General features: G+C 43.7%; 56 protein-coding genes (2 of these 56 running past the window's edge). 37 read left to right on the forward strand and 19 right to left on the reverse strand.

What is annotated here, in order from left to right:
- The 10 genes from arfB to CCS02_RS00840 form a co-directional block, all read left to right on the forward strand.
- On the forward strand, nt 1-371 hold the 3' portion of the coding sequence (gene arfB / locus CCS02_RS00795) for an alternative ribosome rescue aminoacyl-tRNA hydrolase ArfB (protein WP_100187483.1). 43 nt of this gene lie to the left of the window's left edge; the window shows 371 of its 414 coding nt (coding positions 44-414); its start codon lies off the left edge, out of view; it ends in the stop codon at nt 369-371.
- A 104-nt stretch (nt 372-475) separates the two neighbouring features.
- The gene (locus CCS02_RS00800) at nt 476-1,753 is read left to right on the forward strand and encodes an O-acetylhomoserine aminocarboxypropyltransferase/cysteine synthase family protein (RefSeq protein WP_072837825.1); all 1,278 of its coding nucleotides are present in this window, start codon (nt 476-478) and stop codon (nt 1,751-1,753) included.
- 78 nt (nt 1,754-1,831) lie between these two features.
- Nucleotides 1,832-2,035 carry a DUF1289 domain-containing protein gene (locus tag CCS02_RS00805; RefSeq protein ID WP_100187453.1) on the forward strand — a complete coding sequence of 68 codons (204 nt, stop codon included), beginning with the start codon at nt 1,832-1,834 and terminating at the stop codon, nt 2,033-2,035.
- Between the two features lie 207 nt (nt 2,036-2,242).
- Entirely contained in the window at nt 2,243-2,824 is a 582-nt protein-coding gene (locus tag CCS02_RS00810; protein ID WP_198432094.1) for a DedA family protein, read from the forward strand.
- Nucleotides 2,821-3,954, forward strand: a complete 1,134-nt coding sequence (locus CCS02_RS00815) for a D-alanine--D-alanine ligase (protein ID WP_100635299.1) — start codon at nt 2,821-2,823, stop codon at nt 3,952-3,954. The genes CCS02_RS00810 and CCS02_RS00815 overlap by 4 nt, the downstream gene beginning before the upstream one ends.
- Before the next feature lie 61 nt (nt 3,955-4,015).
- Nucleotides 4,016-4,570, forward strand: coding sequence for a hypothetical protein (locus tag CCS02_RS00820; RefSeq protein ID WP_100635300.1), 555 nt, complete (start codon nt 4,016-4,018; stop codon nt 4,568-4,570).
- A 2-nt stretch (nt 4,571-4,572) separates the two neighbouring features.
- On the forward strand, nt 4,573-5,343 hold the full coding sequence (locus CCS02_RS00825) for an NRDE family protein (RefSeq protein ID WP_100635301.1): 771 nt from the start codon (nt 4,573-4,575) through the stop codon (nt 5,341-5,343).
- 19 nt (nt 5,344-5,362) lie between these two features.
- Complete coding sequence (locus CCS02_RS00830) at nt 5,363-5,806, forward strand: YHS domain-containing (seleno)protein (RefSeq protein ID WP_072837831.1); 444 nt, start codon at nt 5,363-5,365, stop codon at nt 5,804-5,806.
- A 48-nt stretch (nt 5,807-5,854) separates the two neighbouring features.
- Nucleotides 5,855-6,307: a hypothetical protein gene (locus CCS02_RS00835; protein WP_100635302.1), complete on the forward strand. Its 453-nt coding sequence runs from the start codon at nt 5,855-5,857 to the stop codon at nt 6,305-6,307.
- A 2-nt stretch (nt 6,308-6,309) separates the two neighbouring features.
- Nucleotides 6,310-8,133 (forward strand): lysophospholipid acyltransferase family protein, encoded by a 1,824-nt coding sequence (locus tag CCS02_RS00840; protein WP_100635303.1) that lies wholly within the window; start codon nt 6,310-6,312, stop codon nt 8,131-8,133.
- Between the two features lie 62 nt (nt 8,134-8,195).
- Here the strand turns inward: CCS02_RS00840 and CCS02_RS00845 are convergent, their stop codons facing one another.
- On the reverse strand, nt 8,196-9,014 hold the full coding sequence (locus CCS02_RS00845) for an alpha/beta fold hydrolase (protein WP_157807958.1): 819 nt from the start codon (nt 9,012-9,014) through the stop codon (nt 8,196-8,198).
- A gap of 426 nt (nt 9,015-9,440) precedes the next feature.
- Here CCS02_RS00845 and CCS02_RS00850 point away from each other — a divergent pair, with 426 nt between their 5' ends.
- The 5 genes from CCS02_RS00850 to CCS02_RS00870 all read left to right on the forward strand — a co-directional run bounded on the left by CCS02_RS00850 (nt 9,441) and on the right by CCS02_RS00870 (nt 15,753).
- A complete protein-coding gene (locus CCS02_RS00850; RefSeq protein ID WP_100635305.1) occupies nt 9,441-11,015 on the forward strand; it encodes a cytochrome ubiquinol oxidase subunit I in 1,575 nt (524 codons plus the stop codon).
- A 1-nt stretch (nt 11,016) separates the two neighbouring features.
- Nucleotides 11,017-12,153, forward strand: coding sequence for a cytochrome d ubiquinol oxidase subunit II (cydB, locus tag CCS02_RS00855; RefSeq protein WP_100635306.1), 1,137 nt, complete (start codon nt 11,017-11,019; stop codon nt 12,151-12,153).
- Nucleotides 12,154-12,216: 63 nt separating this feature from the next.
- Complete coding sequence (gene cydX / locus CCS02_RS00860) at nt 12,217-12,327, forward strand: cytochrome bd-I oxidase subunit CydX (protein ID WP_072837837.1); 111 nt, start codon at nt 12,217-12,219, stop codon at nt 12,325-12,327.
- 5 nt (nt 12,328-12,332) lie between these two features.
- Nucleotides 12,333-14,126, forward strand: a complete 1,794-nt coding sequence (gene cydD, locus CCS02_RS00865; protein WP_100635307.1) for a thiol reductant ABC exporter subunit CydD — start codon at nt 12,333-12,335, stop codon at nt 14,124-14,126.
- Entirely contained in the window at nt 14,086-15,753 is a 1,668-nt protein-coding gene (locus tag CCS02_RS00870) for an amino acid ABC transporter ATP-binding/permease protein (protein WP_100635308.1), read from the forward strand. The genes cydD and CCS02_RS00870 overlap by 41 nt, the downstream gene beginning before the upstream one ends.
- A 2-nt stretch (nt 15,754-15,755) precedes the next feature.
- Here the strand turns inward: CCS02_RS00870 and CCS02_RS00875 are convergent, their stop codons facing one another.
- On the reverse strand, nt 15,756-16,118 hold the full coding sequence (locus CCS02_RS00875) for a hypothetical protein (protein ID WP_100635309.1): 363 nt from the start codon (nt 16,116-16,118) through the stop codon (nt 15,756-15,758).
- Nucleotides 16,119-17,356: 1,238 nt separating this feature from the next.
- Here CCS02_RS00875 and CCS02_RS00880 point away from each other — a divergent pair.
- From CCS02_RS00880 to trxC, 12 genes are all read left to right on the forward strand, one after another.
- Nucleotides 17,357-18,217: a hypothetical protein gene (locus CCS02_RS00880; RefSeq protein WP_100635310.1), complete on the forward strand. Its 861-nt coding sequence runs from the start codon at nt 17,357-17,359 to the stop codon at nt 18,215-18,217.
- Complete coding sequence (locus CCS02_RS00885; protein ID WP_100635311.1) at nt 18,214-18,525, forward strand: hypothetical protein; 312 nt, start codon at nt 18,214-18,216, stop codon at nt 18,523-18,525. Before CCS02_RS00880 ends, CCS02_RS00885 begins: the two co-directional genes overlap by 4 nt.
- Nucleotides 18,526-18,629: 104 nt before the next feature.
- Nucleotides 18,630-19,346, forward strand: a complete 717-nt coding sequence (locus CCS02_RS22215) for an ATP-binding protein (protein WP_198515308.1) — start codon at nt 18,630-18,632, stop codon at nt 19,344-19,346.
- On the forward strand, nt 19,340-21,226 hold the full coding sequence (locus CCS02_RS00890; RefSeq protein WP_198515309.1) for an AAA family ATPase: 1,887 nt from the start codon (nt 19,340-19,342) through the stop codon (nt 21,224-21,226). Before CCS02_RS22215 ends, CCS02_RS00890 begins: the two co-directional genes overlap by 7 nt.
- A 229-nt stretch (nt 21,227-21,455) precedes the next feature.
- Entirely contained in the window at nt 21,456-21,623 is a 168-nt protein-coding gene (locus CCS02_RS22105; protein WP_157807959.1) for a hypothetical protein, read from the forward strand.
- A gap of 59 nt (nt 21,624-21,682) precedes the next feature.
- Nucleotides 21,683-22,447 carry an SDR family oxidoreductase gene (locus tag CCS02_RS00895; RefSeq protein WP_100635312.1) on the forward strand — a complete coding sequence of 255 codons (765 nt, stop codon included), beginning with the start codon at nt 21,683-21,685 and terminating at the stop codon, nt 22,445-22,447.
- A 13-nt stretch (nt 22,448-22,460) separates the two neighbouring features.
- Complete coding sequence (locus CCS02_RS00900) at nt 22,461-23,303, forward strand: methylated-DNA--[protein]-cysteine S-methyltransferase (protein WP_100635313.1); 843 nt, start codon at nt 22,461-22,463, stop codon at nt 23,301-23,303.
- Nucleotides 23,304-23,619: 316 nt separating this feature from the next.
- The gene (locus CCS02_RS00905; RefSeq protein WP_100635314.1) at nt 23,620-24,150 is read left to right on the forward strand and encodes a helix-turn-helix domain-containing protein; all 531 of its coding nucleotides are present in this window, start codon (nt 23,620-23,622) and stop codon (nt 24,148-24,150) included.
- Nucleotides 24,147-24,869, forward strand: a complete 723-nt coding sequence (locus CCS02_RS00910; protein WP_100635315.1) for an AzlC family ABC transporter permease — start codon at nt 24,147-24,149, stop codon at nt 24,867-24,869. The genes CCS02_RS00905 and CCS02_RS00910 overlap by 4 nt, the downstream gene beginning before the upstream one ends.
- 2 nt (nt 24,870-24,871) lie before the next feature.
- Entirely contained in the window at nt 24,872-25,213 is a 342-nt protein-coding gene (locus tag CCS02_RS00915; RefSeq protein ID WP_100635316.1) for an AzlD domain-containing protein, read from the forward strand.
- 232 nt (nt 25,214-25,445) lie between these two features.
- Nucleotides 25,446-26,135 carry a hypothetical protein gene (locus tag CCS02_RS00920; RefSeq protein ID WP_100635317.1) on the forward strand — a complete coding sequence of 230 codons (690 nt, stop codon included), beginning with the start codon at nt 25,446-25,448 and terminating at the stop codon, nt 26,133-26,135.
- A gap of 150 nt (nt 26,136-26,285) precedes the next feature.
- Complete coding sequence (gene trxC / locus CCS02_RS00925; protein WP_100635318.1) at nt 26,286-26,732, forward strand: thioredoxin TrxC; 447 nt, start codon at nt 26,286-26,288, stop codon at nt 26,730-26,732.
- Nucleotides 26,733-26,756: 24 nt separating this feature from the next.
- Here the strand turns inward: trxC and CCS02_RS00930 are convergent, their stop codons facing one another.
- The 7 genes from CCS02_RS00930 to rnt all read right to left on the reverse strand — a co-directional run bounded on the left by CCS02_RS00930 (nt 26,757) and on the right by rnt (nt 36,084).
- Nucleotides 26,757-27,014 (reverse strand): YfhL family 4Fe-4S dicluster ferredoxin, encoded by a 258-nt coding sequence (locus CCS02_RS00930; protein WP_100635319.1) that lies wholly within the window; start codon nt 27,012-27,014, stop codon nt 26,757-26,759.
- A gap of 10 nt (nt 27,015-27,024) precedes the next feature.
- A complete protein-coding gene (gene trhP / locus CCS02_RS00935; protein WP_100635320.1) occupies nt 27,025-28,437 on the reverse strand; it encodes a prephenate-dependent tRNA uridine(34) hydroxylase TrhP in 1,413 nt (470 codons plus the stop codon).
- A 197-nt stretch (nt 28,438-28,634) separates the two neighbouring features.
- Entirely contained in the window at nt 28,635-30,767 is a 2,133-nt protein-coding gene (locus CCS02_RS00940) for a TonB-dependent siderophore receptor (protein WP_100635321.1), read from the reverse strand.
- 214 nt (nt 30,768-30,981) lie between these two features.
- Nucleotides 30,982-31,242, reverse strand: a complete 261-nt coding sequence (locus CCS02_RS00945; RefSeq protein ID WP_072837849.1) for a YdcH family protein — start codon at nt 31,240-31,242, stop codon at nt 30,982-30,984.
- 332 nt (nt 31,243-31,574) lie between these two features.
- Nucleotides 31,575-34,826, reverse strand: a complete 3,252-nt coding sequence (locus CCS02_RS00950) for a DUF748 domain-containing protein (protein ID WP_100635322.1) — start codon at nt 34,824-34,826, stop codon at nt 31,575-31,577.
- A 44-nt stretch (nt 34,827-34,870) separates the two neighbouring features.
- Nucleotides 34,871-35,344: a YbaN family protein gene (locus CCS02_RS00955; RefSeq protein WP_100635323.1), complete on the reverse strand. Its 474-nt coding sequence runs from the start codon at nt 35,342-35,344 to the stop codon at nt 34,871-34,873.
- Nucleotides 35,345-35,415: 71 nt separating this feature from the next.
- Nucleotides 35,416-36,084 carry a ribonuclease T gene (gene rnt / locus CCS02_RS00960; RefSeq protein ID WP_072837852.1) on the reverse strand — a complete coding sequence of 223 codons (669 nt, stop codon included), beginning with the start codon at nt 36,082-36,084 and terminating at the stop codon, nt 35,416-35,418.
- 95 nt (nt 36,085-36,179) lie between these two features.
- On the opposite strand from rnt, the gene CCS02_RS00965 reads away from it, so the two are divergent.
- The 5 genes from CCS02_RS00965 (at nt 36,180) to CCS02_RS00985 (ending at nt 40,947) form a co-directional block, all read left to right on the forward strand.
- The gene (locus tag CCS02_RS00965; RefSeq protein WP_100187473.1) at nt 36,180-37,070 is read left to right on the forward strand and encodes a flagellar protein MotY; all 891 of its coding nucleotides are present in this window, start codon (nt 36,180-36,182) and stop codon (nt 37,068-37,070) included.
- 202 nt (nt 37,071-37,272) lie between these two features.
- Nucleotides 37,273-38,505 (forward strand): argininosuccinate synthase, encoded by a 1,233-nt coding sequence (locus tag CCS02_RS00970; RefSeq protein ID WP_072837854.1) that lies wholly within the window; start codon nt 37,273-37,275, stop codon nt 38,503-38,505.
- A 185-nt stretch (nt 38,506-38,690) separates the two neighbouring features.
- Entirely contained in the window at nt 38,691-39,611 is a 921-nt protein-coding gene (locus CCS02_RS00975) for a ribokinase (RefSeq protein ID WP_100635324.1), read from the forward strand.
- A 47-nt stretch (nt 39,612-39,658) separates the two neighbouring features.
- Nucleotides 39,659-40,600, forward strand: coding sequence for a nucleoside hydrolase (locus CCS02_RS00980; RefSeq protein ID WP_072837856.1), 942 nt, complete (start codon nt 39,659-39,661; stop codon nt 40,598-40,600).
- 77 nt (nt 40,601-40,677) lie between these two features.
- A complete protein-coding gene (locus CCS02_RS00985; protein ID WP_072837857.1) occupies nt 40,678-40,947 on the forward strand; it encodes an RNA recognition motif domain-containing protein in 270 nt (89 codons plus the stop codon).
- A gap of 76 nt (nt 40,948-41,023) precedes the next feature.
- Here the strand turns inward: CCS02_RS00985 and CCS02_RS00990 are convergent, their stop codons facing one another.
- The 10 genes from CCS02_RS00990 to metG form a co-directional block, all read right to left on the reverse strand.
- Complete coding sequence (locus CCS02_RS00990) at nt 41,024-41,350, reverse strand: hypothetical protein (protein WP_072838066.1); 327 nt, start codon at nt 41,348-41,350, stop codon at nt 41,024-41,026.
- Between the two features lie 181 nt (nt 41,351-41,531).
- Nucleotides 41,532-42,857: an aspartate aminotransferase family protein gene (locus CCS02_RS00995; protein ID WP_100635325.1), complete on the reverse strand. Its 1,326-nt coding sequence runs from the start codon at nt 42,855-42,857 to the stop codon at nt 41,532-41,534.
- Nucleotides 42,858-42,979: 122 nt separating this feature from the next.
- Entirely contained in the window at nt 42,980-43,615 is a 636-nt protein-coding gene (gene nth / locus CCS02_RS01000) for an endonuclease III (protein WP_100635326.1), read from the reverse strand.
- 43 nt (nt 43,616-43,658) lie between these two features.
- Nucleotides 43,659-44,420 carry an electron transport complex subunit E gene (locus CCS02_RS01005; RefSeq protein ID WP_232728799.1) on the reverse strand — a complete coding sequence of 254 codons (762 nt, stop codon included), beginning with the start codon at nt 44,418-44,420 and terminating at the stop codon, nt 43,659-43,661.
- Between the two features lie 15 nt (nt 44,421-44,435).
- Entirely contained in the window at nt 44,436-45,053 is a 618-nt protein-coding gene (rsxG, locus tag CCS02_RS01010; protein ID WP_100188684.1) for an electron transport complex subunit RsxG, read from the reverse strand.
- Nucleotides 45,053-46,111, reverse strand: coding sequence for an electron transport complex subunit RsxD (rsxD, locus tag CCS02_RS01015; RefSeq protein ID WP_100635327.1), 1,059 nt, complete (start codon nt 46,109-46,111; stop codon nt 45,053-45,055). Before rsxD ends, rsxG begins: the two co-directional genes overlap by 1 nt.
- Complete coding sequence (rsxC, locus tag CCS02_RS01020) at nt 46,112-49,042, reverse strand: electron transport complex subunit RsxC (protein WP_232728790.1); 2,931 nt, start codon at nt 49,040-49,042, stop codon at nt 46,112-46,114.
- Nucleotides 49,042-49,638, reverse strand: coding sequence for an electron transport complex subunit RsxB (rsxB, locus tag CCS02_RS01025; protein ID WP_100187299.1), 597 nt, complete (start codon nt 49,636-49,638; stop codon nt 49,042-49,044). The genes rsxC and rsxB overlap by 1 nt, the downstream gene beginning before the upstream one ends.
- A gap of 10 nt (nt 49,639-49,648) precedes the next feature.
- Nucleotides 49,649-50,230, reverse strand: coding sequence for an electron transport complex subunit RsxA (gene rsxA, locus CCS02_RS01030; protein ID WP_012069258.1), 582 nt, complete (start codon nt 50,228-50,230; stop codon nt 49,649-49,651).
- 296 nt (nt 50,231-50,526) lie between these two features.
- Nucleotides 50,527-52,578 (reverse strand): methionine--tRNA ligase, encoded by a 2,052-nt coding sequence (gene metG / locus CCS02_RS01035; protein ID WP_100635328.1) that lies wholly within the window; start codon nt 52,576-52,578, stop codon nt 50,527-50,529.
- 319 nt (nt 52,579-52,897) lie between these two features.
- Here metG and apbC point away from each other — a divergent pair, with 319 nt between their 5' ends.
- From apbC to CCS02_RS01065, 5 genes are all read left to right on the forward strand, one after another.
- Nucleotides 52,898-53,980, forward strand: a complete 1,083-nt coding sequence (gene apbC, locus CCS02_RS01040) for an iron-sulfur cluster carrier protein ApbC (protein WP_100635329.1) — start codon at nt 52,898-52,900, stop codon at nt 53,978-53,980.
- A gap of 46 nt (nt 53,981-54,026) precedes the next feature.
- Entirely contained in the window at nt 54,027-54,611 is a 585-nt protein-coding gene (gene dcd / locus CCS02_RS01045) for a dCTP deaminase (RefSeq protein ID WP_100635330.1), read from the forward strand.
- A gap of 1,387 nt (nt 54,612-55,998) precedes the next feature.
- Nucleotides 55,999-56,478 (forward strand): hypothetical protein, encoded by a 480-nt coding sequence (locus tag CCS02_RS01055; protein WP_198515311.1) that lies wholly within the window; start codon nt 55,999-56,001, stop codon nt 56,476-56,478.
- A complete protein-coding gene (locus CCS02_RS01060; protein ID WP_157807960.1) occupies nt 56,457-56,864 on the forward strand; it encodes a hypothetical protein in 408 nt (135 codons plus the stop codon). Before CCS02_RS01055 ends, CCS02_RS01060 begins: the two co-directional genes overlap by 22 nt.
- A 364-nt stretch (nt 56,865-57,228) precedes the next feature.
- A protein-coding gene (locus tag CCS02_RS01065; protein WP_100635592.1) for an NUDIX hydrolase crosses the window boundary here: on the forward strand, nt 57,229-57,671 show its 5' portion. Its footprint extends 85 nt past the window's final position; 443 of the gene's 528 nt are visible here — the first part of the coding sequence; it begins with the start codon at nt 57,229-57,231; its stop codon lies off the right edge, out of view.

The following is a 57,671-nucleotide window of genomic DNA, read 5'->3' on the forward strand; positions in this document are numbered from 1 at the left end:
TTGAATTGACCGCTATACGAGCGCAAGGCGCAGGCGGCCAGAACGTGAATAAAGTCTCTTCCGCTATTCACCTTAGGTTTAATGTCGCTAGTTCTTCTTTGCCGGAATTCTATAAAGAGCGTTTGTTGGCGTTAAGTGATTCTCGTCTTACTAAAGATGGTGATATTGTGCTTAAAGCCCAGCAACATCGCACCCAAGAATTGAATCGAGAAGACGCATTGGCAAGACTTAAAGAGCTGATTCTTGAAGCTGTTCGTGTGCAAAAAGCGCGTAGACCGACCAAACCATCGCGCTCTTCGCAGAAGAAACGCGTTGATCAGAAAAAACAAAAAGGCCAAATCAAAAGTATGCGCCGTAGCAATTGGGATTAGAATTTTACCTAACGTTATGAGTAATACTTGTTTTTCCAAAGCATAATAACTTTGTAGTATTATGTCGTTACTTTTTGGGAATAATAAAAATAGGTTTGCTTACCATGAAATTAGAATCTCTTGCACTGCATCACGGTTACACATCTGAAGCTACAACTAAAGCAGCAGCCGTTCCGATTTATCAAACGACATCTTATACCTTTGACGACACCCAACACGGTGCGGATTTATTTGACCTGAAAGTCCAGGGCAACATTTATACCCGTATCATGAACCCAACCACTGACGTTTTAGAGCAGCGTGTTGCAGCAATGGAGGGCGGTATCGCAGCTCTGGCCGTAGCATCAGGTATGGCGGCGATTACTTATGCACTACAGTGTATTTGTGATGTTGGCTCAAATATTGTCAGCACCAGTCAACTTTATGGCGGTACTTACAATTTATTTGCCCATAGTTTCCCAAGACAAGGCATTGAAACCCGCATGGTATCTGCGGACGATCTAGCTGGGTTTGAAGCAGCGATTGATGATAATACTCGCGCTATTTTTTGTGAATCTATCGGTAATCCAGCCGGTAATATAGTTGATATAGAAGCGCTTGCTGCCATTGCTAATAAGCATGGTATCCCACTTATTGTTGATAATACTGTGGCAACACCATTCTTATGTCGTCCTTTTGAATTGGGTGCGCACATCGTGGTGCATTCATTAACAAAATACATTGGCGGTCATGGCACGACAGTAGGCGGTATTATTGTTGACTCAGGTAAGTTTGATTGGGTGGCGAATAAAAAGCGTTTCCCCATGTTGAATGAACCAGATCCCTCCTACCATGACGTTGTTTATACGGAAGCCTTGGGCGCCGCTGCTTATATAGGTCGTTGTCGAGTAGTGCCTTTACGTAATACTGGCGCAGCGTTGTCTCCACACAGTTCATTTTTAATCATGCAAGGTTTGGAAACGCTAGGACTAAGAATGGAGCGCCATTGCTCTAATGCTGAAAAACTAGCGGCATTTTTGCAGAATCACGATAAAGTGAATTGGGTGAATTACGCAGCGTTACCAGATAATAAATACAATGAAATGAGCCAACGAATTACCAGTGGTAAAGCGTCTGGTGTACTAAGTTTTGGTATTAACGGTGGTATCGAAGCTGGAACACAGTTTATTGATGCACTACAAATGGTACTACGCCTCGTCAATATTGGTGATGCTAAATCTCTAGCTTGTCATCCAGCATCAACGACTCACCGTCAGTTGAATGACGAAGAATTAGCAAAAGCTGGCGTTAGCCGCGATCTAGTTCGTATATCTGTCGGTATTGAAAACATCGAAGATATTATTGCGGATATTAGTCAGGCGTTGGACAAGGTAACAGTTTAAAATCCAAACTTAGTTCTACTAAGAGGCTGCGTATTAACGTGGCCTCTTTTGGATTGCGAAAGCAAGAGGTGTAAAGCTATGTCAGCCAATCATGAAACTGATAAAACCATAAAAAGTCCTTGTATTCGACATTGCTGCCTAGATGGCGATGATGTTTGTGTGGGTTGCTATCGAACCATAACTGAAATCATGGATTGGCAAAAATCTACGCAGAGTGAAAAACTGGATATTTTGGCTAACTGCTCAATTCGCAAACAGAAACACGACACTCTTTATCTTTAACTTCCTCCGATCATTTACTGTATTTTTCTCTCCTTCTAATTCCTTCTAGCTAGTTAAATTTCATTATTTTTAATATTTTTTACTTTTTATAAGTTTTTTAAATAGCGCTGTAAGAAAGTGATTTCTATCTACGTCTAACCCTCAGAAACAAAATAAGGGTGCTTGGATCTTTCCAAGTTTTTAGATGATATGGGTAGGTGGCTTACCTTGATTGCAGAATTACAAGCATGGCTAACATCGGGAACAACATCGCTGACTTTGTTGTGTGTTGGTATTGTGTTCTTGTCTTATTTACTCGAAGACCTTGCTATTGCAACGGCAGCGACTTTATCTGCTCTCGGTGACATGCCTTCATCACTTGCTCTAATGGCGATTTTTATCGGCATTGCGACAGGGGATTTGGGGTTGTATGTTTTGGGACATTATGCCCGAAAAGTTAGATGGCTGCGTTACCGAGCTTTAAGCAATTCTTCGTTTAAAGTCGTAAGAAAAAAGCTGACCCAGCGTGCTTTTTTGAACCTCTTCTTGATTCGTTTTATTCCCGGTTTAAGGACCATTGGTTTTACCTTGAGTGGTTTTCTCCTCATCCCGTTACCTGTCTTTTTTAGCGCCGTTTTGCTTGCCACGTCTATTTGGACGCTGGTGGTATTCACGCTGATTTACCAAATAGGCAGTAGTGTCTTTATGCAAGTCTCAGAGCTGAAGTGGGTACTTATTCCTTTGGTATTTGGCCTGTTGTTTTTAATAAATCGTTTTCTTAATAAATCGTTTACGCGAGGTATGTCATGAGTGCCATGGTAGAGGGGCAGTTCATTGCGCCGAATAAAATTAATGCTGGAATGCCGCTGCTCCACGTAGAAAAAGAGGCGAGCATTTCGCCTTATGAATTCATGCCGAGCTGGTTTTTTTATGTGCCTGTTGTGGCGCAAAGTCTGTTACTTGGTTTGCGTCACGGGGATGTCTGTTTACCATTAATCGCCAATCCGAGCATAAAGCTCAGTGGCATGGTGGGCGAATCTAAAACTGATATTTTGAACTTAGCGGGCCTAGTAGCCAAAAAGTGGATTGAACCTTTTATCACTCTGACAAAAAACCAAGAGAATACAGATACTCAGTTAGAAAGCGCCTTGCAAGCAATGGACGCCGTTCATTTGTCATTCCCGATTGTAGCTAAGCCAGACTTAGGTTGTCGCGGAGTTGGAGTGAAACTGCTGCAATCCAAAGCGCAACTTTATGATTACATCCATGGCTTCCCTCTATCTGCGAGATTTCTTCTTCAGCGTAAAGCGCCATACCAAGCGGAAGCAGGTGTGTTTTACGTGCGTTATCCGGGGCAGGAACAGGGCCAAGTTATCTCCATTACCTTGAAATACACACCAAGTGTGGTTGGTGATGGAGCGCACAGCTTGAGACAGCTTATTGAGCGTTGTCCGCGTGCGGGTCAGTTAACCCATTTGTACTTCCCGCGTCATACACAAAAGCTGGATTGGGTTCCCGCAGACGGTGAGGAATATCCCCTTGCGTTTGCAGGCAGTCACAGTCGTGGTTCGATTTTTCGCAATGGCAATCAATACATTACTCAAGCGCTAACACGTAAATTGGATGAGATCTTAAAGGACGTCGATGGTTACTACTATGGTCGTTTAGACATCAAGTTTGCCGACATTGAATCCTTTATGACCGGTGAGAATTTTTCCATTTTAGAAATGAATGGCGCGAGCAGTGAGGCAACGCATATTTGGGATCGCAATACCAAGTTATCAGAAATTTTTGGCACCCTGCTCAAACAGTATCGAATCTTGTTTGAGATAGGTGCTTTGCAAAAAAATCGCGGTTTTAAATCACCGACCCTTCGAGCTTTATTGAAAGCATGGCGAGAAGAAAAAGCCCTGACTCAGCATTATCCCAGCACTGACTGAATGAAATAAAAAAGTGAGTTTGAGGTGTTAGCTAAGGGCAATTTTTGGAAGGAAAGAATTTATGCAATCGGTATTAAAGAATAGAGAAGTAAACGCGTTGCTACCAGCGGATTATTCGCCAACCGTAAAAGGTTGTTTAGAGGTTTTCTCTCAGGCTTCTCGCTGCTTACAGATACTGGATGATGAGGCTTATCAAGCGTCGATAAAGCCTTTCGTTAGCAGCTCTATCGGTGAGCATTTTCGCCATTGGTTGGATGTTTTTAATGCCATATCTCGAGCGGGCATAGTGATTGATTACAACCATCGTCGTCGCGGTCATGCGGTAGAAACATCACGTTCTATTGCATTGACTGAAATCGACGAGCTGACAAATTGGCTTACTTCCTTGTCCGTAAAAGAGCTCAAGAAAAACGTGAATGTTTTGACGGAAGTCTCAGTGTCTCATACGCAAGCGTGTCTTATGTCATCGACTTTAGAGCGGGAAATTATTTTCGCTGCGCTACATGCGAATCATCATTTTGCCATGGTGAAAGTCGCCGCAAATTTGATGAATAAGCCAATCGATGACGATTTTGGTATTGCGCCAGCCACAGCAACTTTTTTGCGAGGTCAATAAGTATGTGTTCAGTTTCTTGGTTGGTAGAAGAGTCAGGCTATCAATTATTTTTCAATCGTGATGAGCAAAAAACGCGCGTCGCTGCATTGCCGCCACAGTCTTTTATTCAGCAGGGAACTCAGATTTTGATGCCAGTTGATCCTATCGGCAAAGGTAGCTGGATCAGTTTGAATGAGCAGGGGGTGTCGTTGTGTTTGCTGAATAACTATCAAGGCAAGAAGCCAGCAGGCGAGCTGATTAGCCGCGGACAACTGTTAAAGCGCTTATCCAGTGCGACAACAGTCGCCCAAGTCGAACAGCAATTTGCTAAGCAGGTTCTTGAGTTGTTTGCGCCTTTTACCTTGCTAGCTTTTGAACTGGGTAATAACAAGGTTAGAGAATTCCAATGGGATGGTGAAAGGGTCTCTATTGCTTATGCCACATCACCGCATTTTTCTTCTGCAGTGGCGTTAGAAAGCGCTGTTGCTTATCGACAATCTATCTATGGCGAACTCGCCGCCAAAACGCCTGTCGATTTGTTGTCCTTTCATTCTCAGCATCATCCAGAACATTCTCACTTATCGGTTTGCATGCATAGAGAAGACGCTGAAACCGTTAGTTTTACACGTATTCAAGTTTCAAAAGACAATCTAAAAATGGCTTATGTAGCTGGGGCGCCTTGCTTGCATTTAACACCAGAAGCGCTGGCGGAACAGACTTATCGTTTTCAAGGCAATCGATTTCGAGACAATCGTTTTCAAGAAAAGGTTCCCCTTGTTGGTATTCCCCTTTAATCAAAGTTTAGGAGTTGTTATGACGCGTTTAGTGATGTTTTTAGCCTTGTTTATAAGCAGCCTGGCATTTGCGCAAGATGAAATTTACACAGGTTATTTTAGTAATAAAGCCCTTAGTGGTTATGACACGGTTGCTTATTTTACTGACCAAAAACCGGTCGAAGGTAGCGCTAAGTACGTGACCGAATATAAAGGCGCAGATTGGTATTTTGCCTCGCAACAGCATCTCGATATGTTCAAAGCAGAGCCCGAAAAATACGCTCCTCAATATGGTGGATATTGCGCGTGGGCGGTGTCTGCCAAAAACGATTTTGCCTCTGCTGATCCAAAAGATTGGGCGGTGGTCGACGGCAAGCTTTACTTGAATTATGACGACGATATTAAACGCAAGTGGGATCAAGATCCGGCTTTGCACATCAAGCAAGCGGATGCCAATTGGCCGACTCTTATTGGTAAACCCTGATTCGTAAAAACGGATCAAAAATAATATTAAAAAATAAGGTTAATAAAGATGAATAAGCAATTCGTGAAATATGTGCCAACGGTGTTTATCGCCTTTGTGTTTGTGCAGTCACTGTTTTTTAAATTCACTGGTTCCTACGAAACTGATTATATCTTCGGCGTGTTGGGCGCTTGGTCTGGTTTGGAATTCTTCGGGAATTATGGTGGTTATATTATTGGTGTGGCCGAACTGATTGCCTCCATTTTGCTCTTTACCCGTTGGCATGGCTTGGGGTCTTTGATGGCGATGGGCATTATGAGTGGTGCGATTATTTTTCACCTGTTTACACCACTGGGTGTGGTGATGCCTGAGTTTAACGAAGTTGGTGAAGTCGTCGGTAGCGACGGTGGTTTACTGTTTATCATGGCGTGTTTGGTTTGGTTAAGTGCGGTGTTTTTATCGCTTCGGGATTTGAAAGATCCGCAAGGCATCCTAAATAAAATTGTGAATAGCGGAGTCTAATTATGTTAGCCAGTCCTGTTCGTTCGCCTAGTTCTTTTCGTTTACCAAGTCCTTTTCGTTTAAAAAGAGTCACGCCATTTGGTGTTGGGGAATCCGTTATTGAATGGGCAACAGGACTCGCTAAATTAGATCGCTTGTATCAACAAAGACCAAGCAGCCAGACCAGTTTTGAATTTATGCGTTATACCCTTGAGGCGTTGGATATTGATTATTCGATTGCAAAAGGCAGCGTAGAAAATATTCCTCAAAAAGGCCCTGTGGTGATAGTAGCTAACCATCCACTTGGAGCGATTGAAGGTGTGGTCTTGGCCGATTTGGTTGGACGAGTTCGAAGTGATGTAAAAGTGCTGGCTAATGAATTGCTTAAGCGTTTGCCGGAAATAAGTGACTTATTTATTGGCGTCGATGTTTTTGGTGGCAAATCGGCACAACGCACCAATGGCAAAGCGATTCGTGATGCTCACCGACATTTGGCTGATGGCGGCGTGCTGATTGTGTTTCCTGCTGGGGAAGTATCGACTTATCCGAAAAAATCTAAGGATCAGTCTGCAGAAAAGTCGAGAGAAAAGCAGACATTGGCAGACATTGAATGGAGCCAATCCGTTGCTAATTTCTTAAAACGCAGCGAAGCGACCACGGTGCCGATTTTTATTAATGGCCAAAACAGCGCGCTCTTTTATCAAGTAGGTCGTATTCATCCTTTGTTGCGAACCGCTATGTTGGGAAGGGAGCTACTTAATAAGAAATCCTCGGTGATTGAGATTTCCATTGGCAGTGCCATGCCGTTTTCGGAGGTGAGTCAGTTTGAGAGCAACCAAGATCTTGTTAGTTACTTGCGCTTAAACACCTACTTAATGAGTCCTCAACATGCTCAGGAACGTGTGTTCCAGCATGGCAGCACAGATTTGCCAATCATTGCGCCAGTTGATCAAGATTTATTAGAAGAAGAAATTGTCAGTCTGCCAGGCGAGGTGCTGTTGCTGAAACAAGGTGATTTCAGTGTTTACTGTGCGCCGACAGAATCTATTCCTCAGTTAATCCAAGAAATCGGTCGTATTCGTGAAGAAAACTTCCGTGCCGTGGGGGAAGGAAGTGGTTTAGCCTGCGACATTGATGAATACGATGGTTATTACCATCAATTGTTCGTTTGGCATCATGGTAATAAAGAAGTCGTCGGTGCCTATCGAATGGGAATGGTGGACAAGCTCATCGAAGCGCATGGTTTAGAAGGCTTGTACTCACGCAGCTTGTTTAACTATGACCAAGCTTTTATCGACAGCCTAGATCACAGCATTGAAATGGGGCGATCTGTTGTCGCGGCTAAGTATCAAAAGAACTTAAATTCATTGCTTTTACTTTGGAAAGGCATTGCGACCTTTGCTTATCGGAACCCTAAATATACGCATTTATTTGGCCCTGTGAGCATTAGTAATGATTATAGTCACACAGCTCGCCAGTTAATCGCCGCGACTTTGTCGATCCATTATTACGATAAAGCGAAAGCCAGTTTAGTGATGCCATCGACGCCACTACGAAACAGTGGCTCGGTATTTTGGCAACCTAATTTATTATCATCTTTGGCGAGTGTTACGCTGCTTTCTAAAGTTTTATCGAGAATGGAGCAGGGCAAAGGCTTGCCTGTATTGATTCGTCAGTACTTAAAAATGAACGGCAAGTTAGTGTGTTTTAACATCGATCCAGCGTTTCATTATTCATTGGATGGATTGATTGTGGTGAATTTAAAAGATGTGCCTTTATCGATTCTGGCTAAATACATGGGACAGGATGAAGCTAAAATTTATTTAAGCGATACGCCTAAAGTGTGAACGCCAAATTAAAATAAGACCACTTAGCAGTAGTAAGTAATAACGATGTAAGATCATCGCTGTTACTTACTACGAGTGTTCATTTCGCGAATGATTTCAATGACCTTATCTGGATACTGCAGATTTATGATGTGTCCCGCACCTTCAATCCACTCTACTTTTAGCTCACTATTTTTAAATAAGCTTGTGGCGTAAGTCGCACTTGCTGGATCGACCAAGGTATCGTCTGTACCTTGCAGAATAGTAATGGGTGTCGTTAATTCACTCAAATTGTTTTGGGCTGCTTCTAAGCTGCTAGTTAGATCTAATACTTCCATATTTGAGTGGTTCCACATATCTGGAACCAGCAAATTTGGTGTCCAATCGAGTAGCGTATTATACCAACGAGCCTCTGCTAGTTCTGGTTTTAGGTCACCAGCTAAAATCACCACACCACGAACAAAGTCAGGGTGATCTGCTGCTAAAATAGGCACCAAAGAGGCTCCTAGAGAATGACCAACCAAGATGATTTTTTGTTTTCCATTACGCTCCCAAATATTTTCTAGCATCGGGCCGATCATAGCTGATTGAGTTTGTAACTTAGTTGGAAAGTCCCCAGCATAAGTCGATTTACCCCAGCCCGGTCTATCTATAGAGATAAGACGAAAGCTTTGTTTGAGTTTAGCGTCTTGAAAATAGCGGGCAAAAGAAGTCCAATCTCCCGGTGTGCCATGAACAAACACTATGGTATCGCGCGGTTTTTCACTTGGGTCACTGCTGGCGTAGTGAAGCTTAAAATCGCCATCAGGGCCTTCCATATACAAAACATGATCTTGAATAAGCCCCGGCGTATTTATAACCTGTTGAGCGATACCTTCATTTTCTTTTATTTCTTTAGGCATGCTACAAGCAACTAAAAAAATAGTCGACAGACAGATAAAACAGAGCTTTAAGTAAGAATGTATAGTGTTCAAAATTAATCTCATTGATGAGGTTCCAAAATAAGAAAAATGGCTCTGTGTGGAAATAATTCGTTTGTGCTAATGATTATACATTTTATACGTTAATATTTGCCTATCATTTTTGTGTCGGCCTCTCGAACTAATTAATTTCTCGATTAATCACGTCTTTTTTACTACTTATTTCTTTCACTCTCTTTATCTTGATCTAACGCAATGTTTTGAATTGCAACTACACTCATAATCCAGCCTTATAGTAAGCCTTATAACTTTTTGAGGCTTCGGTGGGCGTTGGATAACAAGAACACTCAATGAAGTAAGTGTCTACGATCGTCTTTTTTCTCAATCAAATGAATGGGTTGAAGTTATATGATTAACGAAGCTGTAGTGGAATTATCGCGATTTCAGTTTGCTTTCACTGCTCTGTACCACTATTTGTTTGTCCCGTTAACACTAGGGATGTCTTTCTTACTTGCGATCATGGAGTCCGTCTATGTCATAACAGGTAAGCAAGTCTACAAAGACATGGTTAAGTTCTGGGGTAAATTGTTTGGTATTAACTTTGCGCTAGGCGTAACAACAGGTTTGACGATGGAGTTCCAGTTCGGGACTAACTGGTCTTACTACTCGCATTACGTTGGCGATATTTTTGGTGCACCTTTGGCCATCGAAGGCTTGATGGCTTTCTTCCTTGAATCAACCTTGGTTGGTTTGTTCTTCTTTGGTTGGGATCGCCTAAGCAAAGTGAAGCACTTGGTAGTAACTTGGGGCGTGGCGCTAGGTTCTAACTTGTCGGCTTTGTGGATCTTAATTGCCAACGGTTGGATGCAGAACCCAGTAGGTTCAGAGTTCAACTACGAAACAATGAGAATGGAATTGGTTGATTTCGGTGCTTTATTGTTTAACCCAGTTGCGCAGGTGAAATTTGTTCACACTGTATCAGCAGGCTACACAACGGGGGCGATATTCGTTCTTGTTATTTCAAGCTACTACTTATTAAAAGGCCGTGACCTTGCTTTTGCTCGTCGCTCATTTGCGATTGCTTCTGCGTTTGGTTTGGCGTCTATCTTGAGCGTTATCCTTCTAGGTGACGAATCAGGTTACGAGCTAGGCGAAGTGCAAAAAGTGAAATTAGCTGCGGTTGAGGCTGAGTGGGAAACACAGCCTGCGCCTGCGGACTTCACGCTAATCGGCTTCCCGAACCAAGAGCTTCAAGAAACCGAGTACGCGATAAAAATCCCAGGCTTAATGGGCTTGATCGCGACGCGCTCCCTCGACAAAGAAGTAGAGGGCATCAAAGAGCTGAAAGAGCATAACCGCCAACGTATTATCAATGGTATTTATGCCAACCAGTTGCTTGAAAAATTGCGTAGCGGTTCAACGGATCCGCTGGTAAAAGAAAACTTCGAGAAAGTGAAAGACGATCTTGGTTACGGTTTGCTAGTAACCGCATTTAACGAAGACATTAACAAGGTGACCTCTGAAGAGATCGATCAGGCGGTAGAGTATTCAATTCCTCAAGTTGCGCCGTTGTTCTTTGCCTTCCGTATCATGGTTGGTTGTGGCTTCGTGATGTTGGTTGTTTTCGCTGCGGCTTTCTATCAAAACGCACGTCGTCGTATTGGCAACAATCCTTTGTTCCTTAAGTTCATTATGTTGTGCTTGCCTCTGCCTTGGATTGCGAATGAAGCAGGCTGGTTTGTTGCAGAATATGGCCGTCAGCCATGGGCGATTGGTGAGATTTTACCTGTTCACGTTGCGGTATCCAGTTTAACGGCTACTGAGATTTGGATAACGATTGCTGGTTTTGCCGTGTTGTATACCACGTTCTTGATTGCCGAGATGTACTTGATGATTCGTTTTGCTAAGCAAGGTCCTTCTAGCTTACATACTGGTCGTTATGCACTTGAACAAGAAACGTCTCAGCTAAAACAAGAGGTGTAAGATGGATTACGAATTATTAAAAGTCATTTGGTGGGTATTGATCGGTGTTCTACTGATCGGATTCTCTGTGACAGACGGTTTTGATATGGGCGTTGGTAGCTTGTTGAAAGTGATCGGCGGTACGGATTCAGAACGTCGTATTATGATCAACTCAATTGCCCCTCACTGGGACGGCAACCAAGTTTGGTTTATCACAGCGGGTGGTGCTTTGTTTGCTGCTTGGCCTGTGGTTTACGCAACATCCTTCTCTGGTTTTTACTTTGCGATGATGTTGGTGTTGGCGGCGTTATTCTTCCGTCCAATCGGCTTCGATTACCGTTCTAAACTTGAAAATACAAAATGGCGTACTAGCTGGGATTGGGGGATTACCTTTGGTTCTGCTGTACCACCTATTATTTTCGGTGTGGCATTTGGTAACTTGTTGCAAGGCGTTCCATTTGAGTTTGACCAATATTTGCGTGCGACCTATACCGGTTCTTTCTTTGCACTACTAAACCCATTTGCGATTGTCTGTGGTTTGGTTAGCTTGCTAATGTTAATGACGCAAGGCGGTGCTTGGTTGCAGATGAAAACAGATGATGCCTTGCTTGTAAAAGCCAGTCGTATCACTGCGATAACCGGTGCATTAGCGGCTGTGTTGTTTATTTTAGCAGGCGTGTGGTTGGCTTACGGCATCGATGGTTATGTCATTACCAGTGTCATTGATGGCAATAAAGTCATGACACCATTAATGAAAACAGCAGAAGTACAGCCAGGTGCATGGTTAGCAAACTATGAAAAAGTGCCTGCGCTTATGTTGGCTCCTCTCATTGGTATTGCGGGTATGTTGTTTGCTGCACTGGCGAGTGTAATGAAAAAAGGCGCATTGGCTTTCTTGAGTTCATCATTAGGTATTGCTGGCATTATCGTTACCGCTGGTGGATCAATGTTCCCATTCTTGATGCCTTCTTCAAGCTACCCAAGCATGAGTTTGACTATGTGGGATGCGACGTCAAGTGAGAAAACCATGATGATCATGTTTGTTGTGGCTTGTATCTTTGTGCCAATCGTTCTTGCCTATACCTTGTGGAACTACTTTGTAATGTATGGCCGTTTGACGAAGAAACACATCGAAGAAAACAATCATTCACTTTACTAGTCATTGGCAAAGAAGATAGAGCTCGCAGAGCTCTATCTTTAGTAACAAATAGAGGAATAAGTTATGTGGTATTTTGCTTGGGTTCTTGGCGTATTGTTGGCCTGTTCATTCGGCATCATCAATGCGGTTTGGTTAGAATTTAGTGGTTACGAAGGTGAAGAGGAGCAAAAGTAAGCCTTATGACGAGAGAGAAGGGAGCACAAAAAGCTCGTCGAACTGGTCGAATTAAAACACCGGAAGCGGTATTTTTGGGACAGTTAGCGAATCAGCAGTCATCAAAATACCGTCTTGCACAAGGCTTCGGTGTTCTGTTTGCCGTGTCTTTGGTGTTGCAGGCTTGGGTGCTAGCAAATGTATTTTCAGATATGGCGCTGCACCAGTCTTTTTCTATATCTCTCTTAGTAGTTGGTTTATTTGCTCTACTAATCCGTGCCTTGGCTAACTTTGGTCGAGAGCGTATTTGCACTGGCGCAAGCCGTGATATTCGTTACGGCTTGCGAGGTAAATTGGTGTCGCATCTGACAAATCTTGGGCCAGCGCGCTTAAGAATCGAAGAAGATGCGGCGCTTTCTACTCGTGTTTACGAACAAGTAGACGCGTTAGATGATTTCTTTAGTCGCTATAAACCACAAGTGTTTATGGTGACCTTAATTCCTTGTGTGATCCTACTCTCCGTTGTTTCTATTTCTTGGATCGCCTTCTTTGTTTTTATGATGACCGCGCCTTTGGTCATTATCTTTATGATCTTTGTCGGCCACAAAGCCGCACAAGCCAACCGTCGGCAATTTAATGTATTGGCCATGTTGTCCAATCAATTTATGGACTTGAACCAAGGTCTTGCCGAATTAAAACGCCTGAATAGAACTAATGAAGCACGAGAACGTTTGTCTGATAGTGCCAATGCCTATCAGAAAACCACCATGAGTGTTTTGGTGTTGGCATTTCTATCTACCGCCACCCTTGAGCTTTTCGCATCATTGTCTATCGCCATGATTGCCTTGTATTTAGGGCTTGGCTTATTGGAAGTCTTGCCATGGCAAGTCGGATCATCACCTGTTACCTTGACTCAAGCCATGTTCCTTTTATTGCTCGCGCCTGAATTTTATTTACCCTTGCGTCAGCTGGGTAACGATTACCACGCGAAGCAAAAAGCCGAAGCCGCCGCGACCGATTTATTAGAGATTTTAGATGCGCCGGTTCATGCCGCTGCCTCGCAAGAAGAAGTAAGTCGTGTTAGTGAATCGAATAATGCTGCAACGCCCAATCAACTGACATCTATACAGTTTGAGAACCTAAGTTGGCGAGAAGATGGTCGTTATCGACTTGCGCCAATCACCGCGACAATTAACAAAGGCGAACGCGTCTGGTTGAGCGGTGAATCGGGCGTTGGGAAATCCAGTCTCTTGCATCTTTTACTGGGTTTTGAAGAAAACTACCAAGGAATGTTTCTCGTGAACAGTCAGCCGTTTGGTGAACTGAATTTGGCCTCTTGGCGAGCAAAACTCGCTTGGTTGCCACAAACACCAGAATGGGTAAACGGCAGCATTCGTCGTAATTTACTTTTGGGTCTTGGCAGCAAAGAGGGAGCAGCGCTTCCAAGTGAAGACGAGATACATGCCGCGCTGCGAGAAAGCCAATGTGATGAGTTTATTCAAGCGTTACCAGCAGGACTGGAAACCAAACTAACCGAGCTAGGCGCAGGGCTGTCTGGCGGACAAATGCAGCGTCTTTCTATTGCCCGAGCTTTATTGTCCAAAGCGGATATGTGGCTGCTTGATGAACCTTGTTCTGGTCTCGACAAAGAAACCGCTCAAGCGGTGCTTGAGACGCTGGAAAAAGCATCAAAAGGCAAAACCTTACTCATCGTCAGCCATGATACGCATCCCATTGCATGGGTCGACAAACATTGGTCGTTAACCAAAGGAGGCTTGCATGAGCAGTCACGCAAAGAAAACCGCCAAGCTATCGCTTAAGCGCCTTTTATTGGCCAATCCTTGGGGATTTATAATTCCCGTTATGACTGGCATCGCCGCGACCTTGGCGGGTGTTGCGCTATTAGGCATATCCGGTTGGTTTATTTCTGCTGCGGGTCTTGCGACTGCACTGGGTGGCGCGCTAGCTTTTAATTATTTAACCCCTGGCGCCATCGTGCGAGGCATGGCAATACTCAGAACAGCAGGGCGTTATGGCGAACAAGTCACTGCGCATAATCATTTATTGGGATTACTGCGAACTTTGCGTCTTTGGGTATGGGATCAGAGAGTCGCAAAAGACGCGGCCAATCTACATGAACAAAGCCGAGGCGATTTGCTACAGCGACTAGTCAGCGATCTTGACCAAATTATTCGTTGGCCTTTGGTCGTCTTCTTGCCTTGGATTTATGCGTTATTGGCGTATGCCGCTGTAGCGATTTTTGCCTACTTCATCTTGCCCTCGTTACTGTGGCCATTATCTATTGCTGCGCTATTTCATGTTTTCGTGGTGCCTTATGTATGTGGGCATTTTGCCAGCCATGCTGTGCACGTCGGGCAGATTTTAGGTGTACATCGCCGTAGTCGCTTTGTCAGTTTGTTTTCTGCTTTGATTACTTTGACCATTCGTGGACATTGGGGAGATTATGCGCAACGCCTTGGTGAACTGGACGAACGACAACGGCGCATGGAAATTCGTATCCAAAAAGCCGTGAGTTTGGGTCGATTATTGGCTTATGGTGTGACTATTATCCTACTTGCTAGCAGCTTCTATTTATTGGGCAGCTTTGATGCAGAAACAGGTCGTTGGACATTATTAGACGGTGTTCAAGGTACTTGGGTTGTGGGTTTTGTCTTATCTTTATTAGCAGTGAATGAGCTGGTATTGCCCTTAGTGCAATCCTTCGTCGCACAAGGTCAGTCTCAGGTTGGCCTGCGTCGTTTGAATCAATTACATCAAGATGCCAAAGTCCAACCAGAAAGCAAAACACAAGCGATTCATCGCATGTCATTCAAACATTGGCGTGGCTTTCATGCCTCAAGTGGCATGGGCAATCAAGCTATCGACTTTTGCGTTCAAACTGGCGAATCACTATGGCTTCGTGGCGCCAGCGGCTCAGGTAAATCCACGCTATTGGCCTCCATTGCAGGCGACTGCTTGTCCTCTGGCGATGCATTAATTAACAATGAAAAATGCGACCTTTACAGCAACCAATCGTACCAAGCACAGCTAAGCTATTTACCTCAATCACCTTATATCTTCCAACAAAGCATCGGCGCGAACTTACGCCTTGGAAACCCAGAATCAACCGACGACGAACTCTGGTCTGTTTTAGAAGCCGTCGCCCTAGCCGAATGGGCTCGCAACCTACCAAATGGCTTGGAAACCTTACTCAGCTCACAAGGCCGAAACCTTTCCGGCGGACAACGCAAACGCCTCGCGTTAGCGCGCTTATTGCTAAGAAAGTCTCCAGTCTTACTGCTAGACGAACCCTTTGATGGACTAGACAAAGCCACCATTGAGACTATTTGTCACTCGCTTCAGAACGACTACAAACCGGATATTTTGATTCTCGTCAGTCACGTTAGCAGTCGCATCGGCGACAACTCAAGAGTCATCGAGCTTTAGCTCTATAACTCCCTAGCTAATCGTAGGGCATCATAAGCGCAGCGTAATGTGCCGTTGAAAGCGAAGCTTTCATTGTGGGTCGCGGCTTTAGCTCTACGCGGAATCCATGTTCCATTCAAACGCTTTGTATTCCCGACCTTTTTTCCGCTCTGCTGAGCGGGTAACTTTTTGCTAGCGCCCAAAAAGTAACCAAAAATTCGCTTTAAGATCTTTAATGCCTGATTTTCATCATAGGCGCATGATTGCTGCCTACGCTCGTTATATCGTAAGGCATGGATTGTTCTTTTAGTAAGAGATACATCTTCAAACAATGACTCTGAAACTCCATAAAGTCGCGCAACTTCGTCGCGTCGAACTGATTTCATCGTAGCTATTCGTGTAAAACCAAAGCGTAGGTCATCATGAGTGCAGCGACTCTTTAATCAAAAAAGCGCCGTTGAAAGCGAAGCTTTCATTGTGGCTCGCGGCTTTAGGCCGACACGGAATTCATGTTCCATTCAAACGCTTTGCATTCCCGACCTTTATTCCGCACTTTAATTCAGGGAAAAGCTGAGCGGGTAACTTTTGCCAAACGACGCAAAAGTAACAAAAAGGTCTCTTTGTCGGGCTTTCGCCCAAACGTCTCATTTATGTTGTTTAATATTGGTTTAGCAACACGACTTTTATCGTAAGGCATAGATTGTTTATTTTCTGGGAGATAGATCCTCAAACAATGACCCTGAAACTCCATAAAGTCGCGCAATCAGGATTGCGTCGAACTGACTTCATCGTAGCCATTCGTGTAAAACCAAAGCGTAGGGCATCATAAGCGTAGCGTAATGTGCCGATTGAAAGCGAAGCTTTCATTGTGGAGTAGCTCGCGGCTTTAGGCCGACGCGGAATTCATGTTCCATTCAAACGCTTTGCATTCCCGACCTTTATTCCGCTCTGCTGAGCGGATAACTTTTTTCTAGCGCCCAAAAAGTAACCAAAAATTCGCTTTAAGATCTTTAATGCCTGATTTTCTTCATCAAGAAATAGCTTTTGCGACGCTCTGGTGCAGTAAGGCATAGATTGTTTTTGCAGGCTTGAGAGAAGTTATTTTCAACTGACTCTTAAACTCCATAAAGCCGCGCAACTTCGTCGCGTCGAAATGACTTCATCGTAGTAAAACCAAAGCGTAGGGCATCATAAGCGCAGCGTAATGTGCCGTTGAAAGCGAAGCTTTCATTGTGGAGTAGGTCGCGGCTTTAGCCCGACAATCAACTCATTGAGAGCAAATAAAGAAAATGTATTTTATGTCTGTATATACAGTTTATTTTTAAAATGGTTATTTTACTATGCGTTTAGCTATTTTAAATAAACTAGTTGAGCGTATTTTATACTGGCAGGAAGTAAGAAAGTCTTTTACTATCAATGGATAAGAATATCGGCAGACGAGATGACGCGCTGTGGATAAAGTAAATAACACACATGCTCGTTTTTCCAGTTTTTATTTTTGTTAATGTCCTTATAAAATCTTTATTATTCATATAGTTATAAGAATATTCTGAGGTTTTAGAAATTGTTTAAATGCGCATGCGCATTAATAAAAATTTATGGCAATTAGCTTAGGAGACAATAAATGGATTTATTCAATTCGGGTAAAGTAAGAAACAGAATCAAAGTCAGAAGCGTTATTCTAGCCTTGATTGTCCATGCATGTCTGGCTTTTTTTACGCTTGGTATCTCACTTATACTGTTACTGATCATAGGACTGATTACAAACTCATTTGTAAATAGAGAAGTGGTCGAAGCGTCATCTATCTCTAATAAATTCAAGAAAAACTTTCCGTTTAAATACTATGGTCAGATATTTGGTAGTTTCCAGCATGTCTTTTCTCATTCAGAAATAATAGAAAAAAACTTGTATCTGGCTATCGAATCAGAACTATGTGATAAAACTCCAATAAACTCTTTGGAGGCGGTCACGATAACAGATATAGATAACGACTTATCTGAAACTGAGGGTCGAACCTTCATTCGAGCTTCGTCAACTAATACTCCAATGGGGACATCTATAACAATTGTTTTTAATCAGGCAAGCTACGGGAAGATGCAGTCTATAGAATGGCGAGTGCTTGGTGGCGGTTTTATCGATCGTGATAAGAAATTTAATTTGGTTGCATATTCTGTATTTACGTTTTTATTCTGGATAATACCTTACGTAAAACAAGAACATGACTTGTTAGCTAGAGTCAGAACGATATACCCTGGTTCATTTAATGATATTGATGTAATTACACAAATTAGGTGTCTTCACGATGCAGTTTTTAATGCAATGATAAAAGAATTGGAAAAAAATCACATTGATACGAGTGAGCTAAAAGCTCAAAAGATGCAAGTAATGAATATCACAATTTCTGGGGGTAAAGTTAATATAGGGAATGTTGTTCAAGGTGCCATGAATAAAGTATCCAATGCTGCTAAAGGAGGAAAGTTATGAGTAAGGGAAATATAAATATCACTATTTCTGGTGGTAGTGGAAAATTTGGCAATATTGTTCAAGGAGATAATAACAATATGTCTAGCACCACTAAAAGAGCGCTAGAGGATTTTAATTCTGATATCTCTGACTTACTAAGGGTAGGTAAAGTAACTGAAGATCAAATTGAGAGTTTGAAACGAGAAGTGGATTTACTAACTCAAGTAAATAACGACAAGGATCTTGTTGACCGTGCAAGAGCACTATACGAAAAATACTCATGGGCGATCGATCCTTTAAAAAAGCTATTTGCTATTATTCTGCCATAACAAGGGCAGCAACAGCGACGTTCGTACCTCGAGTGCGTTCTGCCGGCGTTAGGCAAATTAACCTCGCCCCTCATGTCAATATTTATCGTACAGGGATTTAGAAGATGAATAACATACAAGAAGACCATTATTCACAAGAGCCCGACAGCTTCGAAACCTGGATTAATGAACGCCCTAAGTGGCTACAATCCGCAGCGCGATTACTTATTGACTCGAAAAGAATGCCTAATGACGCTGAAATAACGGAGCTTGCAAGACTATGCTTTAAAGAAGCGTTGGGGGCAAAGGAAGGTTTCTCTAAAATAGTGCCTGGTGCTTTAGCGCAGGCAGCCCAGCGCCCAGAACTACGTATCAATAAAATCTCTGGCGTCTCAGGTGTTAATGCAATCAAAGCAGATGCATCTCTTGCATTTGGCAATACAAACCTTGCAGTTATATATGGTGCAAATGGTTCAGGGAAAACAAGCTTCTCTCGTATTCTAAAACAGGTATGTGGCTCAAGGGCTAAGGATGAACTGCTAGGCAACGTATTCTCTAATGAATCACCACCTGCTGCTGCCGATATAGAGTTATCGATAAGTGGAAAAGCACAGTCAGTTGCTTGGACCCTTAGTGGCGGGGCTTTAGCACATCTACGTCATGTTCATGTTTTCGATACAAAGACTGCACAGATGTACATGGGGAAAAACGAAGCCACATACGAGCCAAGTCGTATGCGTTTCAATTCATCTCTAATTACAATATGTGATCGTGTATCAACATTTCTGAAGCAAGAAAAAAAATGCTCGTGTCGAAGCTCCCTAGTACCCCACCAATGTTAATTCATGCTGTACCAATCCAATGGTTAAATACAATTAAGGCCACCACCAAGCTAGAAGTTATTGAGCAAAAATGTGAGTTCTCTATAGAGCTTGACGAGGAGCGCGTTGCAACAGAAGCAGCTTTGGCTCAAAAAGACGTTGAAGGCCGTCTTAAAGTTATTGCGCAGGATAGACTTGTTCACAAAAGGATAAAAGATGGGATTGATAGACTTAAATCCTCTTTGGCTGATGAAGCAATTCAAACTGTAATTACTGCGAGATCCGATGCTAACAAGAAGCGAAATATTGCGAACGAAGAGGCTAAAAAGGTCTTTGCTAACGCAGCCCTTGATGGGGTAGGGCAAAGCACATGGATGGCACTATGGAAGCATGCAAAGGAATTTTCTGAAAAGCACGCATATCCCAATGTCAATTTTCCATCTACTGGAGATGGATCTCGCTGTGTTCTATGTCAGCAAGAATTCACAATTGATGGAAAAGAGCGTATGGATCACTTTCAGGTATATGTTCAAGGGGGACTTGAGGCAGATGCCAAAGCAGCCGAGAATTTGAGAGATGAGCTAGCGAAGAGAATGCCTAGCCTGCCATTGGAGCATGATTGGTTGATACAAATGAATCAATTGAAAGTGTCAGAGGAAGTAGCTAGGCAATATATGAAAGTGCTAACGCTACGGCGAAAAGCTGTTGATACTGCTGATAGTCTTGCGGCAGTTCCTAAATTTGATTGGAGTTCTCTTGATAAAGCATGTCAACATATATCAAATACTTTTGATATAGAGGAAAAGACCCTAAAAGAACTACAACAGGATGGGCAACGGCTGAAGCTGGAAATAAGACTTAAAGAGCTGCAATCCACTCAGTGGCTAAATCAAAATAAAGCCGCGATTCTAGAGGAGAGAAAAAGACTCAACTCTATTTCTACTTTTGACTCTGCAATTAGACTTACAAGTACAAATGCCCTGACAACAAAAAGTAATGAATTAGCAAAAGTTGAACTTGATGCGGGCTATCAAGAACGCTTTGCCAAAGAGCTAAGAGTGTTAGGGGGCATTAGACTCCCCGTTAAGCCAGTGAGTAAACAACAAGGAAAAGGGAAGATAACATTTGGGCTGACACTGCAAGGTAGCAAATCAACTGTCCCAGCTGAGATAATTTTGAGCGAAGGAGAAATTAGAGTTGTAGCTCTAGCAGCTTTCCTAGCTGATATCACAGGATCTGGTCAAAAATCTCCATTCATATTTGATGATCCGATATCATCTCTTGACCAAGACTTTGAAGAAAAAGTTGTATCTCGACTTGTTGCTTTAGCGATGGATCGTCAGGTTATTATTTTTACACATAGGCTATCACTTTTGTCTCAGGTTGAGTCAGTGACTAGGAAATTAAAAGACCAAGCTCGTGAAAATGGACTTGCAGCCCCTGTTTCTGTAACTGTGGAAACGTTACGAAAGCTCGGGAAAGACTCAGGAATTACAGCTAAATTAAGCCTTCGAGATTCGAAACCAGTGAAAGCTGTGGCACGAATAAAAAACGAATTCCTTCCCCAGCTAAGAAAGCATGTTGATAATGGTGATGCAGATACTTTTGAGAGAGAGGCATGGCAAACCTGTAGCGAATTTAGAATTTTAGTGGAAAAATGCATAGAAAGCGTACTATTGAATGAAGTTCTTGTCAGGTTTAGACGAGATATTCAAACGAAGGGACGGCTGTCAAAATTAACTAAAATAGAGCAGAGCGATTGTGATCTTATTGATGATTTGATGACTCGATACTCAGTTTTTGAGCATTCTCAATCGGATGAATTTCCTGCCCCATGTCCAGATCTTCAACAGATAGAACACGATGTTGATGCATTATCCTCTTGGATTAATGCATTTTAACAAACGTATTAAGACTAGAGAGCTTTGATGGTACAGTGTCTACAATGCCTAACAAACGCAGCACTTGGAACAATTTTCCGCTTCGCGCTAAAGTGTCTGTTACTGCGAGCGTTGGTTCTAGATTGTGGTCTGCATAATAATTTAGGGACAGATGAAAAATAGAACCGCTTTTAATCAGTCCTAAACCACGCTACGAACTTTCAATATTCCACATCAACCCGGAGACAAAATGGAATTAGTCTTACCATCTGCAAAATATATCCAAAGCTATAACGAGTACATCGAAGAGTTGGGTGATGAAGTCCGTTATCCTTTTCCTATGGGTTTTGATCATCAAGATATAGCACAATTGAAATACAGCAAGATTCGGGTCGGCAGTCATCATTTCGTTTCCTAATATGACATCTGTTCGGGCACGTGCCCTTTAATTGTCAGCAGAAATAGGAGAAATAATCGATGAACATACTGGCCAATAAAGTTGCTATTGTTACCGGTGCCAGCACTGGTATTGGTTACGCAACTGCGAAGCTTTTTGCGAAAGAAGGTGCTGCCGTCGTGGTGGCTGCACGGCGACAAACAGAGCTTGATGATCTTGCGGACTCAATCAATGCGGAAGGAGGGCGGGCGCTGGCATTAGCGGGTGACGTTGGTAATGAAGCTTTTGCCAAAGCTCTGGTAGATAAGGCGGTAAGTCACTTTGGTGGATTAGATATCGCTTTCAACAATGCAGCTATCTTAGGTGCTATGGGCCCTGTCTCGGAGATGTCTCAAACGGATTGGAATCAGGTCATTGCGACGAACTTAACCAGTGCATTTTTGGCGGCAAAGTACCAATTGCCTGCTATGGAAGCCCGAAAAGGGGGTTCATTAATTTTTACCTCTACCTTTGTTGGTTACACCGCAGGTATGCCGGGCATGGCGGCCTATGCAGCCAGTAAAGCTGGTCTTATTGGGTTGACTCAAGTACTGGCAACAGAGCATGGGCCTCAGAACATCCGAGTTAATGCTCTTCTGCCTGGTGGCACCGATACGGCAGCGGGACGTGAGTTTGCCAATACGCCTGAAGCATTGGCGTTTGTACGCAACCTGCATGCTCTTAAGCGTATGGCGACACCAGATGAAATTGCTCAGTCCGCATTGTATTTAGCATCCGATGCCTCGAGTTTTACAACGGGTTCAGCGATGTTGGTAGATGGCGGTGTTTCCATAAATCGTGTCTGAGAGAGGTCGCGCCATGTCGGATTATGATCGAATTGCAAGCGCTATGGCTTATTTGGTTGATAGGGCAGTGGATCAGCCCAGCCTTGAAGAGATAGCTGCCCATGTGCATTTGAGTCCGTATCACTTTCAAAGGCTGTTTTGTCGGTGGGCGGGAACTACGCCGAAGCGCTTTTTACAGGTCCTGACATTGGAGCGAGGCAAGGTGTTGCTGGAGAATTCTCATTCCTTGCTCGAAGTATCACATGAACTTGGATTAAGTGGTAGCTCAAGGTTACATGACCATTTTGTACAGCTGGAAGCTGTCACACCTGGTGAGTATAAAAGTCGAGGTAAGCAGGTTCAAATTGAGTACGGCGTACATACCACCCCACTGGGGCCTATGTTTGTCGCGGTAACCCAGCGGGGTGTTTGCCGAGCAGAGTTCATGGACTGCAATAACATGGACGAGATGCTAGATAATTTGCATAACGCTTGGCCGCTCAGTTCAATCAGGGAGAGTCTCCCATCTACGCGCCATGTTGTTGATGCGTTTTTTGGCAGTGATACAGCCGCCATACAAGGTCCGCTATCGATCCACGTGAAGGGGACAAATTTTCAGATCGCTGTATGGCGGGCGCTGCTAAAAATACCACCGGGCGCTGTGGCCAGCTATGCTCAGGTAGCCACAGCACTTGGTGCACCCCGATCAGCAAGAGCCGTTGGTAACGCCATTGGGGCAAATCCTGTTGCGTTACTGATTCCCTGCCACCGAGTGATACAGCAAAGCGGGGCGCTTGGTGGCTACCGTTGGGGCCCTGCCAAGAAGCTTATGGTACAAACATGGGAAAGAATGCGGGATGAAACGGTTGTACAGTAATTTAGATTGAGATGATAAATAGGGGGGGACACCAAGCAAACGTTTCTTGATGTTCAGCGGGCATTTTCATTGCCTCAATTAGATGTCAAGTAGACGGTTATTTGTCGACAAATAACGTATTACGACAAGTCACGTTTTGACGGCCTAAAGGCCGACCTACAAAAAAAACGCAAATAATTTAGGGGAAGATGAGTTTATCAAAGTGTGATTCGATGAATCTGTCTCTCCTTAATCTCCTCCATTTCCCACAATTTTATTGACATTTAATTGTTCTTTATATAGAACGTTCTATATAAAGAACAATTTGAGATGCATGATGAATAAACCGATTCTCGGCTCGTTGGGTCGAAATATACAAAAGTTGCGTATGGCAAAGGGGTTGTCTTTGTCTCAGCTTGCGCTGGATGCTGGGCTGGCGAAGTCTAACTTGTCTCGTATTGAGCAAGGTGAGGGCAATCCGACTTTAGAAACGATTTGGCGTTTGGCAGTACAACTGAATGTTCCGTTTGGGGATCTTGTGGCCAGTGTGGAGTCGACACTGGGCGAAAACGGTGTACAGGTCAGGTTGATTGATCAGGGCGAGGGGAATCCGCGCGTCGATGTGTATTGGATGTCTTGCGCGCCGAACACTATTAAGCAATCAGAGCCGCATATTGCTGGTACGACAGAAGCTATAACCCTTATAAGTGGGCAATTGCTGGCGGGTGAAAGTAATGACTTACGCCATTTGGAAATTGGCAAGGCCCACACTTTCGCTGCAGATGTTCCGCACAGTTATCAAACTGACGATTCATGGGCGACTTTAATGATGGTCATAACTTACGCTAAACAGGAGGTTCAATCATGAGTACGTCAACCCAAACTCTTGCCGGAACACCTTGGAAGCAGGGTGTAAAAGACGCAATTCCGTTACTTGGCGGTTATATTCCGGTGGCCATTTCTTTTGGTCTGATTTCCGTTCAGTCGGGCTTTAGCGTGTTAGAGACTATTCTTATCTCTGCCTTTATTTATGCTGGCGCATCACAGTTTCTCTTTGTTGCCATGGCCGCTTCTGGCGCACCTCTATGGCTGGTGGTCATCATGACGTTGTTAATTAATGCACGGCACATTGTTTATGGGCCAAATCTTTCACCCTACCTAAATCATGATAAAAAGTGGCTTCCACTCATGCATGGTTTAACGGATCAGATCTTTGCGCTTGCTCATGCTCGTTTGCCTCAGCTTCCAGATCAGGCGCGGATAGGCTGGTACACTGGCGCGGCGGTGTTGGCTTGGCTGAGTTGGGTTGCTGGTACCGCACTGGGTGCCATTGCCGGTGACGAATTGACGCAACGTTGGCCATTAATCAACGATATTTTGCCATTTGCACTACCAGCGCTGTTTTTCGTTTTAATCGTTCCACGTTGCAATAATCGTCTATGGACCCTGACCATTGCTTTGTCAGCTGTTGCCGCTGTAATTTTGAAAATGTTAGGTTACCCGAATGTCGCTATTCCATTAGCTGCGATGAGCGGTGCAGTGCTGTTTTATTCGTTAAAGAATCAACGTATTTTGGGAGGACAATGAGTATGGATACATCTATGTGGTTGGCACTTGTTAGCATTGCCATTGGCACGTATTTGCTTCGCCTCTTGCCGTATATTTGGATGAAACGAAGCTTGGCGAAGAGACAAACGGAGGACGGCATAGGATCAATGCCGACTTGGTTAACTATATTGGGACCCACCATGATCGCTGCAATGTTTGGTACTTCTTTAGTGCCTACTCACTCTGATGCTTTGTCATGGCTAGCGACTGGTGTTGGGATACTGGTTACCTTTGGAGTGTGGACGCGCACACGATCTATGGGCTTGCCTATTTTATTTGGGGTCGTGGCATTTGGAATGGTGACGCTAATTTTACCTATATGAAAAGAATAGATTGTTAAGACAATAAATAGACAAGTCAATTTGTGGTAGATGAAAAGCTAAGTTTTTTCATTTGCCACAAAACCCCTCTAAAACATTTCCTCCTATGGATAGCTTGTTGTCTCCACTCAAGGTACATTGGTTACTCGATCTGTACATTTATTAAGATCGACATTGGTTAGTTAAAGCCTACCAGCGTTATTTCCTGGGATATTGGCGTTCAAAGGAGTGCGAGATGCAAGCTAAGTTTACCGTTCAAATTGATTCTTTCCATAAAATCAGCAACATTCAAAATGCGTGGTCCCATGAGGATTATCGTGCCCTAATGAGCATTATGGATTTTGATGACGATGTGGATAAAATGGACGCGGCAGAGCTCAGAGAAATGTGCATGATGTCACTAAATGATCTTGAGCCTGCGGATGCCGCAAAGGCAGTGCTGACTCATTTATTCCCTGAGTTATCTAAAGGGAAAATAGATCAAATTAGCCACGATATGATTGATGATCGTTCGTGGGAAGAGTATCCAGATTGCTTATTTCATGAGCGTTTCTTTAGTGCTTATGCCTTACTGCGCGAAGCTTTTAATGGGATATTTGCAAAGCCAACAGGTGTTGAGCTTGTCATTACGGTTGCCGCTGAACGTGTTGAAGACATGGCGATTTTTGATGAGTCATTACATTCTTCAATTGTGCGGTTATTGGCTAGCGGACAAGGCGATGATGCGTTAATCAATCGTTTATACGAAGATCAAATCAAAGGCACACATTTCCCTGAAGCGCCGGGTCTTGTTTGGCAGCTTAAGCAAATTGCAGACGAAGGCACAACCCGCAAGTTTAGCCTGGTGAGTTCCTATTTCTGGATGGAGAACTTCGAGCAGGTGGAAGGCTTTGAAGCCGAATCTCATGCGGATGTGGAAGAATAGCTTAGTGGTGTGAGTTTAATCAGGCTACTAAGCCAACAAAAAGCGGATCAAATGATTCGCTTTTTTCGTTTTCGAGGTTGGCAAACATGCAGTATTTCGATTTAATCCCGTTCTGTTTATGAATGAAAGCACTTAATCACGAGGCTCAAAATGACCAATTCACCTATTCAAATTGTTTGTCAAAGTTGCAGTACCAAGAATCGCGTACCGAAAGACAAGCTGGGCAATAAGCCTCTTTGTGGCAAGTGTAAGAATCCTGTGCTTTCTACCAGCCCTGTCAAAGGCAATGATCAAAATTTCAGACGTTACATCACAGACAATGATCTGCCTGTGATTGTCGATTTTTGGGCATCATGGTGTGGACCGTGTCAGCAATTCGCACCTATTTTCGAACAAGTGGCGAGTGAGATGTCGACCAAAGCTTGTTTCTTGAAGCTAGATACTGAGCAGAACCAAACGACAGCGGGTGGCTATAATATTCGTTCCATTCCGACTCTAATGATATTTCATCATGGCAAAGAAGTGGCTCGTTTATCCGGTGCGTTACCGAAAGCGCAATTTCAGCAATGGTTAGCTCAGAACTTGCCAGCGGCTTAAGATGTTTTGGATATTGGCAGGACGTTAAACGCTGGTATCAAAGTACATCTCAACAAACTTCTCGTATAACGCTTCTTCGGTTTCACGTCTGTCAGGGTCGGGTTTTACACAGTCGATCGGGCAGACGGCGACGCAGGTGGGTTGGTCGTAGTGACCAACACATTCTGTGCATTTATCTGGATCGATGACATAAATCTTCGCGCCCATGGTGATGGCTTCGTTCGGACATTCTGGTTCGCACATGTCGCAGTTTATGCATCGATCGTTGATTAATAATGCCATGCTGTAACCTTTACACGGTTACGCTTGCATGAGGTTGGCGGGTGGTTTGTCCTTCCGCTAGATTTCTTAATAAGATACCCATAGACGCCTCGATACCTTGAGGACAAGGAATATAAACCACATGACCACTGCCTTTGGCGACGTCGATAGGGTGACCTTGTTTGTCGTTTAGTTCGCTTAATTGAAAGGTGACATTGCCTTTGGGTGTCATTAGTTCCAAGGAGTCGCCAACACTGAAGCGATTTTTCACTTCGATGGTGAGTGAATCGGCGTTGGTTGCTATGACTTCGCCGACAAACTGCTGTTGCTCACTAATGGAGTTACCCGTTTCATAGTTCTGCAAATCCACATGACGGTGACGTTGTAAAAAGCCATCGGTGTAACCTCGGTTGGCAAGGTTTTCCAAGCTGCTAATGAGGCCTTTATCGAAGCTTTTGCCAGCGACAGCGTCGTTAATGGCTTGGCGGTATATTTGTGCAGTTCTGGCGCAATAGTAAAACGACTTGGTACGGCCTTCGATTTTTAATGAATGCACGCCCATTTTGACCAGACGTTCTACGTGTTGAATGGCGCGTAAGTCTTTTGAGTTCATTATGTAGGTGCCATGCTCGTCTTCAAACGCTGGCATGTATTCGTCTGGACGACCGCGTTCCTGCAGTAAAAAGAGCTGATCACTTGGCTCTTGAATTTGTACGGCAGACGCTTGAGCTTGCAATGAAGCGCCACTGCTGGCGATGATCTGGCCAACGTCATCTTGTGTCGCTTCGTGGGCATTGTATTCCCAGCGACACGCATTGGTGCAAGCACCTTGGTTTGGGTCGCGTTTGTTCATGTAGCCCGATAGCAGGCAGCGACCAGAGTAGGCCATACACAACGCGCCATGAACAAAGACTTCCAACTCCATATCTGGGACTTTTAAGCGAATTTCTTCAATTTCATCTAACGATAGTTCACGCGATAAAATAACGCGGGAAATACCTTGTTGTTGCCAGAATTTGACTGTTGCCCAGTTGACTGCATTGGCTTGTACCGAGAGATGAATTGGTTGATCAGGAAAAGCTTCTCGCACCATCATGATTAGGCCTGGATCAGACATGATGAGCGCGTCTGGTTTGAGGTCAATAACCGGTGCTAAGTCTTGCAAGTAGGTTTTTAATTTTGCATTGTGAGGTGCAATATTGCTCACCACATAGAGCTTTTTGCCCAGCTCGTGTGCTTCATTAATGCCAATGCCAAGTTTTTCCAAATCAAACTCGTTATTGCGCACTCTTAACGAGTAACGTGGTTGTCCTGCGTAAACAGCATCTGCGCCGTAAGCGAATGCATAACGAAGGTTTTTTAACGAACCTGCTGGAGATAATAGCTCTGGTCTAAATACTTCAGGCTTAAAGCTTTCTTGCTGTGACATTTTTTCTTGAGACATAAGGCTCACCGATCGATCAAAACGCGCGGAGTTTACCTGTGTGTTAATTGAACTCAAGTGATGATGGCGGGATTGGTGGCTTAAATAAGGTCTGTTTGATCTAGGTCAAATTTCATCAATTACAGAGAAAAGTTAAAGGTGCCAGATTCCCTTAATAAGCTAAAGGAATCTGACCCTGTTATTGCGTCTTTACTCAGTTAAAAGTCGTACGCGGCTGAGATGTAAACACGACGACGTTCACCGACGAATGATCCTATGTTTTTGGTAAAGCCACTAACAGCATATTCTTTGTCGAATAAGTTTTTGATGTTTAGCTGGAACTTCCAATCTTCATATCGAGTTTGCCAAGACATATCATAAACCGTATAGGGTTTAACTGTTTGATCATCTCGGTTCTTTTGTTGGCTAACGTAATCTGCGCCAAAAGCAATAGAGGAATCTATGCTCGGGAAGTCGTAGCGACTCCAAAGGCCAAGTTGATGATAAGGCGTGTTAGCAAAATATACGCCATCTGCAGCTTCTTTCACCTTCACATCGTTGTAAGCATAACTGACATTGGCAACCCAGCGAGATGTGATATCTGCTAGTACATCCAGTTCCATACCTTGGCTACGTATTTTACCAATAGATACTAAGTAATTATCATCGCCAGGGTCGTCTTGTAGAATATTTTCACGATTGATGTGGTATGCAGCAAGGTTGACATTGAGCTTATTGTTGAGCCAGTAGCTGCGTATCCCCACTTCGATTTGTTGACTTTTTTCTGGATCAAACAAACTGCCATCTGCCGATTTTTGTTGGTCTACAGCGCCTTGAGGTACGAAACCTGTCGAGAAAGAAGTGTAAGGTTTCCAGTTGTCATTGATTCGATAGGTCGCACCTAAGCGAGTAGAGTAGCCTGTGTCCTTGTAGTTTGCTTTTGTAGTCCCTGTTTTTATCTTGTAGCCATCGTATTTTTCTTCAATCCGATCAATACGAGCGCCAGCGAGTAAATCTAGTTGATCGGTAACTTTCCATTGGTCTTGAATGTATAAGCCAATTTGATCTGTCGTGGTACTTTCATTTGTTTGGGGAACCATATCGTAGGCACTGGTATCGTCTTGCCCATAAACTGGGTTGCTTAGGCTAAGTTCAGCAACACCTTTAGTCGTTTTATCATATAAAAAATCGTTTTTCTGATGGAAATAATCGCTTCCGACTAACACTGTGTGATCACCTAATTCAGCGATCAGGTTGCCTACCAAGGTGATACCTTCTCGGGAGCGGACTTGGTCACGAAACTCTCGTTTCACTTTATCGCTGTCTGTAGCGTTAAGGCCTTTAGACTCATGATATTTCTGCGTTTCAGTATTGTTGAAGTAGCGAACTGAGAAATTGCTGTCTAGCCATGAGTTTATGCTGTGGTCTAAACGCGTTTGAAAGACTTGCGCGTCTAGCTCTTGGAAATCGGATTTTTCGTTATTATTCCAAGACGTGTCAGCCAAGAAGTTACCATCATCATCGGTTGGAATGCCGCGTAAGCGGGCACCGGAGATGTATTGATGAATGTCTGTGTATTGAACGGTGAGGGTATTGTTTTCATCGATGTCCCAAGCGTAACCAAGATCGATAATTCGGTTTTCTTCTTCGACATTATTACGATAGGAATCTTGACCGTCGGAGTAAATACCAAGACGGTAGCGTTGCGATGCGTCTTCATTGGCTGGGCCAGAGGATTCGATGCTACCACTTAAAAAATCTTTATTGCCAGCGCTGACTTTTAGAGTGTTTTTCTGTTCATACGCCGGCTTTTTAGTCACATAGTTAATGACGCCACCAGGTTCGCCTGCGCCATAGGCTGCACCAGATGGACCTTTAAGGACTTGTATTTGTTCTATGGTAAACAGCTGAGGAATTGAAAAGTCACCAAAAGGGTCGCCTTTCAGACCGTCATAGAGTACTTCGTCTTGGCTAAAGCCTCTTAAGGTCACAGTGGAAACGTTATTTTGCGACATACCTGAAATGGATCGATAAAGATCGGTGATCTGTCGTGCAGCCTGGTCTTCAATCAAAGCCTCAGTAACCACTTGAACAGACTGTGGTGTTTTATCAATGGGAGTTGATGTTCGAGTGGCAAGTGCAGCTTCATCTTCTTTGTAATAAGACAGAGCACGGCCTTGTACCTGAAGTGTTTGAAGTTCTATGTTGGATCCATCCTTAATTTTGTTATCTCCATCATTGAGATAACTGTCTTGTGTGATGTTGTTTGCAGCATTTTCGGCAAAAATCACAGTAGAAAAAACAAGCGCACCACAGGCTTGCATCATCATTAAGGTGGTTCTTAACGTCATAGGAAAACCAAGTTGAATTGAATGAGTTGCGTATAATAGTGTTTATGATATTCATTTTCAAATAGGAGTTGATTTACAAAAGATTCAAAATGCAGAGTTAATCGCTATTAACGTTAATACTATATTAGGGAGAGAGATAAGGTAGAAGGTGAATTATTAAAAAACAGAGGGAAGGCAGAGCGGCTTTGCATACAAAAGCCGCTCTGCTTGAAGACTAGGCTTTTTCAGCAGCGAGTTTTGACGCTTTAATGTAGCCTTGTATGGTGTCTTTTAGTTGAAGGCGTTGTTTCTTTAACTTTTCTTCTTCAATCGTAGTAGCCGGGATAATTTCCTGCTCCATTTTTTCCACTTCTTTTGTTAAGTGGTTATATTCATCATAGAGCTTTTTAAAATGTGCATCATCCATTTTTAGCTGGTGGATGTCTTCTTTGTATTCAGGAAATTCGTTTACTAAATTATGGTCTTCAATCGGCATAATTGCCTCCTATACTTGCTAGCTTTCGTTTAAGACTAACCTAGTTAGGTTAGTCTTCTCTTGATGTTGGTCAGGTTTTATTCACTCTTTAAAAAATTAACTAATAAAGAATGTAACCAATTACTTTGCTAAATAGGGATTTCAAACGCTGCTTATACAGTTATGGCCCGTTTATTTCAGTTTTCAATGGAGAGTGTTAAGTCTAGATGACGTTGCACTATATCGTGGGTTTCTTTGCGTCTTTTTGACATTAAAAAGCCGCGATAGAGGTTTCTATCGCGGCTAACTTGGTAAATTTTATTGGTATTAAAGAGCTTCTAAAGATAGGTGACTTAAAAATTCAGTTCTATCCTTGGTTTGCTGCTTTTAGATAGATCCACTTCGGGTGAGCAAAGAAAAACTCGTGAAGACGAAATACCTTCTTTCACCAAATAGTCTTTCAAATGATCGGCACGTTTTTGTGCTAGATTGCTTGCAGTTTCCTTCGTGTCGTTATCGATAGATACTGGTGGTTTTTCAAGGCCTAGATCGAGATAACTCGCAACGCCGCAGGCTTTTAGCTGGCTGTCTTTTTTGTCTTTCATTAAGGCAACAAGTTGCTTTAAAAAGGCATCTTGCGAATCGTTTAACTTGTCATCTTCAGCTTCAAAAATTAAAGGTTCAACACGGATCTTGAGTAGTTGATCACCGGCGAATTGAGCAATGCTAATAACATTGGCGTATGGGACAAAAGTTTGCATCAAGTAGGTGCTTGATGCGCTAAATAGCGCTTTACGCACAGGTAAGAGCAAGAAGTCCTGCCAGCCGAATTCAGGTTTTTCAATATCGCCCGATAGAGGAATATCTAAATCAATATTGTTGTCGCTGTCTTTTAAAACGCTCACGGCGATATTAAGCGGAACAGCACCAGCCTTGATAACGGAGCTGCTTTCTTTGCGTCCGCCAAGGTCGAATTCTCTTAATACAATATGGGAGTTGCCACTCAACACTCCGCTATCTGCGTTGAGTTTTAAGTCTAGATCCAGTTGTCCAGAGTCTATTTGGTAGCCTAAAACATTAGCAATATAGGAGGAATAGGGTGGCAATTCGGCTTCACGAATAACCAAGTCACTTTTTAAGGTGAGTTTATCAGCCAGAGGCCAAATAGTTATGTCACTCTGTAGAGTGGCGTATTTACCATTGCGCGCTTTTAGCGCCAATACTGTGGCTTGGTCTTTTTTCTGCGTATTTAGATTGCGCAATGATAGAGTGTCGATGTCTAAAGAACGTTGCAATGTAGGAGAAATACTCTTGTCTTGCACATAAATACTGGATGCTCCAGTTGTATCGTAGGCATCCAAAATAACGTAATAAGGTGCTTTAAATGCAGGATTTTGTTCTGCATCCTGAGTGTTGCTAACGGCATTTTTAGCGTCTTTTTCTCTTGGAACGTTTGGATTCTTTAGTACAGGCTCAGGCGTATTTTGCTGTTCAACATCGACAAAAACGAGGTTTTGTATACGCTTTTGAGCATCCAATATTAGGCTTACTTTGGCTGAATCCGTAGTGATCTGTTTGATTTTAGCGCCATCTTGAGTAGCTTCAATTTTTTCTACTTTGATACTGCCGATATGGCTTAACGGTGGAAGTGTTTGTTTGTTACCTGCATCCGCAACCAATTCGGAAACCGTTAAATCCATGACGCTTAATTGGGCTAATGAGGCGTCAAAGTCTTTATCTTGCTGAGTAAACGAAAGGCCACTAATGTCGGCATTCTTCCAAGAGGCAATGCGCTTTTTATTCGTCAACATGCTATCCAGTGATTCACTGGTAAAGTTGAGGTTAGTGCCTTTTATTGCTGGAGACTGTTGATTAGTTTGCTTTACATCTAATTGGTCTGCAGTCAGTTTGGCGGCACCTAATGAGAATTGTTTCTCGTCACTTTGTGTCCCTTTCAAGCCTTTAATATCGATAGACAATTGGCTATTTTGAGCTGAAAGTGTGTCGCCATTTTTTTGCAGAGAAAGCGTATTTGATAAATTGAACGTGGCGTAGTCGGCCGTATTTCCGGCTTGTTGTACGGATAGACCATGACTTTGTATTTCCGCAAGTAAAGAGGCGGTAAGAGCTTGATCGTTATCCATAGTAAGAGCGATATCGTTTAATGCAATGTGCAGTTGCTGGTTTTGTACAGCAAGGCTTTCTGATGATAGGGAAAGCTCATTCATGTCCAGTATTGTTGAGGCAGCATTTGCGGTCAGCCCCGACTGTTTATCCTGTTTGACATCGAAAGGCGTGTTAAACGTCAGATTATCAAATTGTACGTTTTGCTCAGCTTGAGCAAAGCTGGATTTTCCTAACTGTAAATCAAGGTTTCCGCTGGCTGCTAATCCAAGCTCATTCTGCTTAATATCAAATGGGGTGTTTAGTGTAAGCATATCAAGCTGGGCTTTTTGCTCTGCCTGAGTAAAGAGCGGCTGCTCTAACTGCACATCTAGTTTTCCACTTGCTGCTAATCCCTGTTTATCACGTTTAACATCGAACGGCGTGTTTAGGGTTAGCTTATCAAACTGTGCGGCTATATCCGCCTGTGCAAAGAATGACTGCGTAGACTGCAGGTTAATAGTTCCAGTCGCGGCCAATTGGTCAGCGGAAACAAAGCGGGCATTGGCTTTTGATATCGATAGTGACGTAGATTTGGTGGAAACTTTGTCTTGTTCGCCTAATGGTAAATTTAGGTTATCAACTTGAGTGTTTAAAGTTAGGTTTTTAACATCAAAAACAGGTGCGCCATTCACTTGCTGTTGTGAAAATTGAAAGCTTCCAGCGAGATCCAATTGGCCTTTACCTTCGTTGTAAGGTGAAGGTAAAAAGTGGCGAAAGCTCTCTATCAGCAAACGCGTATTTTTAATGTTGACGTCTGCGCTCGCTTGTACTGGTGAATAATCAAACTGGCTTTCTAAGGACAGCGTGGTTTCATTGACTAGAGCAGATAAAGCAACCTCGCCTTTCCATGATAGTTCTTGGCCGGATAGATCTTTTATAGATAGATTAGTTAAGACGAATTTATCTAATTCGGCAGGGACGTTTAAGTCTGGTTGACGAGATAGGTTAACTTGGCTGTCAGTGAATGAAAATGAAGGCAGTTTTATTGTCCAAGGCGCACTTGGGTTTTCTGCGGTTTCTTCTGTTGCTTCTGGTTCTTGTTGATCTTCAGGTGTGATGAATTGAGAAGTATTAATACCTGCAATAATCCAGTCTTTCTCGTGCTGGGCAACTACTAAGTTTAAACCTTCAATTTTGGCTTCTGAGATATGAACTGTTTTAGTTAAAAGCGGCCATATTTCGACTTCAAAAATAGCGCGTTTAAGAGTGAGAGTATCTTGGTTTTTGTCATTGATGACGATATTTTTCAAATCAACTTTAGGGGGGAAGAAGTCAATAGACAGCTTGCCAACGGTAACATTTTCGTCTTGCTCTTGAAAATAAGCTATCAAATAGTGCTCTGCTATAAATGGAGCAGCTAGCCACATTGCGCTAGTGAGACCAGTCAGAGCCGCAAATGGATAAAAGACAAAGTGTCGAAAATGTCGGCGTGTCATCATAAAGTGCCTTTCTGCTTTCTCAATAGTAAATAAGTGAATATGGATTAGCTGGTTCTGTCTTTGTCTTCGGTGCTTTTTAATGCTTTTTCTGTTTCTGTTTCTGTTTCTGTTTCTGTTTCTGTTTCTGTTGTGTTTTCTGTGATTAGTGGGCTTTCAGAACGAATAGGCATGCGTAATAAATAGGTGCTTACACAGAGCCCTATGGTGATTAATCCTATGGTTGCCCATAAGCGAGAAACAATAAAGATCGAAATCGCCATACCTGCCCACATAAAAATGATGGCGCGGTTTCTTGCTTTACGAGGAATGCCATCTGAGGATTGCCAGTCGCGTACAATCGGGCCAAAGAATTTGTGTTCCATGAGCCAAGTATGGAATCGTACAGAGGAGCGAGAAAAACACCAAGCAGCGAGTAATACCAGCGGCGTAGTAGGAAGCAAGGGGAGAAAAATACCAATAATGCCAGTGATCAGAGAGAACCACCCCAGCATCAGATATAAGATTCGCTTTCCTTGCATAGTAATGTCCGCTTAATAGGTAAAAAAAGAAAAGTGGGCTTTAATAACTCAAGCCCATTCTCATTATGACGTTATTTTCCTGAATGGAAAATAGCCGCCATACTATCTTCGGCTTCATTTTCAACCAAAGGCCAGCCGCCTAAACGTTTTAAACGGTTAACCATTTCACAAAATAGTTCTGCAGTTTTTTCAGTATCATATTTCGCAGAATGTGCTTCTGAGTTACTAAACGGAATAGAAGCAGCTTCACACGCTTTCGCTAATACGGTTTGCCCAAACACTAATCCAGCGAGACTTGCAGTATCGAAGCTAGAAAATGGGTGAAATGGGTTACGTTTAATGTCGGCTCGTTCAATCGCGGCATTCAAAAAACCGTGGTCAAAAGCTGCATTATGACCAACTAGAATGGCGCGTTTACAGCCGACAGACTTCAGTTCTTTTCGAACTTTACTAAACATTTGATTGAGAGCTTCAGTTTCTGGCATGTCTTGTCTGCCAGGAGCAAAAGGGTCAATGCCAGTAAAGTCCAGCGCCGCTTTTTCAAGGTTTGCACCCTCAAATGGCTTGATCAAAAAGTCCAATGTTTCGTGGATATATAAGTCGCCATTTTCATCCATTCGCAGGATGCTGGCCGCCATTTCTAATAAAGCATCTGTTTTTTGATTAAAGCCTGCGGTTTCTACGTCGATAACAACAGGTAGGAAGCCGCGGAATCTATCTTTGATTTCATGGTTTGACAAAAGAAGGTCCTTAATTCTGCCGCTTGATCAACAGTAACGGTATACAATAGGATCGGATCATAACACATTTGATAATGCTTGAACGAGATGTCTAAATGGGAATTCCCCAACAACTTCTAATTCGTACCACATTTTTATTGGCTATTGGCATGGTATGTACGCAGGCCAATGCCATAACTCATTACCAATCTGGTATTTCGGATTCTGAGTGGCTACTTTCGGGCGATATTTTTTCGTGCAGTTTAACGCACCCCGTGCCGAATTACGGTGAAGGCCACTTTATAAAAGAAGCTGGCGAACCTATGAAATTCATTTTGCAGCCGCAGAACGAAAAACTCGGCCCAGGTCAGGTTTATATTATTTCTCAAGCACCAGATTGGTCGCCAGGTTTAAAGCCAGAAACCTTAGAAATTTTACCTTACCCTGGTTACGGTTTAACGGTTGAAGTAGGTGGACGAGTCGCTGAACGGATGCTAACAAGTTTGGATCGTGGGCGTCATCCTGTTGTCGCAGGAACCGCTTGGGAAAATAATCGTGAAACGATAGAAGTGGGTTTGTCGAATATTAACTTTGCGCCTGCTTACAATGAGTTTAGACGCTGCTTGTCTAGTCTGTTGCCAGTAAATTATGACCAGATTGCCAGAACAGCGGCCTTGTTTCCGACCAATGGCGTGAATCTTACGGATCGAATTAAGGCTCGTCTGGATCTTGTCGCATTGTATGTTTCTTCTGACCCAAGTGTTGAATACATCTACATTGATGGTCACACGGATGTTATAGGTTCTCGCCGAGATAACCGTGAGTTGTCAAAAGTTAGGGCTGAAAAAGTCACCTCTTATCTACTGGAGAAAGGTGTGCCTGCGGGAAAAATTATTTCTCGATATCATGGTGAACGCTATCCTTCCACCACGAATAATACGGCCCAAGGTCGAGAACGTAACCGACGAGTAACGATTCGCTTAGAGAAATCATCTGAGTCGAGTTAATTTATAAATTATTATAGATTTCTGTGATTTGCTAAAAGAGCCTCGTTTTGCCGAATTATATGTGCAAAACGGGGCTTTTTACTTGCTAAGCAAGAATCGAGATCTTACACTTACAGCCCCTTTTTTAAATTTTTTGCGCCGCCATGTTCTGGTTTGAAAGCACTGGTGAGGGAGCGCGAGCTCGTTGAGGAGAATAGAGATAATGTCTGACGTGAAGAAGGTAGTGCTTGCCTATTCTGGCGGCCTGGATACTTCCGTAATCGCGAAGTGGCTTCAAGAAGAGTATAACTGTGAAGTGGTTACCTTTACCGCTGATTTGGGTCAGGGTGAGGAAGTTGAACCAGCTCGTGCTAAAGCTCAAGCGTTGGGTATTAAGGAAATCTACATTGAAGATTTGCGCGAAGAGTTTGTTCGCGACTTCGTTTTCCCAATGTTCCGTGCCAACACTATTTATGAAGGCGAATACCTATTAGGTACGTCTATTGCGCGTCCTCTGATCGCTAAACGTTTGATCGAGATCGCTAATGAAACTGGTGCCGATGCGATTTCTCACGGCGCAACAGGTAAAGGTAACGACCAAGTACGTTTTGAGCTTGGTGCTTACGCATTGAAACCTGGTGTTAAAGTGATTGCTCCTTGGCGTGAATGGGACTTAACGTCTCGTGAAACCCTAATGGCGTACTGTGAAGAGCATAAAATCCCAGTAGATTTTTCTACTAAAAAGAAAAAATCTCCTTACTCTATGGACGCAAACTTACTGCACATTTCTTTTGAAGGTGATCAGTTAGAAGATCCATGGACAGAGCCAGAAGACGACATGTGGCGTTGGTCTGTCTCTCCAGAAAATGCTCCAAACGAACCAACTTACATCGAAATTGGTTACGAAAAAGGCGATCCTATTTCTATCAATGGCGAAGCAATGTCTCCAGCGACTATCTTGGAAACATTAAACAAGGTTGGTGGCGCGAATGGTATTGGTCGTGTTGATATCGTAGAAAACCGTTTTGTTGGTATGAAAGCCCGTGGTTGTTATGAAACACCTGGTGGCACCATCATGATGAAAGCACACCGTGCGATTGAGTCTATTACCCTAGACCGCGAAGCGGCGCATTTGAAAGATGAGATGATGCCTCGTTACGCTAAGTTGATATACAACGGCTTCTGGTGGTCAGAAGAGCGTCGTATGATGCAAGCTTTGATCGACACATCACAAAAATACGTTAGCGGTACAGTTCGTCTGAAATTGTACAAAGGTAACGTAAGTGTTGTTGGTCGTCAGTCTGAAAACAGCTTGTTCGACAGCAAAATTGCTACTTTTGAAGATGATGCTGGCGCTTACGATCAGAAAGATGCAGCAGGCTTTATTAAGCTAAACGCACTACGTATGCGTATTGCCGCTCAGAAAGGTCGTGGTTTTCTAGATAACGACAAGTAACCACTTGTTGATTTAGAAAAATAAGCTTTCAAAAAACGCTCCATTCTTGCAGAATTGGAGCGTTTTTTATTTTTGTACACTTGGTCAGTATTCGCTGGTTAATTGACATAGCATGTCGCTTTGCAGAATGAGCAGTAGAATAAAATGTGCCGATACGATGCACGCTGATCTGAAGGAAGAGAATTATGACAATTTATAACTTTGGTTCGATTAACCTCGACCACCTTTATCAGCTAGATCATTTTGTCCGCCCCGGCGAGACCATGGCTTCTAATAGCTATCAGTGTTTGTTAGGTGGCAAAGGAGCAAACCAATCTGTTGCACTTGCTAAAGCGGGCGCTAACGTAAAGCATGTCGGTGCGATTCATCACAGTGATCAAGCTGTTATTGATCAGTTAGAATCCCTTGGTGTGGATACAGGGCTGATAAAGCGAATTGATGTGCCAACGGGTCATGCGATTATTCAGCTAACCAAAGAAGCGGAAAACTCGATCATTCTATACCAAGGCGCGAACCATGCGCTGACGGAAGAACAAGTTGATCAAGTATTATCACAGGCAAACGCTGGTGATTGGGTGTTGCTGCAAAACGAAACGAACCTTATCGAATACATCATGCGCAAAGCGCAAGAGAATAAAGTTAAGGTCGCGTTTAACCCAGCACCAATGGACGCTGAATTGACCAAAAAAGTACTTGGTTTTGTTGACCTATTAATCGTTAACGAAGTTGAAGCCATGGATTTAATTGGCACAACGGACATAGACAGCACCATCGTTGCTTTCCCTAAAGCTTACCCTGAACTGGCCGTGTTAATGACCCTTGGCAAAGCGGGTGTGTGCTACTTTACTGGAAAAGAGAGCGATCAAGAGAACAATTATGAAGGTGGTTTGTCAGTAAAGGCATTTTCTGTTGAAGCGGTTGATACCACGGCAGCTGGCGATACGTTTATTGGCTTTTGCCTAGCTTCACTAATGAATGGTGAAGACATGACGCAGGCGATCACTCGTGCCTGTGCTGCATCTGCTATTTGCGTTACTCGTTTAGGCGCTGCGTCATCTATACCAACACAAGATGAAGTGACGGCCTTTCTTGCCAAAAACAGTTAGCCAAAAACAGTTAGCCAAAAATGTATAGTTAAAAGAGGAAGTGAAACATGGCTCGTAAAATTATTATTGATACAGATCCAGGTATAGACGATGCAATGGCGATCTTCTTCGCCTTTCAAGCACCACAGCTTGATGTATTAGGTCTAACAACAACGTTTGGTAATGTGTCTGTGGATTTGGCAACACAAAATGCCATCACATTGACTGAGATTGCTAAGGTAAATGTACCGGTTGCCAAAGGCGTAGCTGTACCAAGCAAGATTGCACCTCGTCCACATCCTGATTTTGTACACGGCAAAGATGGCTTTGGTAATATTGATTGGCCAGCACCAAAAGGTAAGGCAATCGAGAAAAGCGCAGCGCAGTTTATTGTTGATACTGTGCGTGAATTCCCAGGTGAAGTAACCATTATCGCTCTTGGGCCTTTAGGTAACTTGGCAAAAGCTTTAGAGCTTGATCCAGAAGTGGCGAACTTGGTTGATGAAGTTGTGCTGATGGGTGGAACTGCGATTGAATATGGTAACGTATCGCCTGTGGCAGAAGCGAATATCATGAATGACCCACATGCTGCGGATCTTGTTTTTACAGCTGCTTGGCAAGTTACCATGATTGGCCTAGATGTCACTCATCAGGTGTTATTAGACAATTCAGTATTAGAGCGTATTAAGAAAGCCAACCCGACTGAAGGTGGTTTCTTGTATGATTGTGCTCAACATTATATTAATTTCTATAGCAGCCGCTTTGATATGGATGGTTGTTATTTCCATGATGCATCAACTATTGCTTATGTTATGGATCCGAGCATTTTTGGCGTAGAGCTTGGCGCTGTTCGTGTTGCGTGTGAAGGTATCGGCATTGGGCAAACTATTTTTGCACCACAAGGCATGAGCTTCCCTGAACCGCATTGGAACGATGTACCGATGACACAAGTTTGTATGGAAGTGGACAGTAAAAAATTATTAACCTTGTTTGAGACAACATTGTCTTAAAACGTTAGAATGGCACAATCAAACTCGAAGGCATGGTAAGTAACTTCCATGCCTTTTTTATTTATAAAGAGAAAAATATGAAATTATTAGTAAGAAACCTTGCCCGTAACACCACAGAAGACGAATTGAGAAGTTTGTTTGCCGTTCACGGTACTTTGCAATCTTGTACTATCGTGATGGACAAAGAAACAGGTGAATCGAAAGGCTTTGCGTTTGTTGAAATGCCAAAAGTAGGTGAAGCGAAAGTAGCAATCAAAACGCTAAACGGTATGGACGTTGATGGCTCTAAAATTCGCGTTAAAAAAGCAGAAGATACCGCTAAAAAAGATGAAAGCGACGCTGAATAAATAATCGTAAATCTTTATTCATCAGAATGAATAAAGAGAAGAACGACCCGCTTTCCTAGCTTATCTTTATTATGAGCTAGGAATGAGCGTCGGCGAACTCTTTGATAAAGTCCACGTCTTTGCTTGAAATAGTGTGATAGGTAAGTTTTATATAATGCTTATTATGCTCGTTAAAAACATCCAGTTGTGGGTCGCATAATGCTTTTATTGTGGCCGTTTTCCCTTCATGAATTGCCTTTAGTTCTAGCTTCACCATTTTTGATCCTTGCAAACCGTCGGGCGCTTCCACTTCTATCATTTGTGTAGATATGTGTGTGCAATGGATCGGCATAACAACGCCATTGGTTAAATATAGAGAACCTGTCCAAAAACAGCGAACATAAGGCGAATGTGAAATAGACATTGGTTTATCCTTTACTGGGTGAAGATCCAAGGTCATTGATGACTCTTCTAGGACAGCCATTATAGTGCAAGAGTGCTGAGAAGTGATAGCTAGAAAAAATTGATATGAATCAAGATGTTGCTGAGTACTTATTAGCAACATCTTGATTGGAGAGAAGTATTGCGAAGGCAGCAAGTGCCTTTTAGCTTTGTTGCTTAATAGTCTCACCTAGGGCATTAATTAGACTGTCAATTTCGGACTGTTCTGTTGTAAATGGTGGTGCTAATTGAATGGTGTCGGCACCATAACGAACGTAGTAGCCTTTGTCCCACATTGCCATAGCAATTTGGAACGGGCGTTTAGCTGGTTCGCCATCTATTGGAGCAATGGTAATACCCGCCGCAAAACCGTAGTTACGAATGTCAGTGATCATCGAGCTGGCGTCTTTTAGCTGATGAACGCTATTTTCCCATGCTGGACTCATACTGCTAACTCGTTCAATCAAACCTTGTTTCTTGATCTCTGCAAGGGAGGCTAATCCAGCCGCGCAAGCAATTGGGTGAGCTGAATAGGTGTAACCATGAGGGATTTCTAGCATGTATTCCGCACCACCGTTATCCATGAAGGTGTCGTAGATCTCTTGTTTAAAGGCGACAGCGCCCATTGGAATAACACCATTAGTAACCTGTTTTGCCATGGTAATCACGTCAGGCGTCACACCGAAGGCTTCTGCGCCGGTTTTTGCGCCCATACGACCAAAAGCGGTAATAACTTCATCAAAGATCAATAAAATATTGTGCTGATCACAGATTTCTCTCAAACGCTGCAAATAACCTTGTGGTGGAACGATGACACCAGCCGAGCCCGACATAGGTTCAACAATCACCGCAGCAATGTTCGATGCATCATGCATCATGATTAGATTTAGCAGATCATCCGCGCGCTCTTTGCCTTGTTCAGCCATGCCTTTTGAAAATTCGCTACCCGGCACTTGAGTATGAGGTAGGTGGTAGGATTCTAAGCCTTGACCATAAAGCGTACGGTTCGCAGGAATTCCGCCGACGCTAAAGCCTGAAATCCCCGCCCCATGATAACCCTTAGCACGGCCGATAAATTTAGTCTTCGTCCCCATGCCTTTTTTACGCCAATAAGCACGCGCAACTTTTAACGCAGTATCGACAGATTCAGAACCAGAACCTGTGAAGAAAATACGGTTTAATCCAGCAGGCATAAACTCGGTAATTTGCTCGGCTAACAAGAAAGACTTCTCGTGACCGAATTGAAAGGCAGGGGAGTAATCCAGTGTTTTGACTTGCTGAGCCACGGCTTCATTAATCGCAGGAACACTATGACCCAAACCACAAGTCCATAACCCAGACAAACCGTCAAAAATCTTTCTGCCATCACTGTCGGTGTAATATTTTCCTGCGGCCGAGGTGATGATGCGAGGATCTTTTTTAAACTGACGATTGCCCGTGTAGGCCATCCAATGTGCGTCAAGTTGAGCTTGGGTTAAACGGTGACTCATAGCATTCTCCCTCTATAAAGTGAAATATCAATAGACTAAGAATGCCGAGCTAGAAAGGTTTAATAAATGTGATGTTATTTAATTTTAGGTTAGCCTTTAGTTAACTAAGAAAAGTAGGAAAGTTAAGTGGAGGTCTTGTCTTTAAATTCACACAGGTCTTCAATAATACATGCATCGCACTTAGGCTTGCGAGCGACACAGATGTAACGACCGTGAAGTATCATCCAGTGGTGAGCATCCAAAAGAAATTCCTTCGGAACAAACTTTAACAGCTTCATTTCCACTTCTAGGACGTTTTTGCCTGGCGCTACTTTTGTCCGATTACCAAAGCGAAAAATATGCGTGTCGACTGCCATCGCGACTTGGCGAAAAGCAGTGTTCAATACCACGTTAGCGGTTTTGCGGCCAACACCGGGGAGCGCTTCGAGTTCTTCGCGAGTTTCAGGTACGACGCTGTTGTGTTTTTCGATCAGAATTTTGCAGGTCTTGATGGCATTTTCGGCTTTGGCGTTAAATAGGCCAATGGTTTTGATATGGCTTTTTAGACCATCAACGCCAAGCGCCAACATAGTTTCTGGCGTATTGGCGACAGGGAAAAGTTTTCGTGTGGCTTTGTTGACGCTTACGTCAGTGGCTTGCGCAGAAAACAACACCGCAATCAAAAGTTCAAAGGGCGAGCTGTATTCCAACTCGGTTACGGGATTTGGGTTTTCAGCTCGTAAGCGAGAAAAAATCTCGTAGCGTTTCTCTTTGTTCAAAATAAATAGCCTTTGTTCACTTAAAGAGCCTGTGGGATAAAAGTTAGCTTACTTGCCCTGTCACGCGAACACGTTTCGAAGCACTTGGGCCGTCTTTGGCTTTTTGTGTTGCGACACGTTTTTTCTCGCGTTCGTCTAGGTAGTTTTTACCTGCGATCAATAAGCCTAAACCAATAAACGCACCCGGTGGTAATACGGCAAACAATACATTTGGGTAGTTGTTAAAGATAACGATTTTCCAATGAATTGCCATGTCGCCGAACAACAACTGCATATCTGAAAACAATGTGCCTTGTCCGATTAGCTCACGCATTGCGCCCAAGGTAACAAGGATAAACATGAAGCCCAAACCCATCATAAATCCATCTAGTGCCGAAGGCAGCACTGGGTTGCGGCTGGCAAAGGCATCAGCGCGGCCAAGGATTGCGCAGTTGGTTACGATAAGCGGGATGAAAATCCCCAAAATTTGATAAAGCTCGTAGGTATAAGCCTGCATTATCAGTTCGATACAGGTGGTAAACGAGGCGATAATCATCACAAATGCAGGTAGACGAACCGCATCGGCAACATAGTTACGAATCAAGGAAACCGCAATGTTGGAACCCATCAAAACGACCATGGTTGCTAGTCCAAGGCCCAAGGCATTCACCACTGTGCTGGTTACCGCCAGCATAGGACATAAGCCGAGCAACTGAACTAGTGCGGGGTTGTTTTTCCAAATACCGTTGTAAATAATTTCTGCGTAATTGGCACTTGGCTTACTCTCGTCTTGAGTAGCGTCAGTTGTTGCAGTTTCTGCGCTCATTTTCATTTGGCTATCCTAATACGCTAGCAGCGTATCTTTGTGTTGATCAAAATAAATAAGAGTATTTTTTACGGCGCGAACGACGGCGCGAGGTGTGATAGTTGCACCGGTAAACTGGTCAAAATCCCCACCGTCTTTTTTCACGCCCCAGCCTTTTAGGCTGGGATTTTCTAAAGACTTGTTGGCGAAGTTTAAAATCCATTTGGACTTTTTAAGATCAACCTTGTCGCCAAGCCCAGGTGTTTCTTTATGGCTGATGACTCGGCTGCCTGTGACTACGCCGTTTTTGTCAATGGCAACGAGCATGTCTAAATTACCGTTATAGCCGCGTGGTGCGATGGTCTCGAAAATGATGCCAGAGACTTCGCCATTTTTACGAGCGATATGAATCTTAATGCCTTCTTCGCTTCCCAATAAAGGATCTGCTGGCAGAATGGCGGTGTCTTTGGTTAAGTCGTTATCGTACAAATTGGCTGGCAAAATTTCGTTAAATGCAGAAATTTGCGCATCCAAAATATTGTTCTTAATAGTGTGATCTGTCAGCTGGTGAGTGATGGCAATGAGGCCAGCCGTCAGCACCGCGAAGATAGCTAGACCAAGACTGTTACGGCGAATAGAGGCGAACAATTCCATTAGTTATCCTCCCCAACTTTTAAGCCTGTTTTGGCTTTTTTATGACCGTAGGTTCTTGGTTGTGTGTAGTAATCGATTAATGGTGCTGCAAAGTTCATTAGCAATACGCCAAACGCCACGCCATCAGGATAACCGCCCCAAGAGCGAATGATGTAAATTAAGATACCAATGCCCGCGCCATAAATCAGCTTGCCACGATTACTGGTGCAAGAAGACACAGGGTCAGTAGCAATAAAGAAGGCACCAAACATGGCTGCGCCAGTGGTTAGGTGGAATAAAGGCGTTGCGGTATTACTTTGATCAAATAAATGAAACGCGCCAGACATTACTAACAAAGCACCTAAAAGTGCCACTGGCGTGTGCCAAGTAATAATACGCAACCAAATCAGAGCAAGACCACCCACAAGGTAAGCCAAGTTCACCCAAAGCCAACTGTTTAGGCTTGGGCCTTGTAGCGCTGCAATGCTGCTAAATGCGGCTTGAGTATCTAATAAATCTTTGTGTTTGAAACCATCTAATGGCGTTGCCATGGTGTAGCTATCGATCACGGGTAAGTGATGGAAAATAGCCTGCAAGCTTTGCATGAAAGACAAGGTCTCGCCTGCTGGAATCATGCCTTGTACGCCAAGCCATTGGCTCATTGGCACAGGAAAAGACACCAGCACAATGGCGTAGCCGACCATGGCAGGGTTGAATGGGTTATTCCCTAAGCCGCCATAAAGCTGTTTGGCAAAGATAATGGCGAAGGCCACTGCTGTCACTGTTACCCACCAAGGCACAACGGGAGGCAGAGCAACGCCTAATAACACAGCGGTTAATAGGGCGCTGTAATCTTTCAAGAAGAACCCGACAGCACGACGACGAATTGCTAAAATAGCCGCTTCACTTAATAGTGCCGTGATGCAGGCAATCATTAGGTTGATTAGTGTGCCCCAGCCAAATAACCAAGTTTGCACCACGATGCCAGGAATGGTCGCTAAAATGACCATCTGCATCACCCAAGAGGTGCGACGTCCTGCACGTTGAGTGTGGGGGGAGGTGATCCTCAATAATGCCATTTAACGATTCTCTTGCATGTTGGTTTGCGAATGAATAAGTTTTTCTAACAAGGTCTCAGCACTGTTTAGACGTTGTTCTGTGGACGCAATCTCTTGTTTAATGCTGTCCGCTTCTTCCGGAGTGCTTTCTAAACGCTTATTCAGTTTGTTGATTTGCGCTTTGGCCAAGGCAACGGCGATTTTTTCTTTTTTGATCTGATTTGCCAAATCCATTTCTGGTTCAGCTTTGGCCTCACTTTTAGTAACCGCATCCGTTGTTTTCCCTACTGGAGCAGATACTGGTGTGCTTTCTTCTGCTTCAAGAGCTGTGAGCTTTTCTTGCGCTTCGATCAGTTTTTTGGGCCATTCTGATGCTTCTATTTCGCTTTCATCTTTGCCTTGCTCTTTCAGAAGCTGGATGTTTTTCTCAGCTTTCTTAACACCAGCTTTGGCGATGGCAAGATCAATTTTGCGTTTCTTGGCGGCATCAGCATCGACATTTGCGGCGGAAACTGGCGCAGCAGCAGCCGGTACGGTTTGCTCTGTGGCTTGTTCTTTTTCAAGCGTCGCGAGTTTTTCTTGCGCTTCGATCAGTTTTTTAGGCCACTCTGATGCTTCTATTTCGCTTTCGTCTTTGCCTTGCTCTTTCAGAAGCTGGATGTTTTTCTCAGCTTTCTTAACGCCTGCTTTGGCGATGGCAAGATCAATTTTGCGTTTCTTAGCGGCATCAGCATCGGCACTGTTTGGTGCTGCTTCTGTTTTCTGCGAAGCGTCTTGTGGATTGGCCAACGCTTTTTCTAGCTCATCAGCTCGTTGTTGTGCTTCTTGCAACTGCTGGCGAATAGACTCGATTTCTGGTGCTTGAATTTCTTCGGCTTTCTTCAAGGCTTTTTCGACTTTCTTCACTGCGGCTTTGGCAATGGCAGCATCGATTTTTAGCTTTTTCAGTTCATCGCTAATTGCAGCTTTCGGTTCAGGTGTTGCCGCGTTTGAGCTTGGCTGAGGGCTTTCACTTAGCTTGCTTACTGTGTCTTGTGCAGCTTTTAGATCTACTTCAAAAGCGGTGATCTTATCTTTCAATTCCTGATCATCAGGCGTATCAGCAAGTTGCTTTTGCAGTTTCTTCAGTTTAACGCCAATTAGCGCCACATCCACTTTAGCTTTTTTCAGCTCGTCGCTAACCGGAGCAGGGCTTGGCTTAGCTGTAGTTGTTGCCGTTGCTGCGACGGGAGCCTCAGCTGCCGTTTTAGCCAGTTGCTCTTCAAGAGCTGCCAAGGTTTTTTCTTGATCGGTAACCTGAAGTTGTAAGTTATTGATCTCTTCAATGTGTTCGTTTTCTTGCGCTTCAAGCAGTAGCTTCTGTAGCTTTTTCAGTTTTGATTTGCCAATGGCGATATCGACTTTGAGTTTTTTCGATTCGTCGCTGATAGGTGCAGCAGCAGTTGGAGCTACTTTTGCCGGCGCGGCTTTTTTCGCATCCGTGGCTTTGCTTGATGTCGCTTTTTGACGAGCAAGACGCTTCGCTTCTTTTTCAGCCGCTTCTGCGTCTTGACGCGCTTTACGTGCTTCAAAACGTTGTTTGGCTAAGTCGGATTTTACGTTGGCTTCACGAGCTTCACGGATGCTGCTCTTGCTGTGACGGTAATATTGCACCAATGGAATGCTACTTGGGCAAACGTAAGAGCAGGCGCCACATTCTATGCAGTCGAATAGATTGTGGTGTTCGGCTTTTTCGAACTCTTGGCTTTTGCTGAACCACAGTAATTGCTGCGGTAATAAGCTAGCAGGGCAGGCTTGTTCACACATACCGCAACGGATGCAGGCTTGCTCAGGTGCTGGCGCTGGGAGCTCTTTTTTGCTGGCCGCCAAAATGCAGTTACTGGTTTTGACAATCGGTACAGCGGCAGAATCTAAGGTGTAGCCCATCATTGGACCGCCCATGATTAAACGGCTGAGTTTTTTCTGTTCAGAGTCGGCGTAATCCAATAAATGCGCAACTGGTGTGCCAAGTAGCACTTCGACATTTTGCGGATTTTTTAATGCGTCACCGGTCAATGTGGTGAAGCGTGAAATCAAAGGCTTACCCAGTGTGATAGCGTCGTGAACCGCAACGCAGGTACCGACGTTTTGACACAAAATACCGATGTCCGCTGGATATTGTCCGCTTGGGACTTCTTTGCCAGTTAATAGTTGGATTAGTTGTTTTTCGCCACCTGAAGGGTATTTAGTCGGCACAACTGCAAGTTGAATCTTGCTGTTGCGCTTGGTGAGTAGCGATTTTAATGCGGCGATGGCAGTCGGTTTATTGTCTTCAATACCAATGACAACGTTATCGGCTTCCACAAGATGTTGAAGTATCTCTATGCCTAACACCAATTCTAGCGTTTTTTCACGAATCAGCATGTCATCTGCGGTGATGTAAGGTTCGCATTCTGCCGCGTTAATAATGAAATGTGTCAGTGGGTTCTTGTGTGCGCCTTGTAACTTAACTTGAGTTGGAAAGCCTGCGCCGCCCATGCCGATGATGCCCATTTCGGAAAGATAAGCCAGCACGTCAGTTTTGCTGATGTCTTGCCAGTTGCTTAATGGCTCAAGTGTGGTCCATGTTTCATTGCCGTCTGGCGTGAGGATAATACAAAGGTCGCTTAAGCCTGATGGGTGGGCGATAAGGCGCTCTTCAATAGCAGCAATGGTGCCAGAGGTTGGTGCATGTAAAAAGCTGCTTAAAAAGCCATTGTTAATGGCAATGGTTTCGCCTTTTAGTACCTTGTCACCCACTTTTACTAGAGGGCGAGAGCTTTGACCAATATGTTGTCCAAGCGGCAAAATAAGCTCACTCGGTAGGCTTGGTCTGCCCAAAGGTAATTGCAACGATTGCGCTTTGTTTTCCGGTGGATGAATGCCGCCGTGAAAAGAAAAAACGTTTGCTGTTTGCATGTTTACTGCTGACATTAGTGTGCAACCTCCGCTTGGCGGTCGGTGGCAATAATGTTTAACGAGGTTGCCGCGATACCCTGCGGTTTGTCCCAAGACCAAGTTTTCGCTGTCACGCCTACTTCTACCATATCAATACAATCTACAGGACAAGGTTCGACACAAAGGTCGCAGCCTGTGCATTCATCCGCTATGACGGTGTGCATTTGTTTCGCTGCACCTAAAATTGCGTCTACAGGGCAAGCTTGAATGCATTTGGTGCAACCGATGCATTCATCTTCACGAATAACAGCCACACGCTTTGCGCTTTCTGCGCCGTGATCGCCATCCAAAGGTACAGCTTCCACATCCAGTAAGTCGGCTAAGGCTTGGATGGTTGCTTGACCGCCCGGAGGGCAATGGTTAATGGCTTCGCCGTTGGCAATGGCTTCTGCATAAGGGCGGCAACCTGGGTGACCACATTGGCCACACTGAGTTTGTGGAAGTAAGGCGTCAATTTGGTCAACAATCGGATCGCCTTCTACGTGGAAACGCACATTGGCGTAACCCAAAATTGCGCCAAAAATAAGCGATAAAAGAACTAAGATCCCGATAGCGAGTAAAACAGTAAACATCGTCAGGCTCCTAAATCTGCACGAGGGCGGTGAAGCCCATGAAAGCTAGAGCCATAAGGCCTGCGGTAATCATACCGATGGCAGAACCTTTGAAAACAGTCGGTACATCCGCAACGTTAATTCGTTCACGCATGGCAGAGAACAGAATTAATACAAAGGAGAAACCCACCGCAGCACCAAAGCCATAAAGGATAGATTCAACAAAGCCGTTTTGTTTGCTGATGTTTTGCAGCGCCACACCCAAAACCGCGCAGTTTGTCGTGATCAAGGGTAAGAAAATCCCTAATACACGATAAAGCAGAGGGCTGGTTTTATGGACAACCATTTCGGTGAATTGTACAACCACCGCAATCACCAAGATAAATGAAATGGTTTGCAGGTATTCAAGTCCAAACGGCTGAAGTATGTAGGTATAAGTGAGATAGCTACATAGGCTCGACAATGTCAAAACAAAGGTCGTGGCCATTGCCATACCAATAGAGGTTTCTAGTTTCCCAGACACGCCCATGAAAGGGCATAGGCCCAGAAACTGTACCAATACAAAGTTATTAACCAGAATGGTACTGACCAGAATCAGGAGATATTCAGTCATCTCAAATCCAAAACATGTGGTGAATATTGTGTGATTTTAGATACTTTTAGAGAAAAGCATCTGCGAGCGTAACTATACCAATCTGCTTATAACTAACAAGACTAAAGCTTTTGTATTTCTAGTCCGATTTAGTATATAGATAATAAGTTATGCTTATATAAGTTTGGTTTATGTTTCTTTATTAATGCCAATGCTCACCTTATTAAGAATGTTTCTTATTAACTAAGGTGAGCATTGGTTTGTATCGCATTTTTTAGAACTTTACTGAGAAGCCCTGATGCTTGCTTAATAGTCGCTTACATCACGCGTTGGCCAGGTTTCGCGCCTGCATGAGGTTCTAGTAGGTAAATTTCTTCACCACCAGGACCAGCCGCCAATACCATGCCTTCTGACATGCCAAACTTCATTTTGCGTGGTGCAAGGTTAGCAACCATCACCGTGTGTTTGCCTTCTAAGTCTTCTGGTTTATAAGCAGATTTGATACCAGAGAATACAGTGCGAGTTTCGCCACCGATATCTAAAGTCAGTTTTAGCAACTTATTGGCTTTTTCAACGTGCTCTGCTTTGACGATCAAGGCAATACGCAAATCTACTTTCGCGAAGTCATCAAAATTGATTTCCGCTTCGATTGGCTCTTTGCTTAGTTCGGTTTCTGCTTGAGTCGGTTGTGCCGCTTCTTTAGCAGCCGCTTCCGCCGCGGCTTCTACTTTGCCTTCTTCGATAATGGCATCGATTTGCGTTTGCTCAATACGACCCATTAGCGGTTTGAAGGTATTCACCGTACGACCAAACAATAATTCGCTGCGATTGTCCCAGGTTAGCTCTTTGCCTAGGAAAGCTTCAGCATCGGCGACCAAGTTTGGCATGACTGGCTTCAAGTATGTCGCCAAAATAGCGAACATGTTTAAGGCAATAGTACAAACGTCTTGCACTTTCGGTAACGTCGCTTCGTTTTTTGCTAACACCCAAGGTGCTTGCACAGCAATGTACTCGTTTGCCACATCAGCAAGACGCATCACTTCACGAATCGCTTTACCGTATTCACGGCTTTCAAAGTGCTCGGCAATCACTTCGCCCGCATCGATGAAAGATTGGATCATCTCTGCTTCGCTCACATCGATGGCTAATTGACCGTCGAATTTTTTGTTAATGAAGCTCGCTGTACGACTAGCAATGTTAACCACTTTGCCGACTACGTCAGAGTTTACGCGCTGCAAGAAATCACCTAAGTTAAGGTCGATATCATCAACACGAGAATTCAGTTTTGCTGCGTAGTAGTAACGCAAGTATTGTGGGTCCAAATGCTTCAGGTAAGTACGGGCTTTGATAAAGGTACCACGCGACTTCGACATTTTTTCGCCGTCAACCGTTACATAACCATGCGCATTAACCGCGGTTGGTGTGCGGTAGCCAGCACAGTCCAACATTGCAGGCCAGAACAAGGCATGGAAGTTGATGATGTCTTTACCGATGAAGTGATAAAGCTCAGCGTCAGAATCTTTACCCCAGTAATCATCAAATTCTAATCCTTCCGTACGATCACAAAGGTTTTTAAAGCTCGCCATGTAACCAATCGGTGCGTCTAGCCAAACGTAGAAATATTTACCCGGTGCGTCTGGGATTTCAAAACCGAAGTAAGGTGCATCGCGGCTAATGTCCCATTCTTTTAAGCCTGAATCCAACCATTCAGATAGCTTGTTAGCCACTTGGTCTTGCAAGGTGCCGCTGCGCGTCCATTTTGTTAGGAAGTCTTGGAAGTCTGGCAATTTAAAGAAATAGTGTTCAGAGTCTTTTTCAATCGGCGTCGCACCAGAGTAAACAGAGCGAGGATTGATCATTTCCATTGGCGTGTAAGTTGCAGAACATACTTCACAGTTGTCGCCGTATTGATCTTCCGCTTTACACTTAGGACAAGTTCCTTTGATGAAACGATCTGCAAGGAACATTTCTTTCTCTGGGTCATAGGCTTGCACGATAGAGCGAACAGCAATTTTGCCATTATCACGAAGGGCCGTGTAAATGCTGTTTGAGAATTCACGGTTTTCGTCAGAATGCGTAGAGTAGTAGTTGTCGTAACCGATCAAGAAGTCATTAAAGTCAGCCATGTGTTCTTGGCGAACACCCTCGATCAACTCTTCTGAGGTGATGCCATTTTGCGCGGCTTTGATCATAATCGCCGTGCCGTGTGCGTCATCCGCACATACCGCTGTACAAAGATGGCCGCGCATTTTTTGAAAACGCACCCAGATATCTGTTTGGATGTGTTCCAGCATATGCCCCAAATGGATAGAACCATTTGCATAAGGAAGGGCGCTGGTGACTAAAATTTTGCGTTGCGTTTGTGCCATTTTTGATAAGCCTGCTGGATTAAAAAAGGTCGGGTATTCTATCAATAATTAGGTGCAGATGACGAATAAATAAAGCGTCTAAAGGATAGATAATCTAAAAAGGCGTCATTATAAGTCCCAATCTGCCGTGTGCAAGAGCTTGTCTCCTCTCATAGACCTGCTTTTCCGTTTTCTAGGCTTGCTTTTCTGCAATTTGCCCCCAAACTTGGCACAACGTTATAAACTAAACACTCTTTAAGAAATCGTTGCGCGATGTCACGAGCGAAACATAGTAGTCGAGCAATGATGTCTTTATATTACCGCCTTACAAGGAATTCCCATGTTAACTGATGCCCAATTACAGGCGACTTTAGAAACCCTAATCGATGACAATTCTGGTCAAGCTTACGGTGCTGTTTGGAACGTCGTCGCAGATGATAACCGCGTTCATGTCACCTTGACGCTAGGTTATCCTGCACAATCAGAACAAGCCGTATTAGAAGCTAAGATAAAAGAGTTAATGGCGGATTCACGTAGCTTGGTGCTAGACATCGACTTTCAAATCAAAAGCCACGAGACTCAAGGCAACATCGCAGGGCTAAAAGGCGTGAAGAACATTATCGCCGTGGCGTCTGGCAAAGGCGGCGTGGGTAAATCCACTACCACGGTTAACCTTGCCCTTGCCATGGCAAAAGAGGGCGCTCGCGTTGGTATTCTGGATGCGGATATCTACGGCCCAAGCCAAGGCATGTTGCTCGGCTTCGCCGAAGGCACTCGTCCTCAAGTTCGTGAAGACAAATTCTTTGTGCCGCCAACCGCGTTTGGTGTGCAAGTGATGTCTATGGCGTTTCTGACGACTAAAGACACGCCAGTTGCATGGCGTGGCCCAATGGTGACCGGCGCCTTGATGCAGATTTTGACGCAAACCGATTGGAATGATCTCGATTACTTATTTATCGACATGCCACCGGGCACAGGCGACATTCAACTTACCCTAGCGCAAAAAGTGCCAGTGGCAGGTTCCGTCATCGTGACAACGCCGCAAGACATCGCTTTGCTAGATGCTCGTCGCGGAATCGAAATGTTCAACAAGGTAAAAATCCCTGTATTGGGCGTGGTCGAAAACATGTCGACGCACATTTGCTCCAACTGTGGTCACCACGAAGCCATCTTCGGTGACGAAGGCGGCGCGAGCCTAGCGAAAGAATACAACGTCAATGTATTGGGCAAACTGCCATTAAGCCTAGCGATCCGCGAACAGAGCGATGCTGGCCGACCAATCGTAGTAAATGCACCAGAAAGTGATACCGCAGGTATTTATCAGTCGATTGCACGCAAGCTTGGTGCTACCCTTGCATCCCAACAAGGCTCTGAACAAGGTGCGCAATTTGCCATGCCGACCATCAGCATGAGCGACGATTAAAAAACACCGGAATCAGAGCGATCAAATAGAAAATTGAGGAAAAGAAATGCGTTTGTGTGACCGAGATATCATCAAAGCCCTAGACGAAGGTTCCATTATCATCGAACCTCGCCCCGACAACAGCGTCATCAGCGGCGTGTCTGTTGATTTACGATTGGGCAATTCGTTTCGGGTCTTTCAAGGTCACCCAGCACCTTACCTCGACCTAAGTAGCTCTAAAGCCGACTTAAGCAAAGTCATCGAATCCGTTATGAGCGAAGAAATTATCGTCGAAGACGGCAAACCTTTCTTCATTCATCCAGGCGAATTAGTACTTGGCGTGACCAAAGAATCCGTTACCCTGCCTGACAACCTCGTCGGCTGGCTCGATGGGCGTTCTTCTTTAGCACGCCTTGGCTTAATGGTTCACGTAACCGCACACCGCATCGACCCAGGTTGGAGCGGCGGCATCGTTCTAGAATTCCTCAACGGCGGCAAACTGCCAATCGCCCTAAGCCCAGGCATGACAATCGGCGCCATCAACTTTGAAACCATGTCAGGCTCCGCGGATCGTCCTTATAACAAACGTGATAATGCTAAGTATAAAGACCAAACTTCCGCGGTTGGTAGCCGGATTTCCGGCGAGAATTAGTTTTTAATTGCAAATTGGTTTTTCTTACGTTCAATAGGAAAGAGGCTTCGGCCTCTTTTTTTGTTTTAGTTCTGTAGGTTCCATTCAAACGCTCTGGATTCCTGACCTTTATTCCGCTCTGTTGAGCGGGTAACTTTTTGCTAGCGCCCAAAAAGTAACCAAAAATTCGCTTTATCGGGCTATCGCCCAAGCGTCTCATTCATTTTGTTTTACATCACGTCTTGCAAGACGATTTTTATCGTAAGGCATAGATTTTTTTGATGATGCTAGGAAAGGTATTCTTAACTGACTCTGAAACTCCATAAAGTCGCGCAACTTCGTCGCGTCGAACTTACTTTATCGGTGATGCTATTTTTTCGTAGGGCATCATAAGCGCAGCGTAATGTGCCGCTGAAAGCGAAGCTTTCATCGTACCCGATGCAAGTCATTCCCCACAAGGGGACAAGTGCCCGCGAAGGCGGGAATCAATTTTTGACGGTTAATGATAGAGTGTTTATTTAGCTTGATTTGGTGTGTTTTTTTAGGTTGATAAATGTACAGTTTGTTGACATCAACGTCTGAGATAGCGATACTAAGTGGGTAGATGACGTGGCGGTAGAGGCATCCCCACATGAAAAACACCAACCTCATTTGAAGTCGCGGCGGTAGAGGTATCCCCGCAATAAATAGCATCAACCTCAATGGAAGTTCTACTCGAAAAGCCCTTATTTTATAAGGGCTTTTTGTTTTTTATAACAAGGATAGTTATGAAAATCAGGCTGTTAACTGAAGTCTAATATGTCACCATTCAAACGCTTTGTATTCCCTACCTTTTTTCCGCTCTGCTGAGCGGGTAACTTTTGTCCAGATCCACAAAAGTAACCAAAAGGTCTCTTTATCGGGCTATCGCCCAAACGTCTCATTCACTTTGTTTAATATTCGTTTAGCTAGACGACTTTTATCGTAAGGCATAGATTTTTTATTTAGTGAGAGATAGATCGTCAAATAATGACCCTGAAACTCCATAAAGTCGCGCAACTTCGTCGCGTCGAACTGACTCATAGAGAGAAATATAAACTGAAGATACGTCATTCCCGCGAAGGCGGGAATCAAGCTCTTATTGGCTATGGTAGGGCATCATGAGCGAAGCGTAATGTGCCAAATTGAAAGCGAAGCTTTCACATGTAGCTCGTCCTTCAGGGCGACAAAAAATTCTAGAGCGTTTTGTACTGGCAGGAAGCAAGGAAGTCTTTTAGTATCAATGAATAAGAATTCACAGCAAAGAATAACGCGCTGTGGATAAATTAAATAACACGCATGCTTGTTTTTCCAGTTTTCGCTTTTGTTGGTATATCTATTAATGGCTTTAGAGTCAGTGACTTATTGTTATATTAAGAAGATTTTAAATATGTTTAAACGCGCATGCGCACTATTAAAGTTTTATAAGCGAATTAATGAGACCAATGCTCATATGAACAAAAATGATTTAGAAGAACTCGTTGAAATCAGGATAAAGGAGGCTAAGGCTCTCCTAGATGCTGAAAGTTACCAAGGGGCGTATTACCTTGCTGGATATTCGCTAGAATGTGCCATAAAAGTATGTATTGCAAAGCAGGTGCAGCAGTATGATTTCCCAAATTTAGAGTTAGCTAAAAATAGTTACAGCCATAAACTAACAGATTTACTTGGTGTCGCAGGTTTAAAGCAAAAGCTGAGTGAAAAAGAAAAGGAAGACGGAAATTTTCAACTTAACTGGGCAGTCGCAAAAGACTGGAATGAAAAAGCGAGATACGAAAGTAGAGTCGAAGAACGAAAAGCAAAAGATCTCTATGAAGCAATTACACACAATAAATCAGGAATATTGGCATGGCTAAAGACATTTTGGTAACAGAGAGCCTCTCAGACTCTATGATAAAAGCCGGTGCCAAGCTTGTAGAAAAACTTGATGCCCAGCATGCTGAGATAAAAAGTGCGTTTTGGCTTTACTTTTCAGAAGATAAAGTTTGGAGACTAATAATTGCTTCACCTTTGGTCGATTCACTAGGACCACGTGAATACTATAGGAAAGTGGTTAGTGCGAATGATTCTGCATCGGAAAACGAGGAAGTAATATCTTTGAATGACATTGGCGTTACAAATATAGCAAATCAAATTGTTCAACTTTTGAAGGTTACTATAGGTACAGGCGATGGAATTTCTGGTATTCGGTTTTCTAGGAATACAATTAACGGTCATTTCATAGAAGACTCATACATTTACCGATCTAATGTATAGAAATCACCTGCACAGAAAACTAAAAGCTATACTTTTGGTTGCCTGTCAGGCAGCGTTAATAACTCCCTTCGACGCAATCCCGATTGCGCGACCTTATGGAGTTTCAGGGTCATTAACGTAAAGACTGCTCTCTAGCAGCAAGACCAATCCATGCCTTACGATATAAGTCGTGTTGCTAGACGTGATGTTAAACAAAGTGAATGAGACGTTTGGGCGAAAGCCCGATAAAAGATTTTTTTGGTTACTTTTGCATCGATTGGCAAAAGTTACACGCCCAGCAGGGCGGAATAAAGGTAGGGAATCCAAAGCGTTTGAATGGAACCCAAAGAAAAAACTAACCCAACCACACGAAGTGTCCAAATCTATGCGTTTGTTAAAGTCGTCTATCCATCCAAGTCTTGAGTCTCTCGATCAATCTTCCTTTTTACGTCTTGCTGCCCGTGGGATTATTTTAAAAGGTGAGGATATTTTGATGCTGTATACGCAGCGTTACGACGATTACACCTTGCCGGGCGGTGGTATTGATGAGGGTGAGAATCAGGTGGAAGGTTTGATTCGTGAGTTAACGGAGGAGACTGGGGCGCGGAATATTCGTAATGTCGAGTCGTTCGGTTTGTATGAGGAGTTTCGACCCTGGAACAGGGATGGTTTTGATATCATGCAGATGAAGTCTTACTGTTTTACCTGTGAGATTGATGAACAGTTAGGCGAGACGAGTCTGGAAGATTACGAAGTCAAAAACGGTATGAAGCCGGTGTGGATCAATGTCCATGATGCCATTAAGCATAACCTAGATACGATTAAAAA

Origin of the sequence: Marinomonas sp. ef1 (assembly GCF_002806845.1) — a bacterium.
GTDB lineage: Bacteria > Pseudomonadota > Gammaproteobacteria > Pseudomonadales > Marinomonadaceae > Marinomonas > Marinomonas polaris.

Coding starts and splice junctions, on each gene's coding strand:
- CCS02_RS00800 (WP_072837825.1), top strand. CDS start 476: ATGAAATTAGAATCTCTTGCACTGCATCACGGTTACACATCTGAAGCT.
- CCS02_RS00805 (WP_100187453.1), top strand. CDS start 1,832: ATGTCAGCCAATCATGAAACTGATAAAACCATAAAAAGTCCTTGTATT.
- CCS02_RS00815 (WP_100635299.1), top strand. CDS start 2,821: ATGAGTGCCATGGTAGAGGGGCAGTTCATTGCGCCGAATAAAATTAAT.
- CCS02_RS00820 (WP_100635300.1), top strand. CDS start 4,016: ATGCAATCGGTATTAAAGAATAGAGAAGTAAACGCGTTGCTACCAGCG.
- CCS02_RS00825 (WP_100635301.1), top strand. CDS start 4,573: ATGTGTTCAGTTTCTTGGTTGGTAGAAGAGTCAGGCTATCAATTATTT.
- CCS02_RS00830 (WP_072837831.1), top strand. CDS start 5,363: ATGACGCGTTTAGTGATGTTTTTAGCCTTGTTTATAAGCAGCCTGGCA.
- CCS02_RS00835 (WP_100635302.1), top strand. CDS start 5,855: ATGAATAAGCAATTCGTGAAATATGTGCCAACGGTGTTTATCGCCTTT.
- CCS02_RS00840 (WP_100635303.1), top strand. CDS start 6,310: ATGTTAGCCAGTCCTGTTCGTTCGCCTAGTTCTTTTCGTTTACCAAGT.
- CCS02_RS00845 (WP_157807958.1), bottom strand. CDS start 9,014: ATGCCTAAAGAAATAAAAGAAAATGAAGGTATCGCTCAACAGGTTATA.
- CCS02_RS00850 (WP_100635305.1), top strand. CDS start 9,441: ATGATTAACGAAGCTGTAGTGGAATTATCGCGATTTCAGTTTGCTTTC.
- cydB (WP_100635306.1), top strand. CDS start 11,017: ATGGATTACGAATTATTAAAAGTCATTTGGTGGGTATTGATCGGTGTT.
- cydX (WP_072837837.1), top strand. CDS start 12,217: ATGTGGTATTTTGCTTGGGTTCTTGGCGTATTGTTGGCCTGTTCATTC.
- cydD (WP_100635307.1), top strand. CDS start 12,333: ATGACGAGAGAGAAGGGAGCACAAAAAGCTCGTCGAACTGGTCGAATT.
- CCS02_RS00870 (WP_100635308.1), top strand. CDS start 14,086: ATGAGCAGTCACGCAAAGAAAACCGCCAAGCTATCGCTTAAGCGCCTT.
- CCS02_RS00875 (WP_100635309.1), bottom strand. CDS start 16,118: ATGAAATCAGTTCGACGCGACGAAGTTGCGCGACTTTATGGAGTTTCA.
- CCS02_RS00880 (WP_100635310.1), top strand. CDS start 17,357: ATGGATTTATTCAATTCGGGTAAAGTAAGAAACAGAATCAAAGTCAGA.
- CCS02_RS00885 (WP_100635311.1), top strand. CDS start 18,214: ATGAGTAAGGGAAATATAAATATCACTATTTCTGGTGGTAGTGGAAAA.
- CCS02_RS22215 (WP_198515308.1), top strand. CDS start 18,630: ATGAATAACATACAAGAAGACCATTATTCACAAGAGCCCGACAGCTTC.
- CCS02_RS00890 (WP_198515309.1), top strand. CDS start 19,340: ATGTTAATTCATGCTGTACCAATCCAATGGTTAAATACAATTAAGGCC.
- CCS02_RS22105 (WP_157807959.1), top strand. CDS start 21,456: ATGGAATTAGTCTTACCATCTGCAAAATATATCCAAAGCTATAACGAG.
- CCS02_RS00895 (WP_100635312.1), top strand. CDS start 21,683: ATGAACATACTGGCCAATAAAGTTGCTATTGTTACCGGTGCCAGCACT.
- CCS02_RS00900 (WP_100635313.1), top strand. CDS start 22,461: ATGTCGGATTATGATCGAATTGCAAGCGCTATGGCTTATTTGGTTGAT.
- CCS02_RS00905 (WP_100635314.1), top strand. CDS start 23,620: ATGAATAAACCGATTCTCGGCTCGTTGGGTCGAAATATACAAAAGTTG.
- CCS02_RS00910 (WP_100635315.1), top strand. CDS start 24,147: ATGAGTACGTCAACCCAAACTCTTGCCGGAACACCTTGGAAGCAGGGT.
- CCS02_RS00915 (WP_100635316.1), top strand. CDS start 24,872: ATGGATACATCTATGTGGTTGGCACTTGTTAGCATTGCCATTGGCACG.
- CCS02_RS00920 (WP_100635317.1), top strand. CDS start 25,446: ATGCAAGCTAAGTTTACCGTTCAAATTGATTCTTTCCATAAAATCAGC.
- trxC (WP_100635318.1), top strand. CDS start 26,286: ATGACCAATTCACCTATTCAAATTGTTTGTCAAAGTTGCAGTACCAAG.
- CCS02_RS00930 (WP_100635319.1), bottom strand. CDS start 27,014: ATGGCATTATTAATCAACGATCGATGCATAAACTGCGACATGTGCGAA.
- trhP (WP_100635320.1), bottom strand. CDS start 28,437: ATGTCTCAAGAAAAAATGTCACAGCAAGAAAGCTTTAAGCCTGAAGTA.
- CCS02_RS00940 (WP_100635321.1), bottom strand. CDS start 30,767: ATGACGTTAAGAACCACCTTAATGATGATGCAAGCCTGTGGTGCGCTT.
- CCS02_RS00945 (WP_072837849.1), bottom strand. CDS start 31,242: ATGCCGATTGAAGACCATAATTTAGTAAACGAATTTCCTGAATACAAA.
- CCS02_RS00950 (WP_100635322.1), bottom strand. CDS start 34,826: ATGATGACACGCCGACATTTTCGACACTTTGTCTTTTATCCATTTGCG.
- CCS02_RS00955 (WP_100635323.1), bottom strand. CDS start 35,344: ATGCAAGGAAAGCGAATCTTATATCTGATGCTGGGGTGGTTCTCTCTG.
- CCS02_RS00965 (WP_100187473.1), top strand. CDS start 36,180: ATGGGAATTCCCCAACAACTTCTAATTCGTACCACATTTTTATTGGCT.
- CCS02_RS00970 (WP_072837854.1), top strand. CDS start 37,273: ATGTCTGACGTGAAGAAGGTAGTGCTTGCCTATTCTGGCGGCCTGGAT.
- CCS02_RS00975 (WP_100635324.1), top strand. CDS start 38,691: ATGACAATTTATAACTTTGGTTCGATTAACCTCGACCACCTTTATCAG.
- CCS02_RS00980 (WP_072837856.1), top strand. CDS start 39,659: ATGGCTCGTAAAATTATTATTGATACAGATCCAGGTATAGACGATGCA.
- CCS02_RS00985 (WP_072837857.1), top strand. CDS start 40,678: ATGAAATTATTAGTAAGAAACCTTGCCCGTAACACCACAGAAGACGAA.
- CCS02_RS00990 (WP_072838066.1), bottom strand. CDS start 41,350: ATGTCTATTTCACATTCGCCTTATGTTCGCTGTTTTTGGACAGGTTCT.
- CCS02_RS00995 (WP_100635325.1), bottom strand. CDS start 42,857: ATGAGTCACCGTTTAACCCAAGCTCAACTTGACGCACATTGGATGGCC.
- CCS02_RS01005 (WP_232728799.1), bottom strand. CDS start 44,420: ATGAGCGCAGAAACTGCAACAACTGACGCTACTCAAGACGAGAGTAAG.
- rsxG (WP_100188684.1), bottom strand. CDS start 45,053: ATGGAATTGTTCGCCTCTATTCGCCGTAACAGTCTTGGTCTAGCTATC.
- rsxD (WP_100635327.1), bottom strand. CDS start 46,111: ATGGCATTATTGAGGATCACCTCCCCCCACACTCAACGTGCAGGACGT.
- rsxC (WP_232728790.1), bottom strand. CDS start 49,042: ATGTCAGCAGTAAACATGCAAACAGCAAACGTTTTTTCTTTTCACGGC.
- rsxB (WP_100187299.1), bottom strand. CDS start 49,638: ATGTTTACTGTTTTACTCGCTATCGGGATCTTAGTTCTTTTATCGCTT.
- rsxA (WP_012069258.1), bottom strand. CDS start 50,230: ATGACTGAATATCTCCTGATTCTGGTCAGTACCATTCTGGTTAATAAC.
- metG (WP_100635328.1), bottom strand. CDS start 52,578: ATGGCACAAACGCAACGCAAAATTTTAGTCACCAGCGCCCTTCCTTAT.
- apbC (WP_100635329.1), top strand. CDS start 52,898: ATGTTAACTGATGCCCAATTACAGGCGACTTTAGAAACCCTAATCGAT.
- dcd (WP_100635330.1), top strand. CDS start 54,027: ATGCGTTTGTGTGACCGAGATATCATCAAAGCCCTAGACGAAGGTTCC.
- CCS02_RS01055 (WP_198515311.1), top strand. CDS start 55,999: ATGTTTAAACGCGCATGCGCACTATTAAAGTTTTATAAGCGAATTAAT.
- CCS02_RS01060 (WP_157807960.1), top strand. CDS start 56,457: ATGGCTAAAGACATTTTGGTAACAGAGAGCCTCTCAGACTCTATGATA.